Genomic DNA, 56175 nt, shown 5'->3' with positions numbered 1-56175 from the left:
TCAGCCGAACCCGACAAGCAGTTCTTCCGCACCGTCGAAGGCAAATGGGTCGGCCCGGGCGAGATCGTCGCCGGCAAGTACAAGGGTACGAAATTCACCTGCAGCTTCGACGGCTCGACGCCTGACAACAAGATGGGCATGTCGCTCGACGGCGACTGCCGGGTCGGTGTGTTCACGCAGAAAATGTCGGCGACCGTCGAGCGCAAGGGACGCGACTACAAGGGCAACTTCATGGGCGGCGCCGCAGGCTCCGGCCTCGACATCATCGGCGGCAATGTCGTGGATGCCCGCAAGGTGGTCTTCACCATCAACCGCAACCAGTTGCGCGGTGTCATGCAGGCCCGCATCCCCGACGACAATTCGATGACGGTTACCATTGCCGTGCGCGTCGACCAGCAGCTGGTGCCGGTCATCGGCATGAGCCTCAAGCGCGTCGATGCGGTCGAAGTCGGCTCCATCGCGAAGAACTGAAGACCGGTCCTAAACGTAAAAAAAGGCGGCAGCCAATGGCCACCGCCTCCTTTCAAAGCAACCAGATCAGCGCTTCGCTCAGCCCTTGATGGCGGCAAGCACGTCGTCGTAAGCCTTGCAGGCCTCGGCCGCCGTGGTGGCGCCGGAATATTTGGTGGTGACCGCCTGGACCTTGGCGGTGAGATCGGCCGCCTTGGACGGATCCTTGGTGATCGCCTCCTGCAGGGCGGTCGTCACATCCTGAGCCTTCTTGGTCAGCATTTCGGTCGTGCATTCTGGCGCCTTGGAACAGGCCGATGCGGCAAGCATGGCGACACCCACGCCAACAAGCAAAAACTTCTTCATGTCAGTCATCTCCTCAAAAAGGCAGAACTTGATCGTCGCTGCCTTCCAACGGCCGAAGCCGAGCGTCCCTTAGCCGCCGATTGCGGCAAAACGCAACGCGCGCACCGCATAAACTTGTGTAACGCGGCTGCAACATCGCGGCGGCCCGGAGTCAGGCCGCCGCGTCTGTTGAAGCAGGGTTCAACTGCGAGGCTGTAGCAGCGCCAGCACAGCTGTCGATGCGGCAAGGACGGCGGTCAGGGTCAAAGGTGCCGTGGCACCGTAGTTGTCCACGACATAGCCACCGACAACCGCGCCGATCGTGATGGCAATTTGGAAAGAGACGACCATCAGGCTGCCCGCCGCTTCCAGCGCATCAGGTGCCGCACGCGACAGATTGGTCGGCAGCACCACCGGCCCCATGCCGAAGGCGAGGCCCCAAAGCGTTACGAAGCCGAAGGCAGCGCCGATGTGCACGCCCCAAAGCACCAAAGCGAGCGCCGCAAACGCCATCAACGCGGCAGTCACCACGAGAGCCATGCGGATATTGGCGTCGGCCAAGCGGCCGCCGGCAATATTGCCGACCACAGCGGCGATGCCAAATCCGAGCAGAGCCAGGGCAATTGGCCCGGTTGCAAGGAGCGTCACGTGTTCGAGGAAGGGACGCACATAGACCGAGCCGGCGAAATGCCCGGTCATCAGCAAGACAATGGCAAGCATGCCGAGTTGAATGCCGCGCCGCCGTGTCAGCCGAAATACGTCGGCAAGGCTGTTGCTTGCTGCTGCAGGCAAGGTCGGCAGGCTAAGCAACTGCAGCAGCATGGCAATCACGGCCAGCCCCGCTGTCATAGCCATGGCGCTGCGCCACCCCAGCCAGTCGCTGATCAACGCACCCATCGACGGCGCGGCAATGGTGGCGAGCGAGACGCCGAGAGTGACGATAGCCATGCCTCGACCTGTCGCATTGGCGCCAACCAGCCTCGCCACGACGGCAACCGAAAGTGCCCAGAAAGCGCTGAGAGCGATCCCCAGCCCGGCCCTGCCTAGCAACAGCAGCCAGAAGTTGGGCGCCAGCGCTGCAAGAATATTGGAGGCGACCGCCAGGGCCATGAGGCCAACCAGCACCGCCTTGCGGTTCAATCGGCCGATGAGAACATTGCTCAACATGGCCGTCACGGCGCCGACCGAAGCGGTGGCGGTGACGACCTGTCCGGCCGTTCCCTCGCTGATGCCGAGATCGCGTGCCATTGGCGTCAACAGACCTGCCGGCAGGAATTCGGCTGACACCAGGGCAAAGCTGGTGGCCGCCAATGAAATGACCGCGAACCAGGTGGCTGCGCTCCACGCGGCTGGTCCATCCGCATCAAGGCCAATCGCGGCGTCTTCAAGCTCTAATGTTGTGTCAGTCACGGAAAGATCTCCAAAGTTTGGAGATCTTCATAGACGAGTCCTGCCGGATGATATGTACCTTAAAATCCGAAATTCATATCTATTCGTCCGGGAATTGTGCGACGCACAACGCCCGGCGAGACATTGGTGATGCGCTTAAACGCACGAGCGAAGGATGCCTCGGAATCATAGCCCAAACGGGTAGCGACTTCGGCAACCGACAAGCCGTTTTGCCCCAGCAACTCGCGGGCGAGCTGCATACGTAGACGGGCGAGATAGCGTGCAGCACCCTCGCCTAATACAGCGCTGAAGCGCTCGGCGAAAATCGAGCGCGATTGGCCTGCCACGCCGGCCAGGCTTCCCAGCGTCCAGTTATGGCCGGGATCCCGGTGCATGGCTGCCAGAGCGCGGCCAATATGGGGGTCGCGGATGGCTGCGAGCCAACCGGTGGTCGACGCCCCATTGCAATTGACCCAGCAGCGGATAAGCCGTGCAGTCAGCAAGTCCGCCATACGCGACAAGATGGTGGCGCTGCCCATCTGCGGTTGCGCGGCCTCCACCGTCATGGCCGCCAGCAAAGGACCGACGACGGGGTCATTGCCGGCCACGTCGCAACCCTTGATGATAGGCGGCATCAACGTGATCAATGGGTTGAGCGCACAGGAGCCCAAGGCCATCGAGCCGCAGAAAAGGGTGCTTGTCGCGCCCGTTCCCTGCCTTACCACTTCGCAGACGTTGCCCCCCAACTTGATCACCTGGCAACCCTCGAGCGAGTCGCCGGCAACATCCGGCGCACTCGCCAGCCGGTGGGCGGTGCCTTGCGGCAGCAGCACCAGATCGCCATCGCGCAACTCCTGCCAGCCTTGGGCTTCGGTATGAATCCAACATGGACCCTGGCCGACAAAGTGAAACCGAAGCAGCGGTTGTTGCGGAAAGTCTATGCTCCATGGATGTCGGAGCTCGCAGCGGCCATAGTTGACGCCACTCAAGCGAAAGTCTTGCAAAACTTCGCTGAGGGCATCCATCGGGATGTGTGGCGGTGAAGACGTCCGGGACGAATGGTCAGGCATTTGGCAGATATAGATGCCGAACGTCCGGTGGGCAAGCGCGGACCGTTGTTCCACCGAGGGAATCGCTGCCACGGCACCCTACCCGTCTTGGCAGGCTTCCCGCCCTTGCCTCCCGCTCCCAGTGCATGCAAGGAGTGCTGCGAGACAGAGGGACAAGAGGCATGGCAGCGGAAGCATCGGGCAGCGATCTCATTCAGGTGGTGGCGCTGCTTGCCGCAGGCGTCGTCGCCGTTCCGATCTTCAAACGCATGGGGCTGGGCTCGATCCTCGGCTATCTCGCCGCCGGCGTGGCTATCGGCCCGTTCGGCATACGCATCTTTTCCGAATCGGAAGCCATCCTGCATGTCGCCGAACTCGGCGTCGTCATGTTCCTGTTCATCATCGGGCTGGAAATGCAGCCGTCGCGGCTGTGGGGCCTGCGGCGCGAAATTTTTGGACTCGGCGCCCTGCAGGTCGGCGTTTGCGCGGTGCTTCTGACCCTCGTTGGATTAGCGGGCGGCTTTCCGATCGCGCAATCCTTCGTCGCCGGCGCCGGCTTCGTGCTGACCTCGACGGCGATCGTCATGCAATTGCTGGAAGAGCGCGGCGAGATGGCCAGCCCGAAGGGCCAGCGCATCGTGTCCATCCTGCTGCTCGAGGATCTGGCGATCGTGCCGCTTCTGGCGCTGGTCGCCTTCCTGGCGCCGGGCGGTGCCGAGATGACCCTGCAGCAAAGGCTGACGGAGGTCGGCATCGGCCTTGGCGCCATTGTCGGGCTGGTGGTCGCCGGCCGCTATCTGCTCAATCCGTTCTTCCGCATCCTGGCCGACGCCAAGGCGCGCGAAGTGATGACGGCGGCGGCGCTTCTGGTCGTGCTGGGGTCGGCGCTTGTCATGCAGCTGTCCGGCCTGTCGATGGCGATGGGCGCGTTCCTCGCCGGGGTGCTTCTGTCCGAATCGACCTTCCGCCACCAGCTGGAAGCCGACATCGAACCGTTCCGCGGCGTCCTGCTCGGCCTGTTCTTCCTCGCCGTCGGCATGTCGCTCGACCTGCATGTGGTGGTCGACAACTGGCGGCTCGTCGCCATCTATGTCGTCGCCTACATGGTGATGAAAGCGCTCGGCATCTACCTTGTCGCCCGCGTGCTGAAGAGCGGTCACCGCGAAGCGCTGGAGCGCGCCGTGTTCATGGCGCAGGGCGGCGAATTCGCCTTCGTGCTCTATTCGGCGGCAGCGGCAGTCGGCATCATCGACAGCCGGGCCAACGCCACGCTCACCGCAATCATCATCATCTCCATGGTGCTGACGCCGCTGGCGATCATTGCGCTCAAATATCTGACGCCGCGCGACGAGCAGTCGCTGGAAGGCGTCGACGTCGCCGAGGGGCTGACCGGCAGTGTTCTGGTCATCGGCTTCGGCCGCTTCGGCCAGATCGCCAGCCAGCCGCTTTTGTTGCGCGGGATCGACGTGTCGATCATCGACAATGATGTCGAAATGATCCAGGCGGCCGCCGATTTCGGCTTCAAGGTCTATTATGGCGACGGCACGCGGCTCGACATTTTGCGCGCCGCCGGTGCTGGCCGCGCGCGTGCCGTGCTGATTTGCGTCGACAAGGCGGACGCTGCCGTTCGCATTGCCGAACTGGTCAAGGCGGAGTTCCCGCTGCTGACCGTTCTGGCGCGCGCCTACGATCGCGGCACCGCGCTGTCGCTCATTCGCGTCGGCGTGGATTTCCAGCTGCGCGAAACCTTCGAATCGGCTCTCGTCTTCGGCGGCTCGGCGCTTGAAGCGCTTGGCGTCGAACCGGACGACGTCGCCGACGTCATCGAGGATGTTCGGCGCCGCGACAACGACCGCTTCGAGACGCAGCTGGCTGAAGGCATACGGGCTGGCCGGCGCTTCCTCAGGGGCAATATCGGCACGCCTATACCGACGCCGCTCGCCCCGCCGCGTCGACCCGGCCAAGCGCTGAATGAAGAAACCGCCGGTGTGTTGAACAAATCCGAACCCGCCCAGCCAGAGGAAGGCAGATGACCGCATTGGATGAGCGCGCACTCGCCGTCACAAAATTCTGGCGCGAGGCAGGCGAGGATGCGTGGTTCGAAAAGAACGACGCTTTCGACGCGGATTTTCGCAGCCGGTTCCTCGACCTGCATTATGCGGCCGCGCGGCGCGAGTGCGATGCCTGGTCGGAGCATGCCGAGGGTTCGCTGGCGCTGATGATCCTGCTCGACCAGTTTCCGCGCAACTGCTTTCGCGGCAGCGGCCACATGTACGCCACCGATCCGCTGGCAAGGCATTTTGCCGCCGGGGCGATCGCCGCCGGCCATGACCTGGCGCTGGAAGAGGACCTGCGCGTCTTCCTGTATTTGCCCTACGAACATTCGGAATCGCCCGCTGATCAGGACAGATCGGTCGAGCTCACCACCGCCAGCGCGCCGGAGTATATAAAATACGCGGTCGAGCACCGCGACATCATCGAGCGCTTCGGCCGCTTTCCGCATCGAAACAAGATGCTTGGCCGCGAGACGTCGGCGCACGAACAGGCCTTTCTCGACGGCGGCGGCTTCTCCGGTTAGCTCAGCCACCAGTCGCGGCCGGACGACAGCCGCTCAATCCCTGAAGTATCGACAGCGCTGAGCCGCTTGCTCACGCTGCGGCCGCCAACTGCCAGCTCCGGCGCGATCTCGGCCAGGGGCGCCAGGACGAAGGCGCGCTCCAGCATCCGGGGATGCGGCACTTCCAGTCCGGTTTCGTGGATGATGCGGTCGCCGAACACCAATATGTCGATGTCGATCAGGCGCGGCCCCCAGCGCTCCTCGCGCACCCGCTTCAGCTTGCGCTCGGCCTCGAGGCAGAGGTCGAGCAGCGCCCTTGGCGCCAGCGCGGTCGAGATTTCGGCCGCCGCGTTGAGAAAATCCGGCTGGTCGAGCTTGCCCCAGGGCTGCGTGCGGTAGAGCGAGGAGACGGCGATGACGCGCGTGCTCTCGTCGGCATCCAGCAAGCGCAGCGCCGTGGCCATCGAGGCCGCCGGATCGCCGAGATTCCCGCCAAGGCTGAGATAGACCGTGTTATTCGGGCCAGACAACGGTCACCTCGACATAATCGAGCACGCCGGGCACCGGCGCGTTCGGCTTGCGCACGGTGATCTCGGCCTTCCTGATCTGCGGAAACCGCGCCGTCAGCGCCTTCGCCACTTCGAGCGCCAGCGCCTCGATCAGGAAACGGCGATGTCCCGTGACGATCTTTTCAATCACCGTGAAGGCGATGCCGTAATTGACGGTGTCCTCGATGGAATCATCCTCCAGCGGACGGCTGGGCTCGACCGTCAACTCGGCATCGACATAGAAACGCTGGCCAAGCGCCTCCTCCTCGTCCAGCACGCCGTGCCGGGCAAAGAAGGCGCAGTTCTTCATACGGATGACATACATTTCTTAGCGTCCTGGCTTTTCGCGCGCCAGCATAGCATCGGCGACGGCCAGCGCGTCCACGTTGATTGCGACATCGTGGACGCGAAACAGATCGGCGCCCTTGAGCCTGAGGATAACGCTGGTGGCTGCCGTCCCTGCGCCGCGCTCAGCGGCGTCGCGGCCGGTTACGGTGCCGATGAAGCGTTTTCTGGAAGTACCGGCCATCAGTGGAAAGCCCAGCGCCTTCAATTCGGAAAACCGCGTCATCAGATCGAGGTTTTCCTCCGCGGTCTCCTTGGCGAAGCCGAAGCCGGCATCGAGCACGATCTGATCGTCCTTGACGCCGCTGCGCCTAGCAATCTCCAGCGATGTTTTAAGGAAGAAAAACTGGTCGTCGATGACATCGGGCAGCTTTTGCCGCTCGCGCCCGGTATGCATGATGACCAGCCCGGCGCTGGTCTCGGCGGCGACGCGGGCAATGCCCGGTTCGCGCTGCAGGCCCCAGACATCGTTGACGACATGCGCACCAGCAGCGACGGCCAGCCGCGCGGTTTGCTCGCGATAGGTGTCGACCGAAATCAGCGCTTCACCAGAGCCGGCGAGCGCGGCGATGACCGGCAATATGCGGTCCTGCTCTTCCACCGGGGTGACGGGAGAGGCACCGGGGCGCGTCGATTCCCCGCCGATGTCGATGACGGCAGCGCCCTCTTCCACCATTCGGCGCGCCTGCGCCACCGCCTGTTCAGCGGTGACAAACTGCCCGCCATCCGAAAAGCTGTCCGGCGTGACGTTGAGGATACCGACGACAATGGCCTTCTCGCCAAGGTCGAGATGGCGCCCATGCGCCAGTTGCCATCGCCTTGTCGTCATTGTCCTTCAACCATGTGGCTCATCGCGCGCTTGCAATCCATCAACGATGCGTGATCGGTGGAAGATCAATTCCGTTGCGCCGGCAAGGGCCGTAAAGCAAGGTGAGTGAAGAGGCAACATGATGAAGCGACCCCTGCTCTGCGCCCTGATGCTGGCTTTGACCGCTTTGCCGGCGGGCGCGGCCAATCTGGTAAAGACCTACAGCTATTTTGCCATCGGCGGCAGCACGCTCGATGACATCGAGACGCAGTTGTCGAAGCACGGACCCGAGGTGAAAAGCACCGGGATGCGGCATCCGGGCGCCACCCAGATGGCGTTCACCACCCGCATCAGCTACGCGCAAACCGCTGATTCCTGCCGGATCGCCAAGGCCGCCGTCACCGTCAAGGTCAAGGTCATCCTTCCGGAATGGCGCCGGCCGCGCAAGGCCGATTCCGATGTCAGGCTGTTCTGGGATACACTGTCGGCCGACATCAAGCGCCACGAGGAGCGCCATGTCGAGATTGCCAAGAACCACGGTCGTCAGCTTGAGGACGCGCTGAACGCCAGCTTCCCGCAAAAGACCTGCGCCGAAGCAAAGGCGAAGGCGGCGCAGATTACTGCAGCCGAGCTCGCCAGGCACGACCAGGACCAGTTGCGCTTCGACCGCGTCGAAGGCGTCAACTTCGAAAGCCGCATTCTGCGGCTGCTGCGCTACCGCATGCAGCGCGTCGAGAACGGCCAGCTTCCACCGGGCTGAAACACAGGACTGATACCAAGCCAATCCCGCCGAAACATGAGGCCAGCCCCGGAAATTTTTCGGGCAAGGGTCGAAATCGGCCTATACGGGACGACATATGTCAGGCTCGCAAGGCGCGAGCTTTGAAACGCGAGATCAAGATCAATTGAGCGGCGGATAGCGGAGCGGCCATTTGGTGCCGTGCAAGCGCTCGCAGGCATTTTGGATGAACTGATATGGACCAGGCTGTCGACAAGCCGGCTATGGTGGCGCCCGCCGCGCCGCTGACGGAAAGCGAGAAGAACGTCATCATCGCAGGCATCCTGCTGTCGATGCTCCTGGCGGCGCTCGACCAGACCATCGTCGCGCCGGCCATGCCGACCATCGGCCGTTCGCTCGGCCACGCCGACTATCTGCCGTGGATCGTGACCGGTTATCTCCTGACGGCGACCGCCATGGCGCCGCTCTACGGCAAGATCTCCGACGTCCATGGCCGCCGGCCGACGGTCTATGCGGCGATCCTGATCTTCCTCGCGGGATCGCTGGTCAGCGCCATGGCCCCCAACATGTTCGTGCTGGTCATCGGCCGGGCGATCCAGGGTGCGGGCGGCGGTGGCCTGTTCGCCTTGGCGCAGATCGTTATCGGCGACCTGGTGCCGCCGCGCGAGCGGGCGCGTTATGCCGCCTGGATTTCGGGCACATGGGCAGTCGCCAGCATCGCCGGACCGTTGCTCGGCGGCGGATTTGCCGAACATCTGCACTGGTCGCTGATCTTCTGGATCAACATCCCGCTTGGCCTGGTGGCCATGGCGATCATCAACAAGCCGCTGCGAAAGCTGCCGGTCGCCGCAAAGCGGCATCGCATCGACGCCCTGGGTGCGCTGCTTCTGGTGGTGGCGACGGCATTACTTCTTCTGGCGCTCAACTGGGGCGGCAGCGCCTATCCATGGGCCTCGCGCGAAATCCTCGGCCTGCTCGCCTGTTCGGCGGCCTTCTGGGGCGCCTTCGCGCTGCGGCTGATGCGTGCGGCCGAGCCGCTGATCTCGCTTGAAGTGCTGAGCAATCCGATCGTGCTTGCCGGCACGGCGTCAATGTTCCTGCTGCAGGCCGCCAATATCGGCCTGTCCGTGTACCTGCCGGTCTATCTGCAGTCGATCATCGGCCTCTCGGTCAGCCAGTCGGGTATCGCCATGCTCGGCCTGCTGCTCGGCACGGTGGCCGGCGCAACGTTCAGCGGCCGCACGATACCGCGCTTCTTCCACTACAAGCGCATCGCCATGGTCGGCGTTGTCTTCGCCATTATCTGTCTCGGCGTACTCAGCCTGGTCGCCGGCCGCGCCTCGCTGCTGGTGGTCGAGCTTTTGACCATCTGCATTGGGCTGGGAAGCGGCACCACCTTCCCGGTCGCCACCGTGTCGGTGCAGAACGCTGTCGACCGCGCGCATCTCGGCGTCGCCACCGGCGTGCTGACCTTCCTGCGTTCGCTGGGCAGCGCGCTCGGCGTCGCCATGCTTGGCGCCGTGGCGCTCGGCTATGGCCTGCCGCTTGCCGGCGAAGGCGCGCCGGCTGCCGGACAGATCGTCTCGGCGACACCGTTCATGATGATCTTCCTTGCAGCAGCCATCACGCTCGTCCTGTCGCTGATCACGCTGGCGCTGATGCCGGAGAAGTCGTTGCGTGGCCGCGACGAGACCGAGGCGGCAGTCCTTGTGGAGTGAACCTCGGCTCGGCAGAGGTTTACCTACGCCACCACGCCGAGCTTCTTCTGCAGGCTGGTTGAGGAGGTGGTGTACTGGAAGACGATGCGCTCGCCGGGGCTGATGATGCGCTTGGCCGCCTGCGCCATCAGCGCCACCTCGTGAAAACCCGACAGGATAAGCTTCAGCTTGCCGGGGTACCAGTTGATGTCGCCGACGGCGAAGATACCTGATACCGAGGTTTGGAATTTCTCGGTATCGACCGGAATCAGGTTCTCGTGAAGATTGAGCCCCCATTCGGCGATCGGGCCGAGCTTCATGGTCAGGCCGAAGAACGGCAGCATGCGGGTGCAGGGCACCTCGATGTCGCCGTCAGGCCCGCCCTTGATGGTCGCGGACGCCAGCTGGCCGTCAGCGCCGGTCAGGCCGCTCACCTGGCCGACGCGGAACTCCAGCTGCTTCATCTCCTGCATGGCGTACATCTTGTTGACGCTGTCGGGTGCCGCCCTGAATTCCGGCCGCCGGTGGACCAGCGTGACGCTTTTCGCCACCGGCTGCAGGTTCAGCGTCCAGTCGAGCGCGGAATCGCCGCCGCCGACGATGACGAGATCGTGGCCGCGGAACTCCTCCATGCGGCGCACAGAATAGAAGACGCTTTTGCCCTCATAGGCCTCGATGCCGGGAATGGGCGGCCGCTTGGGCTGGAACGAGCCGCCACCGGCGGCGATAACCACCACCTTGGTCTCGAACACCTCGTTCTCGTCGGTGGTGACCCGAAATGAGCCGTCGTCGAGCTTCTCCAGGCTGGAGACCATGCGGTTGAAACTGAAATCGGGCTTGAACGGATGGATCTGCTCAAGCAGCTTGTCGACCAGGCCTTGCGCCGAGATCGAGGGCCAGCCCGGAATGTCGTAGATCGGCTTTTCCGGATAGAGCTCGGCACATTGGCCGCCGGGCCGGTCGAGAATGTCGATCAGATGGCACTTCATGTCGAAGAGGCCAAGTTCGAACACGGCGAACAGGCCAACCGGCCCTGCTCCGACAATGAGTGCGTCGGTCTTGATTACATCGGTCATGCCAGGCGAGCCTCATTGCCAAAACTGGGGCGAGACTGCATGAGCATTGGCCCGCTGCCAAGCGGCGGCGGCAAAAATCCGAAAGAAGTTGGTTCAGCCCTGGCGGGCGGGCACGCGCACGACGAGGCCGTCAAGCGAGTCGCGCACCTTGATCTGGCAGGACAGCCGCGAGTTCGGCTGGACGTCATAGGCGAAGTCCAGCATATCCTCTTCCATCGCCTCCGGCTCGCCGACTTCGGCCGTCCAGGCTTCGTCGACATAGACATGGCAGGTTGCGCAGGCGCAGGCGCCGCCGCATTCGGCCTCGATGCCCGGCACCGCATTGCGGATCGCATTCTCCATAACGGTCGAGCCGTTTTCGGCCTCGACATCGAAAGGAGTGCCGTCATGGGCGATGAAGGTCAGCTTGGTCATTTGTCACCTGAAGGGAGTCTCAGCCGAGATAATCACTCCGCTGGACAAGTCAACTGCGGCGCGAAAGCGCCGCTTTGTGACGTTTTTTCGGAAAGCTGGCTAAAGCGCGCCCTGGCCCCGCCGATTCATCCCGGTGGCCGCTGCCGAGCGGTAGCCACTACCGGCTGATGGCGGCGATGAAATCGCGCACTTCCTCGATCAGGGCGCCGAGGCGCTTGAGAGTGCGTGTGTCTTCCGGCTGCTGTTCGATTGATGAGGCGCAGTCGGCGATGGCAAAGGCGCCGACCCCGCGCGCCGAACCTTTCAGCCCATGTGCCAGAAGCAGCCTTTCGCGGACATCGGCATCCAGGATCTTGTCGCGGACGGAAAGCGCCTGCTGCACGAACAGCGCCAGCACCTCTTGTTCGAGGGCGCGATCGCCCATTGTCTGACGGGCCAGATGGGCCAGATCCACCGGCCGCGAACGGGCCGGACCCGACGCATCGCCGCCCGGCATTGAGAAGGCAATGCCGCTTTCACCGCGTACCAATTTGAAACTCCTTGTCCCGATCGCCGTAAAAAAAATAGGCGATTTCCGTCGCCAACGCGTTAATGAATGGGCCGGAAAGTTGTTGCCGTAGAGGCGGCGAAATCACGTTCACGTTAACCTTATATTTAAAGTTTTACGTATCTCGCGGAATGCATGTTTTCTTTACCCCTGTGTGTCATTACGATACGAAGGTCCATTTTCAGCCTCCTGCATGGGATAAGACAAGCGAGAATCAGGCCAGAATCATTCAGGCCAAAATCATAAAGTCCCTCGGCAGCTAGTACAGGGTAGCGAAGGCATGGCGAAGAAACCAACGACGACCAGAACTCTCGACAGCGACGTAGCCAGGGAACTCGAAAAGGCACTAGACCTCGACCTTAGCGGAGACGGCAGCGGCGATCTCGATATAGCGGCGTCGATGGAAGATCTGGAAGCGCAGATATCGCAGGCCGCGGACGAACTGGCGCGCGAAGGTCGGACCCAGAAACCCGCCCCCACTCAAAGCGCACCCGTCCAACAAAATCAAAGCGCGACGCCGGCTGCCAAGCCTGCAGAGCTGCGCCCGGTTGAATCGCGCAACAGCTCGCAGCCGGCCGGTTTCAAGCCGGCAAACGACGACCGCCAGAAAGATTACAAGACGCTTCTGCACAGCCTCAATCGGCGTGCGTCGAGCACGATCTATTGGGTCGTAGCGTTCGTGTCGCTGGCCTGGATTGCCGGCGCCGGCGGTCTTGCCAATCTGCTGTTTGGCCCCAGCATCTGGAAAATTCGTACATTCGATCAACTCCTGGCCCGCCCCGAACTGATTGGCCTCGCAATCGCGGCAATCATACCGGTTGTCCTGTTTTGGGCCTTCGCGGCGATGATCCGCCGCGCGCAGGAAATGCGCATCGCCGCCCAGTCGATGACCGAAGTGGCTTTCCGCCTGGCGGAGCCGGAAAACCTCGCCCAGGACCGAGTCATGATGATCGGCCAGGCCGTTCGCCGTGAAGTGGCGGCCATGGGCGAAGGCATCGAGCGCACGCTGGCGCGCGCCGTCGAGCTCGAAACGCTGGTCCACAGCGAGGTCAACCAGATCGAACGCTCCTATTCCGAGAATGAGTCCCGTATCCGCTCGCTGGTCGACGGACTGGGCAGCGAACGCGAAGCCGTCGTCACCCATGCCGAGCGAGTGCGCGCCTCGATCACTGGCGCGCATGAGACGCTCAAGGACGAAATCGGCGCTGCCTCGGACATCATTCGCGACTCCATCCTCAACGCCTCGACCAAGCTGTCGATGACGATCACCAATTCCGGCGACACGCTGATCGACCGCATCAACGAAAGCTCGATGTCGATCTTCGATCAAGTGGAAGGCCGGCTCGATACGATCACCGACCGGCTGTCGACGTCAGGCGAAGCCTTTGCGTCGCTGCTCGATACCCGCATCGCCAAGCTGACGGACACCACGGACGGCTTGACCCGCTCGTTGACCGACCTGCTCGACGACCGCACCACCGGCATGGTGTCGCTGCTCGGCGGCGCCGCCCGAACCCTGAGCTCGGAATTCGAATCCAGCCTCAGCGGCATCGAGCGCACCTTGGCCGAGCGCGGCCAGGCGCTGATCAGCGAATTCCAGACCCGCGCCGAGGCGCTCGACACCGGCACGCAAAAACTCAACGCCGCACTCGAGGCGCGCGCCCGCCAGATCAATGAAACGCTGGTCGAGCGCGCCCGCGAGATCGCCCACACCTTCGCCGAGAGCAAGGATCATCTGTCGGCGATGATCGATCAGGGCAAGACCCAGATCGGCGCCGACATGGCCGACATCGTTTCGTCGACCTCGTCGATGCTCGAAGCCCGCGCCAGCGATTTCGCCGGTCGCATGGAAGCGGCCCGCCATGTCGTGTCGCGCTCCTTCGACACCGACATCCAGCGCCTCGCCGACGCCCGCGTCGGCATCGAGGACGCCGTCGAAAACCACAGCCGCAAGCTGTCCGAAAGCCGCGAACGCATGGCGACTGCCATGCAGGCGGACCTGGCGAAATTCGCCGAGGGCCGCGCCGGCATCGACGCAGCCGTAACCAATCAGGTGCAGAAGCTTGCCGAAGGCCGCAACCTGATTTCGCGCGCTTTGGAAGAGGATCTGCGCAAGGTCAATGAGTCGCGCGCCGCCATCGACGCGTCGCTCGGCAGCCACCTGGAGCGGCTCGAAGAGGGCCGCAACCGGCTCAACCAGGCCTTGCATGAAGACTCCGGAAAACTCGTTCAAGCCCGCACGATCATTGATGAAATGGTCGCCGGACATGTCGGAAAACTGGCAGAAGGCCGTAACATTCTGTCACGCGCCCTGGAAGCCGATCTCGGCAAGCTTGCCGACAGCCGCGCCTCGATTGACGGGCTGGTCGCCGGTCAGGTCGAAAAGATCGCCGAGGGCCGTGCCGTCCTGACCAAGGCGTTGGAAAACGACATTATCGGCATCAAGGGTGTGATTGAGAACCACTCGGCGAAACTGGCCGAGGACAGGACCGAACTCAGCAAGGCGCTCGAGAACGACCTGTCCGGCATCAGGGGCCTGCTCTCCGACCATTCGGACCGGCTCGCCGACGACCGTGGCCTGTTGTCACAGACGCTTGAGGCCGACCTTGCCAAACTGGCGGAAAGCCGGTCGAGCATCGACGGGCTGGTCGCCGGCCAGGTCGAGAAGCTGGCCGAGGGCCGCGACATCCTCAAGCGCGCGCTCGAAGCCGACATCAATACCATCAAGGGTGCCATCGTGGGTCATTCCGACCGGGTGGCGGAAGAGCGCAGCCAGCTTTCGAAGGCACTGGAAGCCGATCTGCAGAATGTGAACAGCCTGATCGCCGACCACACGGGCCGGCTTGTCCAGGATCGTTCGACGCTATCCCAGGCGCTTCAGGATGATTTGCACAATGTGAGCGGCATCATGGCCGATCATCAAAATAGGCTCGTCCAGGACCGTTCGGCCCTCTCAAAGGCACTGGAAGACGACATCGCCAAGCTGGCGGAGAGCCGCTCCAGCATCGATGGCCTGGTCGCCGGACAGGTCGAGAAGCTCGCCGAGGGCCGAGACATCCTCAAGCGGGCGCTCGAAGCCGATCTCAACACGATCAGGAGCGCCATTGTCGACCAGTCGCAGAAGCTGACTGAAAACCGTGGAGAGTTCGCACGGGTGCTGGAAGCCGATTTGGACAATGTCAACAGCCTGCTCCAGGGTCACAGCGACAAGCTCGTCCAGGATCGCGCGACGCTGTCGAAGGCTCTTGAGGACGACCTCGCCAAGCTGGCCGAGAGCCGGTCGAGCATCGACGGACTGGTCGCCGGCCAGGTCGAGAAGCTGGCCGAAGGCCGCGACATCCTCAAGCGCGCCCTGGAAGCCGACTTGCAGAAGCTGTCGGCAAGCCGCGGCGAGGTCGACGACATCATTGCCGGCCATGTCGGCAAGCTGGCCGAAGGCCGCAATATGCTGACCCAGGCGCTGGAAGGCGATCTGGCAAAGCTCGCCGACGCACGCAACGACGTCGACCGCTCGCTGTCGGGCCACATCGACCAGATCGCCGCCAGAAGCACCGATATTTCGGCGGCTATCGCAGCCGACGTCGAGAAGATCGAGCAAGCCTTCAGCAAGCAGACCGGCATCATCGAGGAGCGCGCCGGAACGATGGAGCGCGCGCTGTCGGTGGGTGTCGACAATGTCCGCAACGTGCTGGAAAAGAGCGCCGTCTTCGTCGCCGGCGCACTGCGCGAGAAGGTGATGGAGGTCACCAGCGCCCTGCACGAACAGGCGGGTGCCGCCTTCAGCGATGCCGATCGCAAGATCGCCGAGCGCGCCGAGCAGACCTCTTCTGCCCTGCTGGCCCGGGCCGAAGATATCGCCCGCACCTTCGAAGACGCGGATCGCCGCCTGCACGCACGCGCCGAGGACACGACGAGCGCGCTGCTTGCCCGGCACGACGAGACTTCGAACTCGCTGCTCGCCCGCGCCGAAGAGACGGCCGGAAGGCTGGCCGCCCGCGCCGGCGAAATTGCCGGCACGTTCGACGCCGCCGATCAGAAGCTGGTCGCCCGTGCAGTCGAGACGGCACAGTCGCTGGCCGACCGCGCCGGCGACATCCTGCGCAACTTCGAGGGTGCCGACCAGCGGCTGAGCATGCGCATCGGCGAATCCGCCGAGGCGTTGGCCGCCCGCGCCTCGGACCTCGGCCGCATCTTCGACGCCGCCGACCAGCAGTTGATCTCGCGCATTGCCGAGGGTTCCGACGCCCTGTCGGCGCGCGCCACCGAGATCAGCCGCATCTTCGACGAGGCGGACCACCGCCTGGTGTCGCGCATCGCCGACTCCACCTCGACGATCGGCGAGCATGCCGACAACATTGTCGGCGCCTTCGCCAGCACCGAGCAGCGGGTAGCCGAACGCGCACGCCAGACCGGCCAGGAACTTGCCGTCCACGCCCGCGAAATGGAGCAGGCTCTGGCCGGCGCCGACGAGCGGCTGGCCGCGAGCGTTGCTGCCGCAACCACCCGCGTCGAGGAACAGGTCGCGAGTGTCGAAAACCGCCTCGCCTATACCACCGAGACGATGGGCCAGAAGCTCAACGAGCAAGTGTCGAGCGCCGAGGCTCAACTGATCTCGCGCGCCAACACGATTGCGGAGACCTTCACCGCGGTTGGCCAGCACATCGGCCAGAGCACCAACGACGCAGCCAAGACCATCGGCACCAACACCCGCGAACTCAACACCATGCTGGCGGCGCGTTCGGCCGAGATGTCGAAAATCCTCGACGAAACCGCGCGGCCGCTGGTCGAGCGCTTCGCCCAGGGCGGCTCGGAACTGCAAAAGAGCATGGAAGAGGTCACCGAACGCGCCACCGAGAAGCTGCGCAGCGAAAACGCCGCTCTCGTCAACGCGCTCGCCAGCCGCACGGCCGAAACGCTGTCGGCCGTCGAAGGCGCGCGCTCGTCGCTCGCCGACAGTGTCGCCGACCTCATCGGCCGTATGAGCGTCTCAAGCTCGCAGCTCGGAGAGCTGATCGAGCAGGCGGCGGTCAATCTCGGCCAGGTCGACGAACGTCTCAGCGGCAGCACGCAAAGCTTCGCGGCGACCACCGAAAAGGCGGCGCAGACCTTCGCCAGCTCGGCCCGCCTGGTCGATTCGAACACGACGCGGCTTACCGAACTGTCGTCTTCGACGCTGCGCGAAGTCGCCTCGATCGCCACCAAGTTCGACGAACACAGCCGACTGCTGTCCTCGGCTTCCGACCTGTTGAGCTCGGCACAGAGCAATCTGGAACACACGCTGGAGAGGCAGTCGTCGCTGGAAGATCTCGCCGTCGGCTTGGTCAAGAAGTCGGAAGACCTTGAGAAGGTGATGCGTTCGTTCGAGAGCCTTGTCGGCCAAACGATGCAGAATGCCGAAGGCAGGACGCTGGCATCCGCCGACAAGATCCGCATTGCCATTGCGGAAGTGGTCGATTCGGCAACCAACCGGTTTGCCGATGCGACCGAGGAGATGCGGCGCACCGCAAGCTCGATCAAGAGCGAGCTCGACCTCACACGCGCCGAGCTCAAGAAGGGCGTCATCGAGATGCCGGAAGAGGCCAAGGAATCGACTTCGGCGATCCGCCGTGCCGTTTCTGAGCAGATCAACGCGCTCAAGGAACTTTCGGATATCGTTGCGAAATCGGGCCGCGGCGGTGGCGACAATTCCGAGCCCCGTAATTTGCGCCCGGCTCCCCAGGCGCCGGTCCAGCGCCCGGCCGAGCCTGTACGCCGCCCGCCGCCGGCGCCCCAGCCGGAGCGCCCGGCACCGCAGGCGCCGCTCGGCGGCCTGCGTGGCACGCTCGATATCGAACGTCCTGCCGAAGCACCGCGCCAACGCGACGCCAATGCCCGCACGCCGCAAGGCGGCTGGGTGCGCGACCTCCTGACCGGGGCATCGCGCGAGGAGGAAGTCGCCAGGCCGGCGCCGGCAGCGCCCGCGGAAGCACCGCGCGCCACACCCGCCCAGCGTTCGCCTCTGCATGTCATGGAGTCGCTCAACTCGCTCTCCGTCGATATTGCGCGGGCGATCGACCATGACGCCTCGATCGAGCTGTGGAATCGCTACCGGCGCGGCGAACGTGACGTGTTCACGCGCCGCCTCTACACGCTGAAGGGCCAGCAGACCTTCGATGAAATCCGTCGCAAATATCAGGGAGAGGCGGAGTTCCGCGCCGCCGTCGATCGCTATTGCGACGATTTCGAGAAGCTGCTCAAGGATGTGTCGCGCAACGACCGCGACAACATCATGGCGCAGACCTACCTGACGTCGGACACCGGCAAGGTTTACACCATGCTGGCCCATGCGAGCGGCCGTTTGCACTGACGGCGACAGGAAGGTTCAAAAAGAAAAGGCGGGAACTTTCCCGCCTTTTTCTATTTCCGATCTATCGGGTAGCGGTTCTCAGATCACCGAGTCCGTCCAGCGCACGATGTCCTTCGCCGCCTCGCCGAAGGCACTGTCGAGCGCGCTGACATAGGCCGGATTGCCGCTGCCCGAGACGGGAGCGGATGCGGTGAAGCTTTTCGAGGCGCGCACCTCGCCATTGCGGTCGTTCAGGATGCGCACGAAGAGATTGACGTCGGCGTGCTCGCCGCCATCGACGCGCACCTCGAAGGAGCGGATTTCGACGATCACCTGATAGTCGATCGCCAGCCCCTCGCCCGGCTTGCCGACGCCGGCAAAGCTGCCGGAGCGCTGGAACGTTTCGGCGAGTCTTGCCTGCACGATCAGCGGCAGGCGGTCCGCCCATTGCGCGCCCTTGAGGTATTGGATCGAGCGATCGGATGGCTTGATGACGATGTTCTGGCTGTCCAGCGCCTTGAGGGCCGAAGGCTGGGCAATCAGGATCTGGCGGCGGCTGTGGCCATGCGCGTCAATCGACGGAGCGGACAGCTCGAATGTATCGAGCGGCGCTGGTTTGCCTCCCAATGCCGCGCAACCGGCAAGGGTCAAGCCAAGCAACACGACAGCAGATTTATGCCCACCCAACCTGAACGTCACGCGCGATCCCCGTTGTCCCCGGATCGTAAGACCAACCCGCATTCGCGGTTCAACTTCTTGCGGCGGGCGGCGGCTGAAGTCAACGCCGTGCCCTGCCATCGAACTGCCGGACCTCGCCGTCGCCGCCCGACAAGATGCGCTGCGGGTTGCGGCTGAGATCGGTCACCGCCTCTTCGATGCGGCTGATCGAACGCCGGCTGTCCTGGACCAGCGCCTCGACATTCGACAGGCCCTGGCCGGAGAACCGCGCCAGATTGTCGGTGATGGTGCCAAGCCGCGCGTTCAGGGTGTCTGCGACCTGCTTGAACGATTTCAGCGTGTCCCTGGCATCGGCCATGACGCCGTCGGCCTGACCCGAACCGAGCAGCGTGTCGACCCTTTTCAGGATGCCATCGACGCGCACCGAGGCATCGTTGAGGCGCTGCGCCAGTTGTTTGGCGTCCTTGATCGTCTGGTCGATATCGTCGGCCCGGTCGGCGAACTTGTCGGTCACCATGGCGATGTCGGCGGCGGCCTTGTTGGCGTTTTCGCTCGCCTTCTGGATGTTGGCGAGCGCGGTGTGCACCTGCGCCGGATCGATACCGTCGAGCACATTGTCGACCTTGGCCAGCGTGCCTTGCGTGCGCGTGGCGAAATCATTGACCGAGCCGACCGCCGTGTCGACATTCCTGATCACGCCATCGAGCTGTCCGCTGGTCTCCTTCAGATTGGCAGTGACGGTGTTCACATTGGCTACGATGCTCTTGATTTTGTCCTTGTCGACGGCATTGAGCAGGCCTTCGGCGGCCTTCAGCGTGCCGTCGAGCTTGCCGGAAACACCCTTCAACTCGTCCGACAGCGCGCTGACACTGGACAGGAACTTGTCGATGCCGTCGGCATTCTTGGCCAGCGCATCGGAGAATGTCTGGGCGTTCTTGACGGTTTGGGTCAGCGGCCCGCGCACATCCTTGGTGAAGCCTTCGAGATCGGAAAGCACCTTGTCGGCGCGGGTGAAGATGTTCTGCGCGGTCTGCAGCAGATTGTTGACGGCAGAGGGGTTGGCGACGATCTCGGCGGTCCGGCCTTCCTTTTCCGCCTCTTCAAGCAGGTTCGGTTCCTTGGGATTGGCGCCCTTCAGTTCGATGTTGACCTGACCGGCAAGGCTGGCGATGCCGATATCGGCCTGCGTCGATTTGGTAAGCGGCGTCGTCTTGTCGATCTCGGTCGTGGCAATGGCGGCATTCGGATCATTGCGGTCGAAGTAGACGCGCTTGACCACACCGACCTTGACGCCGTTGAACAGCACCAGACTGCCGGGGCCGAGGCCTGAGGCCGAACCCTGAATGCGCACGCGCAGCTGTGCCGTCTCGCCGCGATCGCCGATCTGCGCGGTCCAATAGACGAACGCGAAGGCCGCCAGGATCGCAGCCAGGGTGAAAATGCCGACAATTACGTAGTTGGCTCTGGTTTCCATTGCCCCACTTATGGCTATGCGCGCGCGGCAAGATCAAGTTGCCGGGCGCGTTTTCCGCGGAAATAGGATTTCACCCACGGTTCCTCGCTCTTCAGCATGTCGTCGATCGTGCCTTCGACCAGGATTTTCTTGTTGCCGAGCACCGCCACCCGATCACAGGCGGTAAACAGCGTGTCGAGATCGTGCGTCACCATGTAGACTGTCAGGTCCATCGTATCGCGCAGCTTGACCACCAATTCGTCGAACTCGGACGCGCTGATCGGGTCGAGACCGGATGTCGGCTCGTCGAGGAAGACGATGTCGGGATCGAGCGCCAGCGCCCGCGCCAGCGCGGCGCGCTTGATCATGCCGCCCGACAGCTCCGAGGGAAATTTTTGCGCAGCGTCCGGCGGCAGGCCGACCAGCTCGATCTTGAGCAAGGCCAGCTCATCCATCAGCTTCCTCGGCAAATCGAGATATTCACGCATCGGCACCTGCACGTTTTCCTGCACGGTGAGCGCCGAAAACAGCGCGCCATGCTGGAAAAGCACGCCAAGCCGCATGTCGACGCGCAACCGTTCGATATCGCTCGCCTTGTCGACATCGACGCCGAACAGCTTGATCGTGCCGGACTGCTTGTGAAGCAGGCCGAGAATGGTGCGTAGCAGCACCGATTTGCCGGCGCCCGAGGCGCCGACGAAACCGAGGATTTCACCGCGCCTGATGTCGAGCGCCAGTTTGTCGAGGATCAGCTTGTCGTCCAGCGAGACAGTAATGTCGCGCACGGAGAGCACGATATCGGTTTCGTCCGTTCCTTGCTCGGCCTTGATCCCGTTTGAGCTCTTACCCATCATGTCAGAACTCGATCGAGGCGTAGAAGATCGCGAAAAGGCCGTCGAGGATGATGACGACGAAGATCGACTTCACAACCGAGGCGGTGACGTGCAGGCCCAGCGATTCGGCGCTGCCGCCGACTTTCATGCCTTCAACGGAAGCAATGGTGCCGATGATCATGGCCATGAACGGTGCCTTGATCAGGCCGGCGAAGATGGTGCTGATATCGATCGCGCCGCGAAGCCGGTCGATGAAAGCGGACGGCGAAATGCCGGAGTAAAGCCAGGCAGCGACGATGCCGCCGCCGAGAGCGGCAAAATTGGCAATAATGGTGAGACAGGGCAGCGCTATCACCAGCGCCACCAGGCGCGGAAACACCAGCACGCCGATTGGGTTGAGGCCGATGACCTTCAGCGCGTCGACCTCCTCGCGCATCTTCATCGAGCCGATTTCGGCGGTGATGGCGCTGCCGGATCGGCCGGCGATCATAATCGCCGTCATCAGCACGCCAAGCTCGCGCAGGATCAGCACGCCGACCAGGTCGACAACGAAGATGTTGGCGCCGAAATAGTTGAGCTGGTAGGCGCCCTGCTGGGCAACGATGGCGCCGACGATGGCCGACATCAGCACCACCACCGGTATGGCGCCGACACCCATGCGATCGATCTGGTTGAAGATCGCAGCCGGGTTGATGGCATGGCCGCGCCCGAGCTTCATCTGCGCGCCGCCGATGGTGGCGCCGAGGATGTTCATCGAGGCGAGGAAATCGTCGCGCATCTCATAGACGCGGCGGCCGATCGCCTCGAGGGCACGAAGGATGATGTTGGGGCGCCGGAAACCACGCGATTCGGGCTCGCGCCGGACGGCTTCGCCGACAGCGCCGAGCAGGATCGAGGCAACATCGCTTTGCCCCTGCATCTTGATCTCGACGTCCTTCTTCTCGAAGGCGCAGACCAGGCGATCGATCAGCCAGGCCCCGGCCGTATCGATCTTCTCGATATGGGAAAGGTCGAGCGCCAGCGTCTGAAAGCCTTTGCGCTGCTCGATCTTGCGCATCTCGGCATCGACCAGCGCCACGGTCCGCGTGGTCCAGATTCCGGAGAAGGCGCAGCCGAGGACGCCGCCCTCCTCGCCGACCGCGACGCGGGGCTGGTGGTCGGCCTCCTTGGCGGCGTTGCCGCTTGCGTCGCGTTTGCCGATGGTCAACATGGCGTCCTGTTTAGCCTGACGGGTCGAACCTGTCGATTTGCCGACGACGCGTTGTCGCATAGCTGGAGCAGAAAAATATGGCGCGTGTCATTTCGGTTGAGGCCGAGCGTTTTCCCATCGCCGGCACCTTCACCATCTCGCGCGGATCGAAGACTGAAGCCGAAGTCATCACCTGCATGATCAGCGATCGCGGCCATCGCGGCTGGGGCGAATGCGTCCCCTACAAGCGCTATGGCGAGACCATGGACGGCGTGCGCGACGCCATCGAGGCGATGCGCCGGCAGATAGAAGGCGGCATCAACCGGAAGGACCTGCTCGATGCGATGCCGGCGGGGGCTGCCCGCAACGCCATAGATTGCGCCTTGTGGGATCTGGAGGCGAAGATGAGCGGCATAGCGGTGGCGGCCGCCATCCACGCCGTGCCCTTGTCGGCGCTGGAGACGGCCTACACGCTGTCGCTGGGCGAGCCGGAAGCGATGGCGGCGCAGGCCCGTGCCAATGCCGGGCGGCCACTGCTCAAGGTCAAGATTGGCAGCGACAACGACATGGCGCGCATCCGCGCCGTGACCGAGGCGGCGCCTAACAGCCGCATCATCCTCGACGCCAATGAAGGCTGGACCGATGCCAACATCGTCGAGAACCTCGCTTTTGCCGCCGAGCACGGCATCACCCTGATTGAACAGCCGCTTCCCGCCGGCCACGATGCCATCCTGCGCCACATTGCGCATCCCGTGCCGATCTGCGCCGATGAAAGCGTGCACGAGGCGAAGGACCTCGAAACGCTTGTCGGCCTCTATGACGCCGTCAACATCAAGCTCGACAAATCCGGTGGCCTGACGGCTGCGCTGACCCTTCGTGACCGCGCCCGCGAGCTGGGTTTTGACGTGATGGTCGGCTGCATGGTCGGCACTTCGCTGGCGATGGCGCCGGCGGTGCTGCTCGCGCAAGGCGCCGAGTTCGTCGATCTCGACGGTCCACTGCTTTTGGCGCGCGACCGCCAGCCCGGTCTTGTCTACGAGGGATCGCTGGTCTTACCGCCTGACAGGGTGCTGTGGGGCTGAACGCGCGGCGAGCCCGATCAGCGCCAGGCCAATGATGGCGATCGGGATCATTGCCAGGAAGCCGTCTACGCCGTAGCGCTCGTAAAGCGGACCGGATGCCAGCGTCACCGCTGCCATGAAGAAGCCGTTGAAGAAATAGGCAATGCCTTGCGCGGCGCCTGTGCGTTCTTCCGACACAGTCTCGCCGATCATCTTCTGCAAACCGATCAGCACCATCGCCACCGATACCGAATGCAAGGTCTGGACACCGAAGAAGCCGACAACGCCAAGCCCAAGCGGCCAGATCAGCGGAAAGGCGATCCAGCGCACGATGGAGCCGATGCCGGCGATCAGCATCACCTTGACGACCGAGACGGAGGCAAAAATACGGTTGAAAAACAAAAACATGCAGACCTCGGCTACGACGCCCCAGGCCCACAGCAGGCCGATGACGGAGCCGCTGATGCCGATCGACTTCCAGTAGATCGATACGAAGCCGTAGAGAAAGGCATGGCTGGCGGTGATGATGCCGACGCCGAGGGTGAAATAGAGGAAATACGGATTGAGCAGGCTGGGCGCCGAATGCTGGATATCGGTGGCCGAAAGCGGCGAGGCCCGGCGCGGACGGCCAAGCCGTGGCGCCGGCAGCCCGGCGACGAGTGCGGCCGCAAGCGACACGAAAATGATCACCGGCACGGCCTGCACACTTGTCCAGTACAGGATGAAGCCGCCCACGGCATTGGCGCAGAGATAGGAGATCGAGCCCCATTTGCGCATCGCGGTGTAGTTGGAGCCGAAGCGGCGTACGCCCGACAATGCCAGCGAATCGGCGATCGGCGAATGCGGTGTCCACACCACCGTCAGCGCCAGCGATACGGCTAGCACCATGGCGTAGGTGGGGGTGAGGAAATAGCCGGCGGAAAGCACCATGGTCGCGGCCACCAGCGCGATATAGACATCGGCCCTGTCCTTGGCGCGATCAGCCAGCGCCGTGAGCAGCGGCGTCGTCACCACGCGCAAAAACATCGGCGCCGCCAGGATGATGGCGATTTGCTCGGCGTGAAAGCCCTGAGCCTGCAGCCAGAGCGGGAAATAGGGCAGATGCGTTCCCAGCGACACGAACAGTGTCGCGAAGATCAGGCTCATGCGCAGCTCAAAATGGCGCGGCTTGACGAGTTGTTCAGGCGAGAGCGGCGGCAGCGACATGAATCGATCCAATTACGCTGCACAAGGGGCTGCAACGCAGATCGATCCCTTAACATGGGGGCGATTGAGTCGAAACTGCCTGGACTAATCGATTAACACGGGTTTACGCCGCTTCGACGACCCTGTCCTCGATCAGCATCGGGATGAAGGGCTCGTCCGGCGCCTCGGGCAGGATTTTCGCCCAGTTGATGATCTCCATCCGGCCGTCGAAATGCTCGACCACCGCCGTGCAGCTCTCCACCCAGTCGCCGGTGTTGATGTACTGCACGTCCCCGTAGTTCTCGATCGCGGCATGGTGGATATGGCCGCAGATGACGCCGTCGACATGCGAGCGGCGCGCTTCTTCGGTCAGCACGGTCTGGAACGAGCCGATGAAGTTGACCGCCTTCTTGACCTTGACCTTGGCCCAGGACGAGAACGACCAGTAAGGGAGGCCCAGCAGATGGCGGAGCTTCGTCACCACGCGGTTCACCATCATGGCGGCGTCATAGGCGTAGTCGCCGAGATAGGCCAACCAGCGCTGGTTGTGGACGACGGTGTCGAACTGGTCGCCATGGATGACCAGCAGACGCCTGCCGTCGGCGGTTTCGTGGATGGCGCGGTCGGCAACGACGATGCCGCCGAAATGCACGCCCTGGAACTGGCGCGCGAACTCGTCGTGATTGCCGGCGATGTAGGTGATCGAGGTGCCCTTGCGCGCCTTGCGCAGCAGTTTCTGGACGACGTCATTGTGGCTCTGCGGCCAATGCCAGCTGCGCCGCAGACGCCAGCCATCGACGATATCGCCGACGAGATAAATGATATCGGCGTCGTGATACCGCAGGAAATCGATCAGGAACTCGGCCTTGGCCGCCTTCGAGCCGAGATGCAGGTCGGAAATGAACATGCTGCGGAAAGTGCGGGTTTCTGTGCCAGACATCAGATCGTCACCGTTGCTTTCGCGCAGGCTATGCCCCGATTCATGCAACAACCGTATGACGGTTGCGATTGGGCCAGCCAAAGTACTAGCCTGCCGCGCCAATCAACGGAGAAATCGGCATGGATCTCGGTATCAGGGGCAAGAAGGCCATTGTCTGCGCTTCGAGCAAAGGGCTCGGCCGTGGCTGCGCCATGGCGCTGGCCGAGGCCGGCTGCGATCTCGTCGTCAACGGCCGCAATGCCGAACTGGTGGCCAAAACCGCCGCTGAACTGCGCGAACGCTACGGCGTGAAGGTGACGGAGATCGTCGGTGACGTCTCGAAGCAGGAGGTGCAGAAAGCGCTGCTGGCAGCCTGCCCCGACCCCGACATTCTGGTCAACAACAATGGCGGCCCGCCACTGCGCGATTTCCGCGAGCTCGATCGCACGAAAATCCTCGAAGGCGTGACGCAGAACATGGTGACGCCGATCGAACTGGTGCAGGCTGTCATCGACGGCATGGCGAAGCGCGGCTTCGGCCGCATCGTCAACATCACCTCGCTGTCGGTCTATGTGCCGATCCCCGGCCTCGACTTGTCGTCCGGTGCGCGCGCCGGGCTGACTTCGTTCCTGGCCGGCGTGGCGCGCACGGTGATCGACCGCAATGTCACCATCAACAGCCTGCTGCCGGGCAAGCTCGACACCGACCGGTTGCGCGGCCCGCATGAGGCCGGCACGACGGAAGATCCGGCAGCGGCCGTGGCACGCAAGACCCGCATCAGCGCCGACGTTCCGGCCAAGCGGCTTGGCACGCCGGAAGAGTTCGGCCAGATCTGCGCCTTCCTGTGCTCGGTCCATGCCGGCTATCTCACGGGCCAGAACATCCCGGTCGATGGCGGCCTCTATGTCAGTGCCTTTTGATAGACGCGCCTGCGAAGCAGCACGAGTCGTTCGCGATGAAATCGGCATAAGTATCTGATGCAACGCGACTTTCGACGCGCCGCAGCAGAAAGCTGACGACGCGTCATTTAGCGTCGCGACAAACCTTGGCCGCATGCTAAAAGGACTCGAGCACAGCAGGTTTGAGGGAGCGGCCGCATGGAAGGCGAGAACAAGAAAACGGCACGTTCGGACCTCGACGAAGCCGCTCTCTACTTCCACAAGCATCCACGACCGGGAAAGCTGGAGATCCAGGCAACCAAGCCGCTCGGCAACCAGCGCGACCTGGCGCTGGCCTATTCGCCCGGTGTCGCCGCCCCCTGCCTCGAGATTCGCGACAATCCGGCGACCGCGGCCGACTATACGGCGCGCGCCAATCTGGTCGGCGTCGTCTCCAACGGCTCGGCCGTGCTCGGCCTCGGCAATATCGGCCCGCTCGCCTCCAAGCCGGTGATGGAAGGCAAGGCGGTGCTGTTCAAGAAATTCGCCGGCATCGACGTCTTCGACATCGAGATCGATGCTCCTGGCATCGAGCGCATGGTCGAGACGATCTCGGCGCTCGAGCCAACCTTCGGCGGCATCAATCTCGAGGACATCAAGGCGCCGGAATGTTTTGAGGTCGAGGCGCAGCTGAAGGCCCGCATGGGCATACCGGTGTTCCACGACGACCAGCACGGCACCGCCATCATCGTCGCCGCCGCCGTGCTCAACGGGCTGGAATTCGCCGGCAAGACCATTGCGGACATTAAGATCGTCACCTCGGGCGCGGGTGCCGCCGCCCTCGCCTGCCTCAATTTGCTGGTCTCGCTCGGGGCCAAGGTCGAGAACATCTGGGTCACCGACCGCTTCGGCGTCGCCTACAAGGGCCGCACCGACGAGATGGACCGCTGGAAAGACCCCTATGTGAAGGACACCGAGGCGCGCACGCTGGCCGATGTGATCCCAGATGCCGACGTGTTCCTCGGCCTGTCGGCCGCCGGCGTGCTGAAGCCGGAATTGCTGCAGCACATGGCGCCGAAGCCGCTGATCCTGGCGCTGGCCAACCCCAATCCGGAGATCATGCCGGAGGCTGCAAGGGCTGCGCGGCCGGACGCAATGATCTGCACCGGCCGCTCCGATTTTCCCAATCAAGTCAACAACGTGCTCTGCTTTCCTTATATCTTCCGTGGCGCGCTGGACTGCGGCGCGAGCGCCATCAATGAGGAGATGAAGATGGCGGCGGTCAGGGCGATTGCAGCCCTTGCCCGTGAAGAGCCGTCCGATGTCGCTGCGCGCGCCTATTCCGGCGAGACGCCGATCTTCGGGCCCGATTTCCTGATCCCCTCGCCCTTCGATCCGCGCCTCATCCTGCGCATTGCACCGGCGGTGGCCAAGGCCGCTTGCGACACCGGCGTCGCGACCCGGCCGATCACCGACTTCGCTGCCTATATCGACCAGCTCAACCGCTTCGTCTTCCGCTCCGGCCTGGTGATGAAGCCGGTGTTTTCCTCTGCCAAGGCGTCGACCGCCAAGCGCGTCATCTATGCCGACGGCGAGGACGAACGCGTGCTGCGCGCAGCGCAAGTGGTGCTGGAGGAAGGTATCGCCGAGCCGATCCTGATCGGCCGCCCGCATGTCATCGAGGTCAGGCTGAAGCGCTACGGCCTGCGTATCAAGCCGGGCGTTGATTTCGGCCTGATCAACCCCGAGGACGATCCGCGCTATCGCCACTATGTCGATCTCCTGATCGAACTCGCCGGCCGGCGCGGCGTGACGACAGAGGCCGCGCGCACCATGGTGCGCACCGACAATACGGTGATCGCTGCATTGGCGTTGAAGCGCGGCGACGCCGACGCCATGATCTGCGGCCTCGAAGGCCGTTTCGAGCGGCATCTGCGCAATGTGACCCTGGTCATCGGCGCTCGCCCGGGCGTCAAGGACCGCGATCTGTCGACGCTGTCGATGCTGATCTCGCAGCGCGGCATCATCTTCCTCACCGACACCCATGTCTCGGTCGATCCGACGGCCGAGGAAATCGCCGAAATGACGATTTTGGCGGCGGAGGAAATCCAGCGCTTCGGCATCGAGCCCAAGGCGGCACTCTTGTCGCATTCGGATTTCGGCTCGCGCGATTCCCCCAGTGCCCTGAAGATGCGGCAAGCGGCGGCGATCCTGGCGCGGGTTGCGCCCGACCTGCAATGCGACGGCGAGATGCATGCCGACACCGCCTTGTCGGAGCATCTGCGCCAGCGCGTCTACCCGCATTCGCGGTTGAAGGGCGAAGCCAATCTGCTGGTGTTCCCGAACCTGGACTCCGCCAACATCACGCTCAGCGCGCTGAGGACGATGATGGATGCGCTGCATGTCGGACCGATCCTGCTTGGCACCGACAAGCCGGCGCATATTCTGACGCCGTCGGTGACCTCGCGTGGCGTCGTCAACATGACGGCGCTGGCGGTGGTCGAGGCGGCGCACAAGGCGCAGGCGGTGGTCGATTTCGGCTGAAGCTGTCAGGCAGGCGCGAAGCGGTAATGGCCGGTCTGCCTGAAGGTCAAAAGCGTATCCTCTTCGCGGGCACCCGCGCCGATATTGTGGATAACCAGTGCTCGTTCCGGCAACTCCGCCGAGCGATTGGATGAAACGATGACGATATGCGGCAGGTTGCCGGGCAGCATCTGGGTGACGAGATCGCCTGGCTGAAAGTCGGCAAGATCCTCGCTGACGGACAAGGAAACCCCCTTGCGCCCGAAAAAGGCGGCAAGGTTGCCGACCCGTCGGTGGTCGATGTTGCTGTCGGTCGCTTTCAGGCCCCAGATCTTGGGATAGGCCGCGAAATTGGCCGCCATATCCTCGTGCACCAGCTTCTGCAGGTCGAGCCCGAAGGCACGGCGATAGGCGCGCACGATGACGTCCGTGCACACGCCCCGATCCGGCGCGACATCGCCGCCGGGATAGCCGAGGCGGACATAGGTCGGATCATAGAGGGTGGTGACGCCGATCTGCTCACGCGCGGCTTCGACCAATTTGCTGCGCCAGTCCGGCGCGGCTGATGTCTCCTGCCCGAGGGCAGGCGCCGCCAGGCACAACAGACCGAACTGCAGTGCGGTTCGACGGGTAATCGCGGTCATGCCAGGTCCCCGGACATTGCTGGATCGAGGGATAATTCCGGGGCGATTGCGCCTTTTTCATGCAGCGGTGAGATCGTGCAGTTGCCGCTCTATCCGAACACCTCTTGCACCGCGTCTATGGGCTAAGACCATCTTTGGTTGTAGATTGAGGGAACGGTTAACCGCGAATCCGGTAGATAGGCAGGCAAGCGGGGTTTCGGGCAATGACGGGCGGAAGGTGGAGGCTGACGCATTTGGCTGCGCTGCTTGGCGCGCTTGTGCTTTCGGCCGTCGCCACCACTGAACCGCAGGCCGCTTCGCGCGTCTGCCGGCAGCTGGAAGCCGAGCTTGCTTCTTCATCCAATGGTGGCGGCAAGTCCGGCATGGTGCGGAAATATGACAACGCCATCGCCCGCCAGCTCGAACAGCTATCAAAGGTGCGCGGTCGTGCGAGCGATGCGAATTGCGGATTTTCGCTGTTTTCGCGCAACGTCAGCCAATGTGCTGCGCTAAACAGCAGCATAGATCGCATGAACGCCAATCTCGATGCTCTGCAAGCCAAACGCGCCCAGCTTGCCGGCGGCGGCTCGCGGCGCGACCGCAGCCGCATCCTGGCCGCGCTCGACGCCAATGGCTGCCGCGACGAGCCCGCGCCGCGCCAGCAGGAGCCGCTGCAGGAAGCCAGCCGCGAACCCGACGACGGCAATCTGTTCGACCAGCTTTTCGGCGGCAACCAGCAGATCGACACGCTCGATCAGCCCGACGATCCCGGCGAGGAGCGCAATGTGCGCCGCGTGCTCAACCAGCCCGGCGTGCCGGATTTCCCGACGGTCGGCGGTGAGTTCCATACGAGCTGCGTGCGCACCTGCGACGGCTATTTCTTCCCGATGTCGAATTCGGCCTCGCTCGGCGATTTCGAGCGTGACCAGAAGAATTGCGAATCGAGCTGCCCCGGCACCGAAATGCAGGTCTACTATTCGCGCGGAATGGATGACGATTCGGCCAACATGACCTCATCGGTGACCGGCAGGCCCTACAGCGAATTGCCGACCGCTTATCTCTACAAACAACCCAACATGTCGCGGCCACTGGCCTGTGGTTGCAATGCGCAGGTCGGAAATTTCGAGATCATCGGCGGTAACCCGCCACCGCCCGAACAATCGCAGCCCGATACCGACACGACGCCGTTCGTCCCCGTGCCGGCGGCAAAGCCCGATCCGGGCGCGGATCCGGAGACGCTCGCCAACATGCAAGGCGGGCTCGACAGCGCCGCCATCAAGCGCCTTGCCGTGAAACCGGTGGTGTCGCCAGTGTCGCTGATCCCGCCCGACCAGCGCAAGATCAGGGTCGTCGGGCCAGCGTTCCTTCCCGACCCAGCAGCGGCAATAGATCTGCAAGCTCCGGCCCGGAAGCAAGTCCGGTAAGCGCCAGCCTCAGAGGCATGAACAGCGCCTTGCCCTTGCGGCCGCTGGCTTCCCTGATCCTGGCCGTCCAGTCCTTCCAGACGGTGCCGGTCCATGGCTCTTCCGGCAATAGGTCGAAGGCCTGCTGCAGGAAGTCGCGATCCTCATCGGAAAATTCCGGCGCCGGTTGAGGTCCGTCGGCAAGGATACGCCACCAACCGACCGCGTCGCTCAGCAGGTCGATATTGCCGCGCACCGCCATCCAGAACGGCTCGGCCTTGTCGCCCGAGATGCCGAGCACGATCAGCCGATCCTGCGCCTCGGCGAACGGCATATGGTGCATGAGCGCGCGGTTGAGCACAAACAGCTCGTCCGGGTCGAATTTTGCGGCCGATTTCGACGTAGCAGCAGGGTCGAAGCGCTCGGCCAGTGCCGGCATGTCGTGCATGGCCGCGACATTTTCCGAGGTGCCGACAAGCACGGCCAGCGAAGCGACCGCCATCGGCTCGATGCCGTCCTCGCGCAGGCTCTCGATCGACAGCGCGCCGCTGCGCTTCGACAGACCCTCGCCCGAGGCCGTGGTCAAGAGATTGTGGTGGCCGAAGACCGGCGGCTCGGCGCCCAGCGCCTTGAACAGTGCGATCTGCACGCCGGTGTTGGTGACGTGATCGTCGCCGCGGATGACGTGGCTGACTCCCATCTCGATGTCGTCCACCACCGACGGCAGCGTGTAGAGATAGGTGCCGTCCTCGCGCCGCAGCACGGGATCGGACAGCGAGGCGAGATCGACAGTCTCCTCGCCGCGCACCAGGTCGTTCCAGTGCACTTCGGTGCGTTCCGGCTGCAACGGATCGCTGGTGAAGTTGGGCAGCAGAAAGCGCCAATGCGGCCGGCGGCCGTCGGACCGGTACTCGGCGATCTGCTGCTGCGAAAGCGTCAGCGCCTCGCGGCCATAGACCGGCGGTAGGCCACGCGTGCGGCGCACCTTGCGGCGCAGGTCGAGCTCTTCAGGGGTTTCGTAGCAGGGATAGAGCATGCCTGCCGCCTGCAGCCGTTCAACCACCTCGTCGTAAGCCTCGAAGCGCCGCGACTGGTATTCGGTGGCGTCGGGGAAAATCCCCAGCCAGTGCAGGTCGTAGAGGATGGCGTCGGAAAATTCCTGCTTCGAGCGGGCAATGTCGGTATCATCGAAGCGCTGGATGAAGCGACCCTTGTTGTTCATGGCAAACAGCCAGTTGAACAAGGCGGTGCGGGCATTGCCGATATGAATGCGGCCGGTTGGTGAGGGGGCAAAACGGACGGTAACTGTCATGGGCGGGGCGTAACGGATGCTCTTAGAATTGACAAGACGCGCCCCCGCGCGACGCCAAAGACATAATGCACGCCAGCTAAAATGAAAAGGCCGCAAAAGGACGGCCGCTAGCCCGTTCACCTGACGCCGACTGATCGCGCCGGCGCGGGCAGTCGGGAGGGGTTGCGTGATTAAGCAGGAACGTACGTCAACCTGACTGTATCCTCGCCAATTCGATCGCTGGCCAAAAGGCGAAGCGGTGGCCGTGGGCCGGCGAAGAATGGCTTGCCGCGGCCAAGCACGACGGGGTGGAGGTAGAGCCGATACTCATCAATGAGACCGAAGTCGGTCAGGGTTCGGGCCAGCTCTGGTCCGGAAATCGCAATCTCACCAACCAGTTGAGCCTTCAGCCCGCGGATCGTCCCCTCGATGTCATCTCTGACAAGCGTGGCGTTCGGTCCGACTGACGTCAACGAGCGCGACACGACCCACTTCGGTTGGCTGCGCCATGCCTCAGCGAACTCACGTTGCTCTTCGCTCCACTCAGGAAGGTCATCGTCCCAATATCGCATGATCTCATACATGCGGCGGCCGTACACGCTGCCGGTCAGGCTGCGCACATGCTCTATCCAGTGATGAAAGATTGCGACGGCGGACGGAATTTCCAGGTGGTCGACGTAGCCGTCCAGGGACTGGTTCATTCCAAAGACGAGCTTGGCCATGCTGCAAAGTCTCCATCCCGCGAGGGGTCAGCGTCTATCCGCCCGCAATCACCCCCTCGCCGCTACGCCAGCCGTAAGTGCATCCGCCTGTCGTGACGTCAAGTTTTTTTCAAAAAGATCCGGAATCGGGTTGCGCAGGCACGCCAGCGATCCGGCGTTGCCTGGGCTGGCTGACGATCGAGCGCGGAATTGGCCTGTCCGGCCGGCAAGCCGGGCGAAAGCCGGCTTTGGAATCGGGTCCAAGCGAATTCGGCGCAGACCGTTTTCTGTCCCCGTTATCCACATATGTGACACACAAGATGTTGGGGTCACAAAAGCTACGCAAACGAATCCTTGACGACGCAAACCGAGTCGCCTTTTATGTGCCATGTGCTCTTGTTGAGGGCGCGACCGGAGAGTTTCGAGCCCGGTCTTTTTTCCCGGATTTTGTGCGTTTTTGCCCAGATTTCCGCCTGTTTACGAGGCTGGCGGAAGCGTTGGGATCGTGGGGCTTGGGGTGACGAAAGGGAGAATTGTCGGACTGGAAAAAATCATCTGTTAACACTATATTTAGTGTTTGCAGGCAGTCTCGACGCTAGATAGTGTGAACCTCCCTCGTACGAGGGAATCGATCAAAGTTTCAGTTGAGGGACCCGCAAGGGTCGGTCTGCAGCCCGGGCAAACGCTTGGGAAGGCGTATTGCTGTCTGCATGCCGGCACGAGCGAAAAGGAGAGTGCCGGCGTTGCTCGCAATGCCGGCAAACGGCGGACTGCGTTTTTCAGCTTGTGGGGCAGAAATCCCTGGGGAAAAGCGCTATATATAGACAAAAGGGACCGGACCAATGCGCATCGAGCGTCGTTTCACCAAGCAAGGGCAATCGGCTTACGCGGAGATCGAATTCCGCAAGGCGCTTTCGGAGATCAAGAATCCGGATGGCTCGGTGGTGTTCCGTCTCGATAACATCGATGTGCCGGCGCAGTTCTCCCAGGTTGCCGCCGACATTCTGGCGCAGAAGTACTTTCGCAAGGCCGGTGTCCCCGCGCGCCTGAAGAAGGTCGAGGAGAACGACGTCCCCTCCTTCCTGTGGCGCTCCGTCGCCGACGAGGCCGAGCTGGCAAAACTGCCGGAAGCCGAGCGCTACGGTTCCGAGATCGACGCCCGCCAGGTCTTCGACCGGCTGGCCGGTACCTGGACCTACTGGGGCTACAAGGGCGGCTACTTCAAGTCGGAAGACGATGCCCTCGCCTTCCGCGACGAGCTCGCCTACATGCTGGCCACCCAGCGCGTCGCGCCGAATTCGCCGCAATGGTTCAACACCGGCCTGCACTGGGCCTATGGCATCGACGGTCCGAGCCAGGGCCACTTCTATGTCGACCCGTTCACCGGCAAGCTGACCAAGTCGAAGTCCTCCTACGAGCATCCGCAGCCGCATGCCTGCTTCATCCAGGGCGTGCAGGACGATCTCGTCAACGAGGGCGGCATCATGGACCTTTGGGTGCGTGAAGCGCGCCTGTTCAAATACGGATCGGGCACCGGCTCGAACTTCTCGCTGCTGCGCGGCGAAGGCGAAAAGCTGTCGGGCGGTGGTCGCTCGTCGGGCCTGATGAGCTTCCTCAAGATCGGCGACCGCGCAGCGGGCGCCATCAAGTCGGGCGGCACGACGCGCCGTGCGGCCAAGATGGTCATTGTCGACGCCGACCACCCCGATATCGAGGAATTCATCGACTGGAAGGTCAATGAAGAGCAGAAGGTCGCCTCGCTGGTGACCGGCTCCAAGATCGTCAAGAAGCATCTCGAAGCGATCATGAAGGCCTGCATCAATTGCGAAGGCCATGACGACGACTGCTTCGACCCGGCGCTCAATACGGCGCTGAAGCGCGAGATCAAGGCGGCCAAGAAGTCGGCGGTGCCGGAGAACTACATCTACCGCGTCATCCAGTTCGCCAAGCAGGGCTACACCTCGATGTCGTTCAAGACCTACGACACCGACTGGGATTCGGACGCCTACCTCACCGTTTCCGGCCAGAACTCCAACAATTCGGTGTCGCTGAAGGACAATTTCCTGCGCGCCGTCGAGGACGATGCCGACTGGCACCTGACCGCCCGCAAGGACGGCAAGGTGCTGAAGACGCTGAAGGCACGCGACCTCTGGGAAAAGATCGGCTACGCCGCCTGGGCGTCGGCAGATCCCGGCCTGCATTTCAACACGACGATGAACGACTGGCACACCTGCGCTTCGGCCGGTGCGATCCGGGCCTCCAACCCGTGCTCGGAATACATGTTCCTCGACGACACGGCTTGCAACCTGGCCTCGATCAACCTCCTGCCCTACCGCAATGCCGACGGCACGATCGATATCGCAGCCTACGAGCACACGGTGCGACTGTGGACAGTCGTTCTGGAAATCTCCGTCATGATGGCGCAATTTCCGTCGAAGGAGATCGCCAAGCAGTCCTACGAATACCGCACGCTCGGCCTCGGCTACGCCAACATTGGCGGCCTGCTGATGACGTCTGGCATCCCCTATGACTCCGACGAGGGCCGCGCCATCTGCGCCGCACTCACCGCGATCATGACCGGCGTCGCCTATGCCACCTCGGCCGAGATGGCGTCCGAACTCGGCGCCTTCGCCGATTACGACCGCAATGCGCAGAACATGCTGCGCGTCATGCGCAACCATCGTCGTGCTGCCTACGGTGAAAAGGGCGGCTATGAGAAGCTGGCCGTCAATCCGGTGCCGCTGGTCGCTTCCGACCTCAAGCAGCAGGCGCTTGTCGAGCACGCCAAGGCCGCCTGGGATCGCGCCATCGAGCTTGGCGAAGAGCATGGCTATCGCAATGCGCAGGCAACCGTGATTGCGCCGACCGGCACGATCGGCCTCGTCATGGATTGCGACACCACCGGCATCGAGCCCGACTTCGCCCTGGTGAAGTTCAAGAAGCTCGCCGGCGGCGGCTACTTCAAGATCATCAACCGCGCCGTGCCGGAAGCGCTGCGCACGCTGGGCTACTCCGAAAGCCAGCTCGCCGAGATCGAGGCCTATGCGGTCGGTCACGGCAACATGAACCAGGCGCCGGCGGTCAACCCCGGCTCGCTCAGGGCGAAGGGCTTTACCGATGAGAAGATCGCGGCGCTCAATGCCGCGCTGAAGTCGGCCTTCGACATCAAGTTCGTCTTCAACCAGTGGACGCTCGGCGCCGACTGGGTGAAGGAAACGTTCGGCTTCACCGACGAGCAGCTCAACGATTTCTCGTTCGAGATGCTGCCGGCGCTGGGCTTCTCCAAGAAGGACATCGAGGCCGCCAACATCCATGTCTGCGGTGCGATGACGCTGGAAGGCGCGCCTTTCCTCAAGCCCGAGCACCTCGCGGTGTTCGATTGCGCCAGCCCGTGCGGCAAGATCGGCAAGCGCTCGCTCTCGATCAACAGCCACATCCAGATGATGGCGGCGGCACAGCCCTTCATCTCGGGCGCCATCTCCAAGACCATCAACATGCCCAACGATGCGACGGTGGAAGACGCCAAGGGCGCCTACATGCTGTCGTGGAAGCTGGCGCTGAAGGCCAATGCGCTCTATCGCGACGGCTCGAAGCTGTCGCAGCCGCTCAATGCCTCGCTGCTCGCCGATGGCGAGGAGGACGAGGACGATGCGGTCGAGCAGCTGATCCAGGCCCCGGCGGCAGCGCGCGCGGCGCAGATCACCGAGCGGATCGTCGAGCGCATCATCGAGCGCGTGTCGCGCGAGCAGGAAAAGCTGCCGGGACGCCGCAAGGGTTATACGCAGAAGGCCAAGATCGGTGGCAACACCATCTTCCTGCGCACCGGCGAATATGACGATGGCCGTCTCGGCGAGATCTTCATCGACATGAACAAGGAAGGCGCAACCCTGCGCGGCCTGCTCAACAACTTCGCCATCGCCATCTCGCTCGGCTTGCAGTACGGCGTGCCGCTCGACGAATATGTGCACGCCTTCACCTTCACCAAGTTCGAGCCGGCCGGCATGGTGCAGGGCAACGACGCCATCAAGAGCGCGACCTCGATCCTCGACTACGTGTTCCGCGAACTCGCCATCTCCTATCTCGGCCGCAACGACCTCGCCCATGTCGATCAGTCGGATTTTTCCAACACGGCACTGGGACGCGGCATCAGCGAAGGCAAGACGGACGCGGTCTCCAAGGGCCTGACCCGCGGCGCCTCGCCGGTGAAGCTGGTGTCGCGAGTGACCGGCAGCGAGCCGAAGGGCTTTGCCGGCGCCGGCACACCTGCCCGCTCGGCGCCGACTGCCTTCTCCGGCTCCAACGTGCTGGCGCTGAAGCCGGCCAGCGACGAGGCTGTCGCCTACAAGCGCGACTATGAAGAGCGGGCCAAGGAATTGGCCGAGGACATCGCCTTCGAGGAGGTTGTGGAAGCGGCTTCCACCGATGCCACCGCAGCACTGTTCACCGACGCTGCGGCAAATGAAGCGGCCGAAGCCAAGAAACTCGCCGCCGACCGCCGCGCCAAGTCGCTGCTCCAGGGCTACACCGGCAATTCCTGCTCCGAGTGCCAGAACTTTACCATGGTGCGCAACGGGACCTGCGAGAAGTGCGATACGTGCGGTGCTACGAGCGGGTGCAGCTGAGAAAATTCGAACGCTAAAACGCAACATCATCGGCCCGGTCGCAAGATCGGGCCGAAATGGTAAAGGGAACAAAAAGGGTACAACGCATAAGGATGTCTTTATGTGACATCCTCCAAAAACACCAAAGGCCGCCCCTTTCGGGTCGGCCTTTGGTACCGCGAATAAGCCGAAGCTCACGCGGGGCGAAGAGACCTGACGACCTCTCCTGTAGCAAGGTTACCATATGGGGAGTCGGGACTTAGAGTCGAGGTAGCTAAGGCGCAATGCCATTGAAAGGAAACCGAAATGGCAAGTTCAGACCGAAAAACCATAGACATCGGGCGCGACTCCAAAACTGGTGAATTTATTCCAGTGAAGGAAGCCGAGCGACGGCCAAATACAACTACGGTCGAGCGCGTGCCCAAACCTGGACGTGGCGATACCAAAGGTGAACCGCCTCGCAGGAAATAACCTAGGAACTACCGGCCACTTCGCGTGGCCGGTAGTCCGCAATTCATTTTGTTTCGGAGATAGTACTAGTGGCACACCGCACGGCAATTGAGGCACTTGCTGACAACCAAGGTGTTCTCGGCACGAAATATGGTTTGGCATTTCATCACACATGCCAAGCGCTTTGGCGCGTTTCCTCATCATGGGATCGCTATCAAGCCTTGTTTTCAACTCAAGAACGAGTTGAGCTTTTGAATCGCAGCGGCGGTAATTTTTGGTGTGCGATACAAGATATGATGTTTGAAGATGTGTTACTCGGACTTTGTCGCCTGACGGATCCTGCCAAAATGGGGCAGAATGAGAATTTGAGCATTAACACGTTGGTTGAGCTAGATACATCAAAGCACAAATCTAGACTGCGACAGCGCGCGAAATTAGCCACAAAGAAAGCTAACTTCGCGCGCACATGGCGCGACAAACGAATTGCTCACAACGACTTTGAGCAAATTACTGAACTTGCGAACAAGCTAGCGCCTGCTACGGGCGTAAAGATCACAAATACGATCATCTCAATTCACGATGTACTTCGATGGATCAATGCAAGACATTTTGGCGGCGACATGGGTTTGTTGGACATGGGCGACCGAGATGCGATTGAGGTTATGGCTGTCATTGCCGATGGGTTGCGATATGACGAGTTGCGGGAAACTGACTACGAAGTCGGAAACATGCGTAGCATATACGATCGTAGGCTTGACTGGATGGCTGACGGCCCTGATCCCATGAAACGCTATGAAAAACGGGATCGATTGAAGCTTCCTAAGCCATTGAACACTTTAAGCCGCCAGTAGAACAAGCTGCGCCGCGACGAGCGCTACCCCGCCGGCAACACCCGCAGCGTCTGTTCGTCGAACAGCGGCTCATCCTGCCCGACGCGGACGAAAAGCGCCTTGCTCCCCTCACCCGCCGGCACCTCGAAATACTGGATGCCGTCGGGCATTTCGCCCCAGTCGCCGCAGGGCGGCTCGGGAACCTCGTCGTTGGCGAGCGCCTTCAGCTCTTTTGCGTAGGCGGCGTCGGGGCTGAATGTGTAGCGTTTGACGCCGGCGGGCACGGTGCCCTCGGTGTAAGGTGCCACTACGCAGCGGGCGCTGACGGCCTTGTCGGTCTTTTCCAGCAACAAGCGCAGCACTGCGGCCTCGGCGGTTTCGCCTGATTTGATGGCGAACACCTCGACCAGAGGATCGGCCGCGCCGCCATCGCTGTATTTGATGGCGAGTGCGTTGCCGGCGAATTCGAAATGGATCTGGCGGAAGCCGAAATCGCAGCGCTGCACCCAGGCGGCCAGCCCGACCGTCTTGTCGGCCAGTTTTTCCCAGACGCATTTGTCGATCGGCGGGCGTGATGGCGCCGGCTCGTCCGCGCGTGCCACGGCCGAAATCGTTATGGAGGCAAGCAGGGCGCAGCCCCAGACAATCGATCTCATGGCGCTATTCATCGCTGCATCCTGTCAAAGTGAAGGCGTCCCACGCCGAGCCCTCGGGATTGGCATTGGCGAAAATCGGCAAATTCGGTGAAAGCAGTGCCGAAATCGGGCAACAACAGACCTTTCGGCGCCGGGGTCGCTTCGCGAGAATTCAACTGCTCGGCGCCGCCTCCGGTCAAGGCATAGACTTGGCCCATCCATATCCGGCAGAGCCCGCTGCCATCCTCCAGGCCCGCTTCGCGGTCGTCGTCGGTGCAGGTGTGGCGGATGGTGCCGAGCGGAAACGAGTTCCTGCCGTTGGTCCAGGTGATGTCGGCCGGCAGGCGCGTGTCGGTGTTCGGCACGGTCAACGAAAACACTTCGGCTGTCAGTGCAGCCGGCTCATTGTCAAGCGGCCGGAATTGCATCACCGCACCCGAACGCGGCTCGCGATAGGTGGCGTGGCTCAGCAAACACTCTTTTGCGCTCGCCGCCTGCACGGCGCCGAGCAGACCCAGGGAAACGATGGCCAGCCTGCGGACGATCATTGGATGTCTCGCCATGAAAACGGGCGCCTCAGACCAGTCCGACCAACCAGGCCGCGGCGCCGATAAAGCCAGCCGAACAGACCCACAGCAGCCAGAGCCCACGTACCCTGCATTCGAGCACGGCTGAGCCTGGGTTGGCGGGGTCATAGTGCACGTCGACCTTGCTGCCCTCGGCATAGCTGCGCGCCTGGCCGCTGACGAGGCCGGGCAGCGAAGCCGTGACCGTGGCGCCGAAGGTGACGCGGTCGGAGGTGTAGCGCTGGCCGGCGACGCCGTAGGTGTAGACGATACGGGATTTGAAAACGGTGCTCCAGCGTCGATAGTTGCTGTAGTTTCGCAGCGCCTGCAGACCTGAGGAATCGATGCGGCCGGCGACGACCGGCCACTTTGCCGCCTGCTCGGCGAGCGACTTCTGGACGAAGGCCATGCGCAGGATCATCAGGCCCATGAACAGCAGCAGCGCTCCGGCGCCGAGGTTCTGCGGCTTGGGCAGATGCGGCCGGATCGCCTCCAGCACGCCGCCGAGCGAAAACACCAACACCACTGTGCCGATCACCAACCCGGCCGAGAGCTTGACCATGAACTTGAAGGCGCCGTCGGGCATGGTGCGCTCGATGACGGCCTTGCTCGGATCGGCCGGATTGTAGAAGACAGTCACCTCCGCGCCGCGCGGAAACTGGGCAAGGGTTTCGGTGACTTCGAAATTCCCCAGATTCTCCTTCACGCTGTAGCGCGAGCTCTGAAATTTCTTGCCGCCCACCTTGTATTCGAAGGTGATCGCCGGAAAATTGCGCATCTCGGTGGTGTCGCTGCTGTCCGAGCCAACGCCCGAGCTTCTGACTTCACGCGCCTCGACGCGGGACGAGATGATCTTTCCCGGCGTCGGCAGCCAGCGGCTGAGTGTTCGCACCTCGCGCCATTTCACGAAGGTGATTAACGACAGACCGCCCGCGATCGCGCAGGCAAATCCGACAAGCAGAAATTTGAGTTCTACGTCCACCGCGTCCCCAATCCCCCCAGGAGTGCAGGTATCAGCACATAGACAGCACGGCGACGGCAATGTCTTGTTTATTCGCAAAAGGAGGATAGTCGGCAACCGACAGATCGAGAGGTGCGCTCCGTCCCCGATTGACGCCTGTCCACACAGCACATTCCGAGGCGCCTCTTCCTCGGGTATCGAAGCCCCGCCAACTTTGTTAAGAGTCGCCCCAAACTGTTAGGAGCCACGAGACCAGGATGACAGCACTGCGCGTTCTTTCAGATGCCTTCATTCCGGAACTCCCGAACCACTACAAAGGCAAGGTCCGCGAGAATTACGATCTGCCGGATGGCCGCCGCATCATCATCGCCACCGATCGCCTGAGCGCCTTCGATGTCATCCTGACCGCTATCCCGCTCAAGGGCGAGCTGCTGACGCAGACGGCGCGCTACTGGTTCGAAGAGACGGCCGATATCTGCCCGAACCATGTGCTCGATTATCCCGACCCCAATGTCGTTGTCGGCACAAGGCTCGACATATTGCCGGTGGAAATCGTCGTTCGCGATTACCTCGCCGGCACCACCAGCACCTCGGTGCTGACGAAGTACAAAAACGGTGAGCGCGATATGTACGGCATCCGCCTGCCGGACGGACTGCGCGACAATGAGAAGCTGCCGCAGGCCATCATCACGCCGACCAGCAAGGCGCTCGATGGCGGTCATGACGAGCCCTTGACGCGCGACGACATCCTGACGCGCGGCCTGTTGTCGGAAGAGCAATGGGACACCGTCTCAAGCTATGCGCTGGCGCTGTTTGCGCGCGGCAAGGCGCTGGCCGCCAAACGCGGCCTGATCCTGGTCGACACGAAGTATGAGTTCGGCACGAACAAGGATGGCACCGTCATCCTTGCCGACGAAATCCACACGCCCGACTCCAGCCGCTACTGGCTGGCAGCAAGCTACGAGCAGCGCTTCAAGTCCGGCGAGCGGCCGCAGAGCTTCGACAAGGACTTTATTCGTGCCTGGGTCACGGCGCGCTGCGACCCCTACACGGACCGTATTCCGAAAATCCCGGCCGAGCTGATCGAGCAAACATCGCGGGTCTATACCCAGGCCTACGAAACCATCACCGGCAAGACCTTCACTGCCGACACCTCGGGAAAGACCGTGCTGGATCGCATTCGCGAGAATCTGAGGCCTTACTTCTGACAGCGATTGCCTTGCAGTCCGCGCCGGGTCATGACGGCCGCACAGTCAGGAAGGTGGTCCACTCCTCACGATCGCGGCCGACGTTGAATTCGTCCCCGACAAGGACCAGCCCAGCGCTTTCGAGACGGGCCGCGAAATCGTCCCGGCGCCAATAGACAGTATGATATTCGCCGCTCTTTTCGCCATCGCCAATGCGCATCGATACCAGGAAGGCGCCGCCCGGCCGCAGCGAGGCGGCAATCTTGGCAAGCACCTGGTCGATCTGCTCGCGCGGCACATGGATCAGGACGCACAAAGCGAGCACCGCGTCATAGGGGCCGCCGAGATCGTCGGTGATGAGATCGAGAAACTCACCGTGCTTGCCGCGTGCGGCCTGCAGCTCAAGAAACCGCTTTGTTGCGTCGGTGCGTCGAACCTGGACACCGAGCCCCTCGACGAAGTCCGCATCGTATCCGGGTCCCGACCCGACTTCCAGAATCCGGCCGCCTGTGCCGGCGATCTTCACAAGGCGCTTCAGCCATTTCTGTTCTCTTTGGTTCGGAACGTGCCGCACCAGTGCGTCGTAGCGTTCGGCATAATCTTCATAGGCGTTGATCGTTTGACGGCTCTTGGCCAAGTCCTCGGACAGCACAGTCATCTTTCCCTCCCTTGGTCAAAGAGCTTGCTTAGCGAATGGTGCCGGGAGGCACGCGTCCGTCAAGCATCCCGATATCCCTAAGGAAATGATCCGACACCGAACGGCGATCGAGCAGGCCGCGCTTGCGGGGTCTGAACGGAGCGGTGAAGAGGTCGAGCACCGGGCGGCGAAGCGTGTTGTAGAGAGCGATGGTGGTGGTCATTGCCGTATCCTCCAGGGTTTGATCTGATGAACACAGCATGCCGTTTTCCGGTCTTGGTTTCCAATCGAACGTCACGTAGTATGCATCAGGAGGATTGATGCGTCATGAGCTGGGAGCTACCGCCATTAGGGGCTATCAGGGTCTTTGAAGCCGCGGCGCGACTGGGCAGTTTCACCAAGGCGGCCGAAGAGCTCGGCATGACCCAGTCGGCGGCCAGCTATCAGATCAAGGTGCTGGAGGAACGCGCCGGGACGCCGCTTTTCATAAGAAAAACAAGGCAGATTGCGCTGACGGAGGCCGGACAACAGTTGGCGCCGCTCGCAACCGGCGCGTTCTCGGCCTTGGCGGATGCATGGCTCGCCACCAAGGGTGGAGCGAGCGGGGTGCTTTCCGTCACGACGATGGGAACATTTGCGTCGAACTGGCTGGCTGTATGGCTGGGAACATTCCAGCTGATGCATCCAGATCTTGCCGTGAAGGTGAATACATCGCATGGGCTGGTCGATTTCACGCGCGGCGACATGGATGTCGGCATTCGCACCGGCAGTGGAAAATGGCAGGGTCTCACGGCGCACTATCTGTTCAAGGCAGACTACACGCCGATGCTCAGCCCGAAACTCGCCGAGAGCGTCGGCGGCATCCATCGCCCCGAGGATCTTTACAAGGTGCCGCTATGCTGCGCCGACGATCCCTGGTGGGAAATCTGGTTCGAAGCGGCCGGCGTGCCGTTCGAGCCCGATCGCATCATCGCGGGCCCGAAGCTGGGTACGCAGGCCTATGATGCGATGGCGGCGCTGACCGATCGGGGCGCCGCGATCCTCACCAAGAACCTCTACAGCGCCCTTTTGGCAAAGGGCCAGTTGATACAGCCATTCGACGTGCTTGGATCCGATGGCGACGGCTATTGGCTGGTGCATCTGGAGAGCCGCCGCAACACACCCAAGATCAAGGTGTTTCGCGAGTGGGTGCTGGCGCAAACCGCAGAGATACGCGAACGCGAGAGGGACGACAGCTCGCAAGGCCCGGCGATAAAGCTCGCCAGCGCCTAGACCTCTAATCCTTGAAGATCAGCCCGTACTTGGCGACCTGCTCCTTCGGCATATCCGCAAGTGCCTGGCGGGTGGTGTAGCCGCCGTAGATCACCTTGCCGTTCTTGATCATCCAGTCCTCAACGTCGGCTTCGGCCACCGTCATCCTGTCGCCCATCTTGTACTTGTTGCCGTTGACCGGCACATCGGCGAGCAGTCCGATATAGGAGCCGTCGCTGTAGCCGACCAGCTGCAGCCAGATATGCTCGGTGGCGCCGTTCTGGGTCAGCGGGAATTTCACCGTGTAGGTGCCGGGCGTGCCGGCATCCATCAACTCGTGGAAGCGCTTGAGGGTCGAGCGGCCGCTGGTCTTGGCGGCCTGCATCGCCTTGTCCTCGGTGGAATAGGAAACGACGTTTTGCTTCGACTCCGCCAGCGTGTCGCCACTACCCGGCATATGCCCGAGTGAATTGAAAAAGCCGTAGCCGACAGCGGCGACAACAGCGATAGCCACAATTGGATTGCGCATGGACCCCTCCGAAACCCGATCACGGGCACGTTACCGGAGGGCTGTTGCGATACCGCTAAAAGACAGAGTGAGTGGATCGTTAGCGAGACGCTGAAAATTCAAGCCAAGGCATTGTCGCCAGCCCTGCAGGAAGCCCTCAGTCGGCGTCGGCGACGGTGGTCTGCCCGCCCGCCCATGCCCGCCAGGCGCGCTCGTCACCATGGAAGACGTTGAGGTCGATGCGGCCGGTCACGCCATGCGACAGGCCGGAGCCGGAATACTGCCAGAACAGCCATTTGCGGCCGGGATAGACCTTTGAGGGATGCCGCGCCACCGCGCGCAGCCAGAACGGGTAATCGAGAAAGGCGCCCTTGAGATTGTCGCGGTAGAAATCCGGGCTGGTGTAGATGATCGGCCGCTGGCCATAGTGGCGCTCGAGCTTATCCATGAACACCTGCATCTTCTCCAGCACCGTGGCGCGCGACGGCCGCCGCTTGCAGGAAGACTCGCCGTTCCATTCGACATCGATCACCGGCGGCAGCGCGCCATCCATCTTCGGTACGTTGCGGATGAACCAGTCGGCCTGCTCGCCAGCGGTGCGGCACCAGTAGAAGAAATGATAGGCGCCGCGCTTCAGTCCGGCGGCGTCGGCATTGCGCCAGTTCTTCATGAACATCGGGTCGAGATGGTCGCCGCCATCGGTCGCCTTGATGTAGGCGAAGTTGGCGCCCTGGGCGCGCAGCTTGCTCCAGTTGACATTGCCCTGCCAACGCGAGACGTCGACGCCATGCACGGCGAGATAGCGTGGCGAAGCCTTGCCAAAATTGATCGGTTTGGCGTCGCGAAAGCCGTAGCGGGTGACGGGCGAGGCCAGCATTGCGGGCGCAGCGCGCGTCAGCCGCTTCGGCGGCGACACCAACGCCACAGGCTCGACCTGTGGCTCGGCGCTCTCCTGAGGTGTGTCCGCGACGATGGCCTCTTCTTCCTCGACCATAGAGAAGGGCGGCGCATTGTCGGCCACAGCGTTGTCGGCCACCAGGTCGGACCGCATCGGCGCGAGGTCGGCGGTCTCCATCGGAGCCGCCGTGACCGGCGCGCTCGGCCGCATGACCGAACTGGTCGTCTCGTTCGATGGTTGCAAGGCATCGACGCCCGCTGTGGACGAGCAGCCGGCAAGGCACAGCGATGCCACCATAAAACTGACGACGCCTGAAATCCGCATCTGGACCTGTACGCAAAACACAACAGACCGAAGGCAAACAGACGCCGCCGGACAAACCGGCTTCGATTACTAACGATAAATTACCAATAAAGTTTGAATCAAGTTGTTAGGTATGTTTCTTCCTTCTCCCCTTGTGGGAGAAGGTGGATCGGCGCGATAGCGCCGAGACGGATGAGGGGTGTTCCAGCGGAGTGAGGCGTTGGCATTCCCTGGAACACCCCTCATCCGACCTCGCTTCGCGAGGCCACCTTCTCCCACAAGGGGAGAAGGGGAAGCGCCTACCTGCCGAGCCATTGCTGCATGCAGCTTTTGGCCACCACATGCGCTGGTGGCACGGCGTCAACAGCAGGGCGACGCGCTCGTTCGAGCAGCAGGCGAACCTGTTCGGGGCGCACGCGGTCGCGCTCCATCACGAGCAGGACCATCGGATCGCTCAAAAGCTCGTCCAGGGTGTTGATTCTGTCGCTCATCGGTCGTCTCCTCGAATACCAGGCCCGCAGCCGATAGATAGGCAGGCAATCATGGCCCGCCAATGACGCTTTGCCGGCTATGTCGTGGTTTCGAGCTTAATTTTTGGTAAGGCCGGCGTCAGGTCGGAGGCGGCGCACCTTCATAGTGCGGCAGGCCGTCATCAAGCCGCAGCCAGGGCTGCTTCGAGGCGGTCCACATATGCATTTCCGGCTTGAACAGCGAGGGATCGTCGAGCGAGCCGGTGGTGATGCCGACAATCCCGGCGGAGTCGCGCCGGGAAAACAGCGTCGTGCCGCAAGCGGCGCAAAAGCCGCGCTTGAGGTCCGGCGAGGTGTTGACCGTCGCCACCTGACCCTCGACCGTGACATCATCGATGCGAAACAGCAGGCGCGCGTTGAAGGCCGCGCCGATCACCTTCTGGCAGCGCCGGCAGTGGCAGACGCGCTGGTTGAGCGGCTCCGCTTCGGTGCCGTAGCGCACTGCCCCGCACAGGCACCCACCCTGATATTTCGCCATCATCTGAACCCCATCGCGCTGAAGGTCCTTGGAAGTAACGACAGGCAGCTCTCGGTCAATTGAAAAGCCCTGATGGCGCTATCGATTGCGCTGATACGACCGATGGGCTGCCACTGGCCCAACCCAGGCGGCGGCGAAGCATTGACAGCCAGCCGGCGGCCGCGCCTGTCTTGTGGCTAGGTCGGCCGGGAGGAAACCATGGCGCAGGATATCGAAACCATTGCCGTCGCGGATCTGTTCGGGCCGCCCTCGCCCGGCCGCGAGCGCACCGACGCGCGGATCCTGGCTGCCGCGTCCGGCATCGGCTTCATGGCAATCCGGGATTTTCCGGGTGATGAATGGCTGACGCGGGACAAGCGATTGCTGCTGCTCAACATCTTCGCCCTGCCCGACGCCGAGAAGGCAAAGCTGCTACGCTGGAATTTCGACCGCACGAAGAAGAACGTCTATCGCGGTTGGTTCCCGCTGCAGCCGACCGCGGTGTCCTACAAGGAAGGCATCGACATGGGGCCGGACATTGCGCATGCGCGAGGCGTCGGCAGCGACGATGCGGACGACCCGTTGCGCGAGGCAACGCCATTGCCGTCCGAAGCGATATCGCCCGACTGGCGCGCTTCTGCCGCAAGCTACTATTTGGCCATGGAAGCGCTCGGCAACGCGCTGATGCGCTCGATCGCGCGCGGCCTCGGCCTGTCGGAAACGATCTTCGATGCCGATTTCGACGGGGGCATCTCGACGCTGCGGCTGATCCGCTATCCCTTGCGCGACGCCAACAGCGGTGTCGACCTGAGCGGGCCGGAGTTTTCCGTGATCCATAAGGGCGAGACGCGCACCATCATCGGGCGTGAACATGCCGATTCCGGCTTCGTCACGCTGCTGGCGCAGGACGGTGTCGAGGGGCTGCAAGCCAAAAACCTTGCCGGCGACTGGATCGACGTGCCGCCCGCCGACGGCACGCTGGCGGTCAATTTCGGCCAGTTGCTCGAGCGCTGGACCGGCGGGCGGGTGCGGGCGACGCGGCACCGGGTGATCGCGCCGAAGACGGCGCGCTTTTCGATCCCGTTCTTCTACGAGCCACGCGTCGATGCCGAGATCGCGCCGCTGCCGCTCGCCGGCGCCGCCCCGTTCGAGCCGTTTCTCTATGGCGACTATCTCTGGGAGTCGGCGACGAATTTCGTCGAGATGAGCGGCATCAAGCATTTGCGCGAGCCGCGCCGCGCCAAGGCTTCGTAGTTTCGCAGGCACAAAAAACCGGCCGGTTCTTTCGAGACGGCCGGCCTGCATTTCAGACCAAACTATTTCGTTTCGCTGACGATCTCGTCCCAGGTCTTCACCTTGGTTTCGCCATTGAGGAAGGGAAGTGCCGCGGCCGTCAGCTCCGGCGCGAAGAAGACGTCGTAATGGGTGCGGTTGGGCAGGATGGCCAGCCGGTTCTGCGACAGGTTCTCACGCATCCAGCCGGCATCTTTCAGCCCGCCGCCGAGCATCTGGTAGAACTTGATCTCGTGCTCGGGCTTGTACATGTCGCTGTCGCCATAGGCCAACATGACCGGCATTTTCAGCTTGGCGACATCGGCTGAATAGTCGTAATCCTTGCGCATGAAGTTGCCGAGCGCGTCGAGCAGTTTCGGGAAATCGTCCGGGCGCGGCGCCACGGCAACGTAGGATTTGTACATCGGCGTGTCCTTCATGAAATCGGCGGCAGCCGCGCTGACCTGCGCCTGCTGCGGACGCATCTCATCATAGAAGCCATTGGCAGCGAAGCCGGTCGAAACCAGGACCAACCGGCGCACCGTTTCGGGATGCTGGACCGCCATGCGGAAGGCAACGCCGCCGCCCAGCGAATAGCCCATGACGTCGACCTTGTCGTAGCCAAGCGTCTTGACGATGGCGGCCATGTCGTCGCCCATCCCTTCCAGGCTGAAGGGCCGTTCGCCAAGCGCGGTGCGGCCATGGCCTTGCAGGTCGACGGCAATGATGGTGCGGTTCTCCGCCAGCTTCGGCAGCAGCGGTGCGAACATGTCGGATGTGCCGAGGCCGCCATGCAGCAGAAGCAGCGGTTCGCCCTTGCCATAGACGGCATAATAGTAGTTCAGGCCGTCGATCGGCAGCAGGCCGGACTTTTCAGGCTTCGGCATGGCTGTTGCTTCGGTGGTCATGGCGGGCTTGGTCTCCTCTGCATTGGCTGGGCCGGGCACTGCGAACAAGGCAGCGACCGAGGCAAGAATGGCGAAATAGATTGGTCTGGACATGTCAGTCTCCTCAGCTTCTGCCCCAAGGACGGGCAAGCACGCAGCATGCCGACACGGTCCGCGAAAAATCCGCGGAACGACGATCGGCCGGCTGTTGTTGATGGGTCGGAGACTGCGCCTCAATGGCGCTTGGCTTGCACCAGATAGGCGTCGATCTCGGTCTCGCCGAGCCATTTGGCGGCTTCCAGCCGGTGCAGGCCCTCGACTAGTATGTGGCGCTTGCCGTCATGGCGGACCTGTATCGGCGTCTTCATGCCGTTTTCCAGAATGTCTTCGGCCAGATGCCGGACCGTTTCGGGATGCAGCGTCTTCTTGCGCGCCGTCGGCACGTAGATGTCGTCGACCTTGACCTTCTGCACTCTCAGCATGCCGGCTCTCGAGACGGAAAATACCGCCTCGCCTGAGATAGTCGGTTTGGCGGGAGCGGCCAAGAGCGGCTAAGCAATTGCTGGCCCGATCGTTTCCATTTGACGCTTGGCCGGCAGATAGCCGAAATGGCGGCCTTCGATCCTTTCCGGTGTTCATGACCCAGCTGCCGACCGAATTCCCCGATTTCGGGCTGACGCCCGAGCAGCGCCGCGAGGCGGTGCGCGGCCATTATTACGAATGGCCGGGGATGGATGGCGAGCGCGGTGAGATCTGGTGTTATTCAGACCGCTTCTCCTATCGCGCGGGTGAGACCGTAACGTTGCATGTCAGTTCGACGGCGCCGCGCTTCGGCGTTGTCATTGTCCGCGACGGCGGCAGCGAGACAAAAGTCTTCGAGCAAACAGGTCTGTCGGCACGCTGGCAGGACACGCCTGACCAGTGCTCGGTCGAAGGCTGCGGCTGGGAGGCGTCGTTCGAATTCCGCATAGGGGACGATTGGCCTTCCGGAGCCTACCGGCTGACGCTCACGGCACATGGGCACGACGGCAAGCCGATCCTTTGCCACCACCTCATCATTGTCGCCCCACAAGCCGGCAGAAAACCCGGCCGCGTGCTGCAGGTGGCGGCGACCGGCACCTGGCTTTCCTACAACACATGGGGCGGCTCCAACGCCTATCAGGGCATCACCGGCCCGGGCCGTGACCAGTATGCGCGCATGGTGTCGACGCAGCGGCCGTGGTGCCGTGGCTTCGTCGTGCTGCCGAAGGATGCGCCGCGGGTGCCGCTGGAGGTCGCGGTGCCGCCAAAAACCGTGCCGCGCTATCCCCATATGGAATGGGCTTACGCCACGGGACATTCGAAGAAATACACCTCCTCCGGCTGGGCGAGCTATGACAGCCACTTCTTCCGCTTTGCCGAGCGCGCCGGCTACGGCGTCGATCTCGCCAGCCAGCACGATCTGCATTTTGCGCGCGAAATCCTCGACGGCTACGACTGCGTCGTCTTCGTCGGCCATGACGAATACTGGACCTGGGAAATGCGCGATGCGGTCGATGCCTATGTGGCGAATGGTGGCCATGCGGCGCGCTTTGCCGGCAATTTCATGTGGCAGACCAGGCTTGAGGACGAAGGCCGCCGGCAGGTCTGCTACAAATACCGGGCACGGGCCGAAGACCCGACTTACCGCGGCGGCGACGTCACCCGCGCCACCAATTCCTGGGAAGCACCGGAGATCGGCCGCCCCGGCGCAACGACCTTCGGCCTCAACGCCACACGCGGCGTCTATGCCGGATGGGGCGGCTGCGCGCCGCGCGGCGTGCGCGGCTTTCCGGTCTACCGTCCCGAGCACTGGGCCTTCGCCGGCACCGGCATCTACTATGGCGACCTGCTCGGCGCCGACAGCCATGTCTACGGCTATGAGGTCGACGGGCTTGATTTCGAAATCCGTGGCGGCCTGCCCTACCCGACACCGGAAAGCGGCGCGCCCGACGGGCTGCAGGTGCTGGCCGTCGGCATGGCCAGCCAGGTCGAGGAAAGCGCCGACATTCCGATCGAGGATCAGTTCCTGACCGACGAGGATGGCCGCTTCACCGCCGAGACGCTGTTCGGCGAAGCGACTGACGCCAATCTGGAAAAAGTCAAACGCGGCAATGGCATGATCGTCAATTTCCCGCGCGGCAGGGGCGAGGTTTTCCACGCTGGAAGCTGCGAATGGGTGGCAGGCCTGCTAAGGCAGGACCCGATGGTCGAGCGCGTGACCAAGAATGTAATCGACCGCTATCTCGGAAAGTCCTGACATGCAGAAACCTGCCGCACCCGAAGCCCGCCGCGCGTCGCATCTGTTCTACCTCTCCAGTCTGCGCCGGCCGCTGATCGACCGCGCCGAAGGCATCTATATGTGGACGCAGGACGGTCGCCGCTTCATCGACGGATCGAGCGGGCCGATGGTCGCCAATATCGGCCACTCCAACCGCAACGTACTCGACGCCATGAAGCGGCAGATGGACCGCGCCACCTTCGCCTACCGCCTGCATTTCGAGAACGAGCCGGCCGAGGAACTGGCGCGGGAACTCGCGGGCAAATTGCCCGAAGGCATGGACCGCATCTTCTTCGTGTCCGGCGGCTCGGAAGCGACTGAATCCTGCATCAAGCTGGCGCGGCAATGGGCGGTCGCGACAGGCCAGCCCAGCCGCTACAAGGTGATCACCCGCTTTCCCTCCTATCATGGCGGCACGCTGGGTTCGCTTTCCATCACCGGCGACGACGCGTTGGCCGAAACCTTCACGCCGATGATGCGGGTAATGCCGACCGTGCCGGCGCCGACCGCCTGGCGCGACCGCGACAATCTCTCGATGGAACAGCGCGGCATTCGCTATGCCGACATGCTGGAAGAGAAAATCCAGGCTGAAGGCTCGGACAGCGTGCTTGCCTTCATCATGGAGCCGATCGGCGGTGCTGCAACGTCCGCCCTCGTCGCACCGGACAGCTATTATCCGCGCATCCGCGAGATCTGCGACCGCTACGGCATCCTGCTCATCCATGACGAAGTGATGAGCGGTGCCGGCCGCACCGGCAAATTCCTCGGCGGCGACCATTGGAACTGCAAGCCCGACATCGTCGCGTTGTCGAAGGGGCTGGGCTCCGGCTATGCGCCGCTCGGCGCGCTGGCGGCCCCGATGCGGCTGGTTGAGCCGCTGCTGGCGTCGGGCGGCTTCCAGCATGGCCACACTTATGCCGGCAACCCGCTGGCCTGCGCTGCCGGGCTCGCCGTGCTCGGCGAGATGGACCGGCTCGACCTCGTCGCCAACGCCGCCGCCATGGGCGACGTGTTGATGGACGGTCTGAAAGGGCTGGCGAAGCGCTTTCCGTTCATTGCCGACGTGCGTGGCAAAGGCTTGCTCACCGGCGCCGAAATGGTCGCCGATCCCGAGACGCTGCGGCCGATCGATCAGGGCAAGAAAGCCACCCAGCGCCTGCTAGACCTCGCCTATGAACGCGGGTTGATCATCTATGGCCGCAGGGTCAAGGGCGGCGTCGACGGCGACAATTTCATGGTCGCGCCGCCGATGATCGTCACGGCTGAACAGGTCGGCGAGATCATTTCCATCATCGGAGATTCGCTGGAGGTTCTGGCCGCCGAACTCGACCTGCCGGTCGAAGGCTGAGGAACAAAAGATGGCGCCGAGGAAAGTCATCATCACCTGTGCGGTCACCGGCTCGGTGCACACGCCGTCCATGTCGCCCTATCTGCCGCTGACACCGGATCAGATTGCGACCGACGCCATTGCGGCAGCCGAAGCCGGCGCCTCGATCCTGCATCTGCATGCCCGCGATCCCAAGGACGGTCGGCCGACCGCCGACCCTGAGGTGTTCATGCAGTTTCTGCCGCGCATCAAGCAGGCGACGGACGCGGTGATCAACATCACCACCGGCGGCTCGTCGCTGATGACGCTGGACCAGCGGCTGGCCGCACCGCTCAGGGCAGAGCCGGAAATGTGCTCGCTCAACATGGGCTCGATGAATTTCGCGCTGTTCCCGATGCTCGACAAGCCAAGGGAATGGCAGCACGAGTGGGAACCAAAACTGCTCGAAGCCACCCGCGACACGATCTTCAAGAACACGTTTGCCGACATGGAAGGTGTGCTGGAAAAACTCGGCAAGGGCTGCGGCACGCGCTTCGAGTTCGAATGCTACGATGTCGGCCATCTCTATTCGCTGGCGCATTTTCGCGATCGCGGCCTGGTGTCCGGACCGCTGTTCATTCAATTCGTGCTCGGCATTCTGGGCGGCATCGGCGCCGATCCCGATAACCTCATCCACATGAAGCGCATCGCCGACAAGCTGTTCGGCGACAGCTACCAATTCTCGGTGCTCGCCGCCGGCCGCAACCAGATGCCGCTGATCTCGATTGCGGCGGCGATGGGCGGCAATGTCCGCGTCGGGCTGGAGGACAGCCTCTATGATGGCCGCCAGCTGGCGAAATCCAACGCCGACCAGGTGCGCCGCATCCGCGGCATTCTCGACGGGCTGTCGCTGGACGTCGCCACACCGGCGGAGGCGCGCGACATGCTGGCGCTGAAGGGCGGCGATCGGGTGGCCTTCTAGGGCTTGCACGGGATCGCGTGGTAAAAGGAGGCTGACATGGAAAGGATTCTGGTCTCAGCCTGCCTGCTTGGCAGCCACGTCCGCTACAACGGCTCCTACCGTCTCAACAACCATCCGGTGTTGACGCGGTGGCAGGCGGAAGGCCGGGTCGTGCAGATCTGCCCGGAAGTCGCCGCAGGCTTCTCCACGCCGCGTCCCCCCGCAGAAATTCGCGGCGCAGCCGGTGCTGTGCTGCACGGCCAAGGCCAGGTGGTCGAGCAGACCGGAAACGATGTGACTGCGCTCTATCTCGAAGCCGGGCAGCTTGCGCTTGAACTCGCCCAGGAAACGGGATGCCGCTATGCGGTTCTCACCGACGGCAGCCCGTCTTGCGGCTCAAGCTTCGTCTATGACGGCAGTTTTTCCGGCAAGCGCGTGGCCGGCCGCGGCACGACTACCGCGCTGCTGGAAGCCAACGGTATTCGCGTCTTTTCGGAAGACAATATCGGCGAACTTGACGATCTCCTGAACGGTTCAGCCGGAACCGCGGCCTGATTCATGCAGGACAAAATCCAGACCAGCGATACCGTTATCCGCCCTGGCACCATCGACGACGTCGACACCATCTACGCCGCGCTGCTCAAGCTCGGCACCCATATCGGCGAGCATCAGCAAATCACGTCCACCGCCGATGATCTCCGCCGCTACGGCTTTGGCGAAAAACCCGCCTTCTCCACCCTGATCGCCGAGGTTGGCGGCGAATTTGCCGGGCTCTGCCTGCATTTCCCGATCTTCTCGACCTGGATGGGCCGGCCCGGCGTCTATATCCAAGACCTTTATGTCGAGGACCGGTTTCGCGGCCGCAAGATCGGCGAAAAGCTGCTGCGCCGGGTCGCGCGCGACTGCCGCAGGGACGGCGGCGCCTATCTCCGGCTGTCGGTCGATACCGACAATGAGGGCGCCAAGGCCTTTTATGAAAAGCTCGGCATTGGCTGGGCGCATTACGAGCAGACGCAGAAGATCGTCGGCGATGCCTTTTTTGCCTTTGCCGATGCAGCGCAGGATGGGAACACGGAATGAAAGCCTTCTTTGCCGAGGAGCAGAAACGCCACGACCCGAAGGCTTTTTTGTCCAGCGGTGCGCCGCAACCCAACCCCGAACAGCCGGCGCGGACCGAGCGATTGTTAGCCGGCGCAAAATCTTCTGGATTGGCGATCGAACGACCCCGGGATCATGGGCTCGGGCCGGTAGCGGCCGTGCATACGCCGGAGTATCTGGCCTTCCTCGAACACATTTTTGCCCGCTGGCAGCGCATCGAAGGCGCATCGGCGGAAGTCATCCCCAACATCCATCCCCTCGCCCGCGACGGCGCCTATCCGGCTTCCGCTGTCGGCCAGGCCGGCTACCACATGGCCGATACGGCCTGCCCGATCTCGGCCGAGACCTGGCAGAGCGCGCTATGGAGTGCCTGGAGCGCGGTCGAGGCGGCAGAAGCGGTGATGGCAGGCGCGCCTGCCGCCTATGCGCTCTGCCGGCCGCCCGGCCATCATGCCTTTGCCGATGTCGCCGGCGGCTTCTGCTTCATCAACAATTCGGCGGTCGCCGCACAAGTGCTGCGCAAGCAGGCAGCGCGCGTGGCGATCCTCGATGTCGACCTGCATCACGGCAACGGCACGCAAGGCATCTTCTATGCCCGGCCCGACGTGCTGACGGTGTCGCTGCATGCCGATCCGGTGCGCTTCTATCCGTTCTTCTGGGGCCATGCCGACGAGCGTGGCGAAGGGCCGGGCCTCGGCTATAATTTCAACCTGCCACTGCCGCACAAATCCGCCGACGCAGCGTTTCTCGAAGCACTCGCCGTGGCGTTCCAGCGTATCCGCGCCTTCTCGCCGGATGCGCTGGTCGTGGCACTCGGTCTCGATGCGTTCGAAGGCGATCCGTTCGGCGGGCTTTCGGTGACCACACCTGGCTTTTCACGCATCGGTGAGGCGATTGCGAAGCTCGGGCTGCCGACGGTAATCGTCCAGGAAGGCGGCTATCTCTGCGACGCGCTCGGCGACAACCTCACCGCTTTCCTCACCGGCTTCGGTGGCAAACAGCGATAGAAGCGGATCAGCGCCGCTGTTGCCTCAGCATGGCGATAATCCGGTGCACGCTTTCCAGCGTCTCATCGATTTCGGCTGCCGTGTTGTAATGCGCAATGCCTATGCGCACGACGCCCTGCTCGGCCGGAATGCCGAGCTGGTGGACGATCTCCCAGGCGTAGTTGTGGCCCGACCACAGGAAGATGTTTTCGGCGTTCATCTGCCGCACGATCGTCTCCGGCACGATGCCGTCGACGGTGAAGGAAACCGTCGGCACGCGCTCGCTGACGCGCTTCGGATCGGTGATGCCGCGGATGGTCAGACCTTCAATGTCCGAGAGGCCAGCGATCAGCCTCAGCGCCAGCCGGTTTTCGTAGGCGATCGAGACCTCGAATGCCCTGGCGATTTTGCGTCTGCGCGAGCCGCCCTCGCCCGCCGCAGCTCCCAGTTCAGCAAAATAATCGACCGCCGCCGTCAATCCGGCCATCAGTTCGATCTGTGGCGTGCCGAGTTCAAAACGCTCCGG

General features: G+C 62.9%; 52 protein-coding genes (2 of these 52 cut by a window edge). 22 read left to right on the top strand and 30 right to left on the bottom strand.

Annotated elements, in window-relative coordinates; translation table 11 throughout:
* Positions 1-471, top strand: the 3' portion of a protein-coding gene (locus tag AC1D1B_RS17590; RefSeq protein WP_477333729.1) for a hypothetical protein. 78 nt of this gene lie to the left of the window's left edge; only the last 471 of its 549 coding nucleotides appear in the window; its start codon lies beyond the left edge, outside the window; its stop codon occupies positions 469-471.
* Between the two features lie 78 nt (positions 472-549).
* Here AC1D1B_RS17590 and AC1D1B_RS17585 read toward each other — a convergent pair whose 3' ends face one another.
* The 3 genes from AC1D1B_RS17585 to AC1D1B_RS17575 form a co-directional block, all read right to left on the bottom strand.
* Complete coding sequence (locus tag AC1D1B_RS17585) at positions 550-816, bottom strand: hypothetical protein (RefSeq protein ID WP_477268654.1); 267 nt, start codon at positions 814-816, stop codon at positions 550-552.
* Positions 817-996: 180 nt separating this feature from the next.
* Entirely contained in the window at positions 997-2205 is a 1209-nt protein-coding gene (locus tag AC1D1B_RS17580) for an MFS transporter (protein ID WP_477333728.1), read from the bottom strand.
* Positions 2206-2264: 59 nt separating this feature from the next.
* The gene (locus AC1D1B_RS17575; RefSeq protein ID WP_477333916.1) at positions 2265-3254 is read right to left on the bottom strand and encodes an AraC family transcriptional regulator; all 990 of its coding nucleotides are present in this window, start codon (positions 3252-3254) and stop codon (positions 2265-2267) included.
* 161 nt (positions 3255-3415) lie between these two features.
* Between AC1D1B_RS17575 and AC1D1B_RS17570 the strand changes: the two genes are divergently transcribed.
* Both AC1D1B_RS17570 and AC1D1B_RS17565 read left to right on the top strand, forming a co-directional pair.
* Positions 3416-5266 (top strand): monovalent cation:proton antiporter-2 (CPA2) family protein, encoded by a 1851-nt coding sequence (locus AC1D1B_RS17570; protein WP_477333727.1) that lies wholly within the window; start codon positions 3416-3418, stop codon positions 5264-5266.
* Complete coding sequence (locus AC1D1B_RS17565) at positions 5263-5811, top strand: DUF924 family protein (protein WP_477333726.1); 549 nt, start codon at positions 5263-5265, stop codon at positions 5809-5811. The genes AC1D1B_RS17570 and AC1D1B_RS17565 overlap by 4 nt, the downstream gene beginning before the upstream one ends.
* Here the strand turns inward: AC1D1B_RS17565 and folK are convergent.
* Genes folK through folP form a run of 3 tightly spaced genes read right to left on the bottom strand, consistent with a single transcriptional unit; the run spans position 5808 to position 7512 of the window.
* Positions 5808-6320 carry a 2-amino-4-hydroxy-6-hydroxymethyldihydropteridine diphosphokinase gene (gene folK / locus AC1D1B_RS17560; RefSeq protein WP_477333725.1) on the bottom strand — a complete coding sequence of 171 codons (513 nt, stop codon included), beginning with the start codon at positions 6318-6320 and terminating at the stop codon, positions 5808-5810. The two genes, AC1D1B_RS17565 and folK, sit on opposite strands and share 4 nt — an antisense overlap.
* Entirely contained in the window at positions 6304-6663 is a 360-nt protein-coding gene (gene folB, locus AC1D1B_RS17555; protein ID WP_112395424.1) for a dihydroneopterin aldolase, read from the bottom strand. The genes folK and folB overlap by 17 nt, the downstream gene beginning before the upstream one ends.
* Positions 6664-6666: 3 nt before the next feature.
* Positions 6667-7512, bottom strand: coding sequence for a dihydropteroate synthase (gene folP / locus AC1D1B_RS17550; protein WP_477333724.1), 846 nt, complete (start codon positions 7510-7512; stop codon positions 6667-6669).
* Between the two features lie 118 nt (positions 7513-7630).
* Between folP and AC1D1B_RS17545 the strand changes: the two genes are divergently transcribed.
* Positions 7631-8251 carry a DUF922 domain-containing Zn-dependent protease gene (locus tag AC1D1B_RS17545; protein WP_477333723.1) on the top strand — a complete coding sequence of 207 codons (621 nt, stop codon included), beginning with the start codon at positions 7631-7633 and terminating at the stop codon, positions 8249-8251.
* A 215-nt stretch (positions 8252-8466) separates the two neighbouring features.
* Positions 8467-9948 (top strand): MDR family MFS transporter, encoded by a 1482-nt coding sequence (locus AC1D1B_RS17540; protein WP_477333722.1) that lies wholly within the window; start codon positions 8467-8469, stop codon positions 9946-9948.
* A gap of 23 nt (positions 9949-9971) precedes the next feature.
* Here AC1D1B_RS17540 and AC1D1B_RS17535 read toward each other — a convergent pair whose 3' ends face one another.
* From AC1D1B_RS17535 to AC1D1B_RS17525, 3 genes are all read right to left on the bottom strand, one after another.
* Positions 9972-11003, bottom strand: a complete 1032-nt coding sequence (locus AC1D1B_RS17535; RefSeq protein ID WP_181057163.1) for an NAD(P)/FAD-dependent oxidoreductase — start codon at positions 11001-11003, stop codon at positions 9972-9974.
* Between the two features lie 93 nt (positions 11004-11096).
* Positions 11097-11417: a 2Fe-2S iron-sulfur cluster-binding protein gene (locus AC1D1B_RS17530; protein ID WP_477333721.1), complete on the bottom strand. Its 321-nt coding sequence runs from the start codon at positions 11415-11417 to the stop codon at positions 11097-11099.
* A 157-nt stretch (positions 11418-11574) separates the two neighbouring features.
* Entirely contained in the window at positions 11575-11913 is a 339-nt protein-coding gene (locus AC1D1B_RS17525) for an Hpt domain-containing protein (protein ID WP_477333915.1), read from the bottom strand.
* 331 nt (positions 11914-12244) lie between these two features.
* Between AC1D1B_RS17525 and AC1D1B_RS17520 the strand changes: the two genes are divergently transcribed.
* On the top strand, positions 12245-18310 hold the full coding sequence (locus AC1D1B_RS17520; protein WP_477333720.1) for a kinesin: 6066 nt from the start codon (positions 12245-12247) through the stop codon (positions 18308-18310).
* Positions 18311-18388: 78 nt separating this feature from the next.
* Here the strand turns inward: AC1D1B_RS17520 and AC1D1B_RS17515 are convergent, their stop codons facing one another.
* From AC1D1B_RS17515 to AC1D1B_RS17500, 4 genes are read right to left on the bottom strand one after another with little or no spacing between them, the layout of a single operon-like run.
* On the bottom strand, positions 18389-19030 hold the full coding sequence (locus AC1D1B_RS17515) for an ABC-type transport auxiliary lipoprotein family protein (RefSeq protein WP_477333719.1): 642 nt from the start codon (positions 19028-19030) through the stop codon (positions 18389-18391).
* Between the two features lie 37 nt (positions 19031-19067).
* Positions 19068-20441, bottom strand: a complete 1374-nt coding sequence (locus AC1D1B_RS17510; RefSeq protein ID WP_477333718.1) for an MlaD family protein — start codon at positions 20439-20441, stop codon at positions 19068-19070.
* Positions 20442-20455: 14 nt separating this feature from the next.
* Entirely contained in the window at positions 20456-21274 is an 819-nt protein-coding gene (locus AC1D1B_RS17505) for an ABC transporter ATP-binding protein (protein WP_477333717.1), read from the bottom strand.
* Position 21275: 1 nt separating this feature from the next.
* Positions 21276-22463, bottom strand: a complete 1188-nt coding sequence (locus AC1D1B_RS17500; RefSeq protein ID WP_477333716.1) for an MlaE family ABC transporter permease — start codon at positions 22461-22463, stop codon at positions 21276-21278.
* A gap of 77 nt (positions 22464-22540) precedes the next feature.
* Here AC1D1B_RS17500 and dgcA point away from each other — a divergent pair, with 77 nt between their 5' ends.
* Positions 22541-23524, top strand: a complete 984-nt coding sequence (gene dgcA, locus AC1D1B_RS17495; protein WP_477333715.1) for an N-acetyl-D-Glu racemase DgcA — start codon at positions 22541-22543, stop codon at positions 23522-23524.
* Here dgcA and AC1D1B_RS17490 read toward each other — a convergent pair.
* Positions 23495-24709 carry an MFS transporter gene (locus AC1D1B_RS17490; RefSeq protein ID WP_477333714.1) on the bottom strand — a complete coding sequence of 405 codons (1215 nt, stop codon included), beginning with the start codon at positions 24707-24709 and terminating at the stop codon, positions 23495-23497. The two genes, dgcA and AC1D1B_RS17490, sit on opposite strands and share 30 nt — an antisense overlap.
* Before the next feature lie 103 nt (positions 24710-24812).
* Positions 24813-25628, bottom strand: coding sequence for a UDP-2,3-diacylglucosamine diphosphatase (locus tag AC1D1B_RS17485; protein WP_477333713.1), 816 nt, complete (start codon positions 25626-25628; stop codon positions 24813-24815).
* Positions 25629-25747: 119 nt separating this feature from the next.
* On the opposite strand from AC1D1B_RS17485, the gene AC1D1B_RS17480 reads away from it, so the two are divergent.
* Both AC1D1B_RS17480 and AC1D1B_RS17475 read left to right on the top strand, forming a co-directional pair.
* Positions 25748-26527 (top strand): SDR family oxidoreductase, encoded by a 780-nt coding sequence (locus tag AC1D1B_RS17480; RefSeq protein WP_477333712.1) that lies wholly within the window; start codon positions 25748-25750, stop codon positions 26525-26527.
* Positions 26528-26704: 177 nt separating this feature from the next.
* Positions 26705-29029 (top strand): NADP-dependent malic enzyme, encoded by a 2325-nt coding sequence (locus AC1D1B_RS17475; protein ID WP_477333711.1) that lies wholly within the window; start codon positions 26705-26707, stop codon positions 29027-29029.
* Positions 29030-29034: 5 nt separating this feature from the next.
* On the opposite strand, the gene AC1D1B_RS17470 is transcribed toward AC1D1B_RS17475, so the two are convergent.
* Positions 29035-29652, bottom strand: a complete 618-nt coding sequence (locus AC1D1B_RS17470; RefSeq protein WP_477333710.1) for a DUF1287 domain-containing protein — start codon at positions 29650-29652, stop codon at positions 29035-29037.
* A 203-nt stretch (positions 29653-29855) separates the two neighbouring features.
* On the opposite strand from AC1D1B_RS17470, the gene AC1D1B_RS17465 reads away from it, so the two are divergent.
* A complete protein-coding gene (locus AC1D1B_RS17465; RefSeq protein ID WP_477333709.1) occupies positions 29856-31055 on the top strand; it encodes a DUF2865 domain-containing protein in 1200 nt (399 codons plus the stop codon).
* Here the strand turns inward: AC1D1B_RS17465 and gltX are convergent.
* Together gltX and AC1D1B_RS17455 are read right to left on the bottom strand one after the other, a co-directional pair.
* Positions 30973-32346, bottom strand: coding sequence for a glutamate--tRNA ligase (gene gltX / locus AC1D1B_RS17460; protein ID WP_477333708.1), 1374 nt, complete (start codon positions 32344-32346; stop codon positions 30973-30975). The two genes, AC1D1B_RS17465 and gltX, sit on opposite strands and share 83 nt — an antisense overlap.
* Before the next feature lie 170 nt (positions 32347-32516).
* Positions 32517-33047 (bottom strand): dihydrofolate reductase family protein, encoded by a 531-nt coding sequence (locus AC1D1B_RS17455; protein ID WP_477333707.1) that lies wholly within the window; start codon positions 33045-33047, stop codon positions 32517-32519.
* A gap of 821 nt (positions 33048-33868) precedes the next feature.
* On the opposite strand from AC1D1B_RS17455, the gene AC1D1B_RS17450 reads away from it, so the two are divergent.
* Together AC1D1B_RS17450 and AC1D1B_RS17445 are read left to right on the top strand one after the other, a co-directional pair.
* Positions 33869-37648, top strand: coding sequence for a vitamin B12-dependent ribonucleotide reductase (locus tag AC1D1B_RS17450; RefSeq protein WP_477333706.1), 3780 nt, complete (start codon positions 33869-33871; stop codon positions 37646-37648).
* A gap of 518 nt (positions 37649-38166) precedes the next feature.
* On the top strand, positions 38167-38928 hold the full coding sequence (locus AC1D1B_RS17445) for an AbiU2 domain-containing protein (RefSeq protein WP_477333705.1): 762 nt from the start codon (positions 38167-38169) through the stop codon (positions 38926-38928).
* Positions 38929-38951: 23 nt separating this feature from the next.
* Here AC1D1B_RS17445 and AC1D1B_RS17440 read toward each other — a convergent pair whose 3' ends face one another.
* From AC1D1B_RS17440 to AC1D1B_RS17430, 3 genes are read right to left on the bottom strand one after another with little or no spacing between them, the layout of a single operon-like run.
* A complete protein-coding gene (locus AC1D1B_RS17440; protein ID WP_477333704.1) occupies positions 38952-39563 on the bottom strand; it encodes a hypothetical protein in 612 nt (203 codons plus the stop codon).
* Positions 39564-39571: 8 nt separating this feature from the next.
* Positions 39572-40090, bottom strand: a complete 519-nt coding sequence (locus AC1D1B_RS17435; protein ID WP_477333703.1) for a hypothetical protein — start codon at positions 40088-40090, stop codon at positions 39572-39574.
* A gap of 28 nt (positions 40091-40118) precedes the next feature.
* Positions 40119-41090, bottom strand: a complete 972-nt coding sequence (locus AC1D1B_RS17430; RefSeq protein ID WP_477333702.1) for a DUF3592 domain-containing protein — start codon at positions 41088-41090, stop codon at positions 40119-40121.
* 245 nt (positions 41091-41335) lie between these two features.
* On the opposite strand from AC1D1B_RS17430, the gene AC1D1B_RS17425 reads away from it, so the two are divergent.
* Complete coding sequence (locus AC1D1B_RS17425; protein ID WP_477333914.1) at positions 41336-42277, top strand: phosphoribosylaminoimidazolesuccinocarboxamide synthase; 942 nt, start codon at positions 41336-41338, stop codon at positions 42275-42277.
* Positions 42278-42305: 28 nt separating this feature from the next.
* Here the strand turns inward: AC1D1B_RS17425 and AC1D1B_RS17420 are convergent, their stop codons facing one another.
* Both AC1D1B_RS17420 and AC1D1B_RS17415 read right to left on the bottom strand, forming a co-directional pair.
* A complete protein-coding gene (locus AC1D1B_RS17420; protein WP_477333701.1) occupies positions 42306-42914 on the bottom strand; it encodes a class I SAM-dependent DNA methyltransferase in 609 nt (202 codons plus the stop codon).
* 28 nt (positions 42915-42942) lie between these two features.
* A complete protein-coding gene (locus AC1D1B_RS17415) occupies positions 42943-43116 on the bottom strand; it encodes a hypothetical protein (protein ID WP_477333700.1) in 174 nt (57 codons plus the stop codon).
* Between the two features lie 104 nt (positions 43117-43220).
* Here AC1D1B_RS17415 and AC1D1B_RS17410 point away from each other — a divergent pair, with 104 nt between their 5' ends.
* Positions 43221-44165 carry a LysR family transcriptional regulator gene (locus AC1D1B_RS17410; protein ID WP_477333699.1) on the top strand — a complete coding sequence of 315 codons (945 nt, stop codon included), beginning with the start codon at positions 43221-43223 and terminating at the stop codon, positions 44163-44165.
* A gap of 4 nt (positions 44166-44169) precedes the next feature.
* Here the strand turns inward: AC1D1B_RS17410 and AC1D1B_RS17405 are convergent, their stop codons facing one another.
* Together AC1D1B_RS17405 and AC1D1B_RS17400 are read right to left on the bottom strand one after the other, a co-directional pair.
* A complete protein-coding gene (locus tag AC1D1B_RS17405) occupies positions 44170-44673 on the bottom strand; it encodes a DUF2314 domain-containing protein (protein WP_477333698.1) in 504 nt (167 codons plus the stop codon).
* A gap of 136 nt (positions 44674-44809) precedes the next feature.
* The gene (locus AC1D1B_RS17400) at positions 44810-45835 is read right to left on the bottom strand and encodes a glycoside hydrolase family 25 protein (RefSeq protein ID WP_477333913.1); all 1026 of its coding nucleotides are present in this window, start codon (positions 45833-45835) and stop codon (positions 44810-44812) included.
* Between AC1D1B_RS17400 and AC1D1B_RS17395 the strand changes: the two genes are divergently transcribed.
* Entirely contained in the window at positions 45738-45947 is a 210-nt protein-coding gene (locus AC1D1B_RS17395) for a hypothetical protein (RefSeq protein WP_477333923.1), read from the top strand. The genes AC1D1B_RS17400 and AC1D1B_RS17395 overlap by 98 nt on opposite strands.
* 205 nt (positions 45948-46152) lie before the next feature.
* Here the strand turns inward: AC1D1B_RS17395 and AC1D1B_RS17390 are convergent, their stop codons facing one another.
* Together AC1D1B_RS17390 and AC1D1B_RS17385 are read right to left on the bottom strand one after the other, a co-directional pair.
* Positions 46153-46344 carry a hypothetical protein gene (locus AC1D1B_RS17390; protein ID WP_112561471.1) on the bottom strand — a complete coding sequence of 64 codons (192 nt, stop codon included), beginning with the start codon at positions 46342-46344 and terminating at the stop codon, positions 46153-46155.
* 118 nt (positions 46345-46462) lie between these two features.
* On the bottom strand, positions 46463-46861 hold the full coding sequence (locus AC1D1B_RS17385) for a GFA family protein (RefSeq protein ID WP_477333697.1): 399 nt from the start codon (positions 46859-46861) through the stop codon (positions 46463-46465).
* A 198-nt stretch (positions 46862-47059) separates the two neighbouring features.
* Between AC1D1B_RS17385 and AC1D1B_RS17380 the strand changes: the two genes are divergently transcribed.
* On the top strand, positions 47060-48094 hold the full coding sequence (locus tag AC1D1B_RS17380; protein WP_477333696.1) for an isopenicillin N synthase family dioxygenase: 1035 nt from the start codon (positions 47060-47062) through the stop codon (positions 48092-48094).
* Between the two features lie 62 nt (positions 48095-48156).
* Here AC1D1B_RS17380 and AC1D1B_RS17375 read toward each other — a convergent pair whose 3' ends face one another.
* Positions 48157-49113, bottom strand: a complete 957-nt coding sequence (locus AC1D1B_RS17375; RefSeq protein ID WP_477333695.1) for an alpha/beta fold hydrolase — start codon at positions 49111-49113, stop codon at positions 48157-48159.
* A gap of 119 nt (positions 49114-49232) precedes the next feature.
* On the bottom strand, positions 49233-49481 hold the full coding sequence (locus tag AC1D1B_RS17370; RefSeq protein ID WP_008875526.1) for a ParB N-terminal domain-containing protein: 249 nt from the start codon (positions 49479-49481) through the stop codon (positions 49233-49235).
* Positions 49482-49636: 155 nt separating this feature from the next.
* Between AC1D1B_RS17370 and AC1D1B_RS17365 the strand changes: the two genes are divergently transcribed.
* The 6 genes from AC1D1B_RS17365 to AC1D1B_RS17340 are packed head-to-tail and all read left to right on the top strand — an operon-like array spanning position 49637 to position 55670.
* Positions 49637-51277 carry a N,N-dimethylformamidase beta subunit family domain-containing protein gene (locus tag AC1D1B_RS17365; protein WP_477333694.1) on the top strand — a complete coding sequence of 547 codons (1641 nt, stop codon included), beginning with the start codon at positions 49637-49639 and terminating at the stop codon, positions 51275-51277.
* 1 nt (position 51278) lies between these two features.
* Entirely contained in the window at positions 51279-52646 is a 1368-nt protein-coding gene (locus tag AC1D1B_RS17360; RefSeq protein WP_477333693.1) for an aminotransferase family protein, read from the top strand.
* A 10-nt stretch (positions 52647-52656) separates the two neighbouring features.
* The gene (kce, locus tag AC1D1B_RS17355) at positions 52657-53586 is read left to right on the top strand and encodes a 3,5-dioxohexanoate:acetyl-CoA acetone transferase (RefSeq protein WP_477333692.1); all 930 of its coding nucleotides are present in this window, start codon (positions 52657-52659) and stop codon (positions 53584-53586) included.
* A 36-nt stretch (positions 53587-53622) separates the two neighbouring features.
* On the top strand, positions 53623-54120 hold the full coding sequence (locus AC1D1B_RS17350; RefSeq protein ID WP_477333691.1) for a 2-thiouracil desulfurase family protein: 498 nt from the start codon (positions 53623-53625) through the stop codon (positions 54118-54120).
* Between the two features lie 3 nt (positions 54121-54123).
* The gene (locus AC1D1B_RS17345) at positions 54124-54645 is read left to right on the top strand and encodes an N-acetyltransferase family protein (protein WP_477333690.1); all 522 of its coding nucleotides are present in this window, start codon (positions 54124-54126) and stop codon (positions 54643-54645) included.
* Positions 54642-55670 (top strand): histone deacetylase family protein, encoded by a 1029-nt coding sequence (locus AC1D1B_RS17340; protein WP_477333689.1) that lies wholly within the window; start codon positions 54642-54644, stop codon positions 55668-55670. Before AC1D1B_RS17345 ends, AC1D1B_RS17340 begins: the two co-directional genes overlap by 4 nt.
* A 7-nt stretch (positions 55671-55677) precedes the next feature.
* On the opposite strand, the gene AC1D1B_RS17335 is transcribed toward AC1D1B_RS17340, so the two are convergent.
* A protein-coding gene (locus AC1D1B_RS17335) for a cysteine desulfurase-like protein (protein WP_477333688.1) crosses the window boundary here: on the bottom strand, positions 55678-56175 show its 3' portion. It continues 768 nt past the right edge of the window; only the last 498 of its 1266 coding nucleotides appear in the window; the start codon falls outside the window, past its right edge — the gene reads right to left on this strand; its stop codon occupies positions 55678-55680.

Source organism: Mesorhizobium sp. P2_C5_2 (assembly GCF_056404535.1).
This window is presented reverse-complemented; position numbering and strand designations above follow the sequence as displayed.

Excerpts from the sequence above, each read along its gene's own strand:
- AC1D1B_RS17585 (WP_477268654.1), bottom strand. The coding sequence starts at position 816 with ATGAAGAAGTTTTTGCTTGTTGGCGTGGGTGTCGCCATGCTTGCCGCA.
- AC1D1B_RS17575 (WP_477333916.1), bottom strand. The coding sequence starts at position 3,254 with ATGCCTGACCATTCGTCCCGGACGTCTTCACCGCCACACATCCCGATG.
- AC1D1B_RS17570 (WP_477333727.1), top strand. The coding sequence starts at position 3,416 with ATGGCAGCGGAAGCATCGGGCAGCGATCTCATTCAGGTGGTGGCGCTG.
- AC1D1B_RS17565 (WP_477333726.1), top strand. The coding sequence starts at position 5,263 with ATGACCGCATTGGATGAGCGCGCACTCGCCGTCACAAAATTCTGGCGC.
- folB (WP_112395424.1), bottom strand. The coding sequence starts at position 6,663 with ATGTATGTCATCCGTATGAAGAACTGCGCCTTCTTTGCCCGGCACGGC.
- folP (WP_477333724.1), bottom strand. The coding sequence starts at position 7,512 with ATGACGACAAGGCGATGGCAACTGGCGCATGGGCGCCATCTCGACCTT.
- AC1D1B_RS17545 (WP_477333723.1), top strand. The coding sequence starts at position 7,631 with ATGATGAAGCGACCCCTGCTCTGCGCCCTGATGCTGGCTTTGACCGCT.
- AC1D1B_RS17540 (WP_477333722.1), top strand. The coding sequence starts at position 8,467 with ATGGACCAGGCTGTCGACAAGCCGGCTATGGTGGCGCCCGCCGCGCCG.
- AC1D1B_RS17535 (WP_181057163.1), bottom strand. The coding sequence starts at position 11,003 with ATGACCGATGTAATCAAGACCGACGCACTCATTGTCGGAGCAGGGCCG.
- AC1D1B_RS17530 (WP_477333721.1), bottom strand. The coding sequence starts at position 11,417 with ATGACCAAGCTGACCTTCATCGCCCATGACGGCACTCCTTTCGATGTC.
- AC1D1B_RS17525 (WP_477333915.1), bottom strand. The coding sequence starts at position 11,913 with ATGCCGGGCGGCGATGCGTCGGGTCCGGCCCGTTCGCGGCCGGTGGAT.
- AC1D1B_RS17520 (WP_477333720.1), top strand. The coding sequence starts at position 12,245 with ATGGCGAAGAAACCAACGACGACCAGAACTCTCGACAGCGACGTAGCC.
- AC1D1B_RS17515 (WP_477333719.1), bottom strand. The coding sequence starts at position 19,030 with ATGCGGGTTGGTCTTACGATCCGGGGACAACGGGGATCGCGCGTGACG.
- AC1D1B_RS17510 (WP_477333718.1), bottom strand. The coding sequence starts at position 20,441 with ATGGAAACCAGAGCCAACTACGTAATTGTCGGCATTTTCACCCTGGCT.
- AC1D1B_RS17505 (WP_477333717.1), bottom strand. The coding sequence starts at position 21,274 with ATGATGGGTAAGAGCTCAAACGGGATCAAGGCCGAGCAAGGAACGGAC.
- AC1D1B_RS17500 (WP_477333716.1), bottom strand. The coding sequence starts at position 22,463 with ATGTTGACCATCGGCAAACGCGACGCAAGCGGCAACGCCGCCAAGGAG.
- dgcA (WP_477333715.1), top strand. The coding sequence starts at position 22,541 with ATGGCGCGTGTCATTTCGGTTGAGGCCGAGCGTTTTCCCATCGCCGGC.
- AC1D1B_RS17490 (WP_477333714.1), bottom strand. The coding sequence starts at position 24,709 with ATGTCGCTGCCGCCGCTCTCGCCTGAACAACTCGTCAAGCCGCGCCAT.
- AC1D1B_RS17485 (WP_477333713.1), bottom strand. The coding sequence starts at position 25,628 with ATGTCTGGCACAGAAACCCGCACTTTCCGCAGCATGTTCATTTCCGAC.
- AC1D1B_RS17480 (WP_477333712.1), top strand. The coding sequence starts at position 25,748 with ATGGATCTCGGTATCAGGGGCAAGAAGGCCATTGTCTGCGCTTCGAGC.
- AC1D1B_RS17475 (WP_477333711.1), top strand. The coding sequence starts at position 26,705 with ATGGAAGGCGAGAACAAGAAAACGGCACGTTCGGACCTCGACGAAGCC.
- AC1D1B_RS17470 (WP_477333710.1), bottom strand. The coding sequence starts at position 29,652 with ATGACCGCGATTACCCGTCGAACCGCACTGCAGTTCGGTCTGTTGTGC.
- AC1D1B_RS17465 (WP_477333709.1), top strand. The coding sequence starts at position 29,856 with ATGACGGGCGGAAGGTGGAGGCTGACGCATTTGGCTGCGCTGCTTGGC.
- gltX (WP_477333708.1), bottom strand. The coding sequence starts at position 32,346 with ATGACAGTTACCGTCCGTTTTGCCCCCTCACCAACCGGCCGCATTCAT.
- AC1D1B_RS17455 (WP_477333707.1), bottom strand. The coding sequence starts at position 33,047 with ATGGCCAAGCTCGTCTTTGGAATGAACCAGTCCCTGGACGGCTACGTC.
- AC1D1B_RS17450 (WP_477333706.1), top strand. The coding sequence starts at position 33,869 with ATGCGCATCGAGCGTCGTTTCACCAAGCAAGGGCAATCGGCTTACGCG.
- AC1D1B_RS17440 (WP_477333704.1), bottom strand. The coding sequence starts at position 39,563 with ATGAGATCGATTGTCTGGGGCTGCGCCCTGCTTGCCTCCATAACGATT.
- AC1D1B_RS17435 (WP_477333703.1), bottom strand. The coding sequence starts at position 40,090 with ATGATCGTCCGCAGGCTGGCCATCGTTTCCCTGGGTCTGCTCGGCGCC.
- AC1D1B_RS17420 (WP_477333701.1), bottom strand. The coding sequence starts at position 42,914 with ATGACTGTGCTGTCCGAGGACTTGGCCAAGAGCCGTCAAACGATCAAC.
- AC1D1B_RS17415 (WP_477333700.1), bottom strand. The coding sequence starts at position 43,116 with ATGACCACCACCATCGCTCTCTACAACACGCTTCGCCGCCCGGTGCTC.
- AC1D1B_RS17410 (WP_477333699.1), top strand. The coding sequence starts at position 43,221 with ATGAGCTGGGAGCTACCGCCATTAGGGGCTATCAGGGTCTTTGAAGCC.
- AC1D1B_RS17405 (WP_477333698.1), bottom strand. The coding sequence starts at position 44,673 with ATGCGCAATCCAATTGTGGCTATCGCTGTTGTCGCCGCTGTCGGCTAC.
- AC1D1B_RS17390 (WP_112561471.1), bottom strand. The coding sequence starts at position 46,344 with ATGAGCGACAGAATCAACACCCTGGACGAGCTTTTGAGCGATCCGATG.
- AC1D1B_RS17385 (WP_477333697.1), bottom strand. The coding sequence starts at position 46,861 with ATGGCGAAATATCAGGGTGGGTGCCTGTGCGGGGCAGTGCGCTACGGC.
- AC1D1B_RS17380 (WP_477333696.1), top strand. The coding sequence starts at position 47,060 with ATGGCGCAGGATATCGAAACCATTGCCGTCGCGGATCTGTTCGGGCCG.
- AC1D1B_RS17375 (WP_477333695.1), bottom strand. The coding sequence starts at position 49,113 with ATGTCCAGACCAATCTATTTCGCCATTCTTGCCTCGGTCGCTGCCTTG.
- AC1D1B_RS17370 (WP_008875526.1), bottom strand. The coding sequence starts at position 49,481 with ATGCTGAGAGTGCAGAAGGTCAAGGTCGACGACATCTACGTGCCGACG.
- AC1D1B_RS17365 (WP_477333694.1), top strand. The coding sequence starts at position 49,637 with ATGACCCAGCTGCCGACCGAATTCCCCGATTTCGGGCTGACGCCCGAG.
- AC1D1B_RS17360 (WP_477333693.1), top strand. The coding sequence starts at position 51,279 with ATGCAGAAACCTGCCGCACCCGAAGCCCGCCGCGCGTCGCATCTGTTC.
- kce (WP_477333692.1), top strand. The coding sequence starts at position 52,657 with ATGGCGCCGAGGAAAGTCATCATCACCTGTGCGGTCACCGGCTCGGTG.
- AC1D1B_RS17350 (WP_477333691.1), top strand. The coding sequence starts at position 53,623 with ATGGAAAGGATTCTGGTCTCAGCCTGCCTGCTTGGCAGCCACGTCCGC.
- AC1D1B_RS17345 (WP_477333690.1), top strand. The coding sequence starts at position 54,124 with ATGCAGGACAAAATCCAGACCAGCGATACCGTTATCCGCCCTGGCACC.
- AC1D1B_RS17340 (WP_477333689.1), top strand. The coding sequence starts at position 54,642 with ATGAAAGCCTTCTTTGCCGAGGAGCAGAAACGCCACGACCCGAAGGCT.